The 57,671-nt window shown below is 71.9% G+C and carries 40 protein-coding genes and 1 pseudogene (2 of these 41 only partly in view); 21 read left to right on the top strand and 20 right to left on the bottom strand.

From position 1 onward, the window contains the following. Positions 1-1,152: the 5' portion of a TIGR03767 family metallophosphoesterase gene (locus ACQP1V_RS26400; RefSeq protein WP_433412675.1), read on the bottom strand. The gene continues 525 nt to the left of window position 1, outside the view; only the first 1,152 of its 1,677 coding nucleotides appear in the window; it begins with the start codon at positions 1,150-1,152; the stop codon falls past the left edge of the window. A 316-nt stretch (positions 1,153-1,468) separates the two neighbouring features. On the opposite strand from ACQP1V_RS26400, the gene ACQP1V_RS26395 reads away from it, so the two are divergent. From ACQP1V_RS26395 to ACQP1V_RS26380, 4 genes are all read left to right on the top strand, one after another. Beyond that, positions 1,469-3,445: a S9 family peptidase gene (locus ACQP1V_RS26395; protein ID WP_433412673.1), complete on the top strand. Its 1,977-nt coding sequence runs from the start codon at positions 1,469-1,471 to the stop codon at positions 3,443-3,445. A gap of 25 nt (positions 3,446-3,470) precedes the next feature. After that, the gene (locus ACQP1V_RS26390) at positions 3,471-4,673 is read left to right on the top strand and encodes a PucR family transcriptional regulator (RefSeq protein ID WP_433412671.1); all 1,203 of its coding nucleotides are present in this window, start codon (positions 3,471-3,473) and stop codon (positions 4,671-4,673) included. A gap of 153 nt (positions 4,674-4,826) precedes the next feature. Further along, entirely contained in the window at positions 4,827-6,098 is a 1,272-nt protein-coding gene (locus ACQP1V_RS26385; RefSeq protein ID WP_433412669.1) for an NAD(P)/FAD-dependent oxidoreductase, read from the top strand. Between the two features lie 556 nt (positions 6,099-6,654). Continuing rightward, positions 6,655-6,873, top strand: a complete 219-nt coding sequence (locus ACQP1V_RS26380) for a PfkB family carbohydrate kinase (protein ID WP_433425947.1) — start codon at positions 6,655-6,657, stop codon at positions 6,871-6,873. Between the two features lie 22 nt (positions 6,874-6,895). On the opposite strand, the gene ACQP1V_RS26375 is transcribed toward ACQP1V_RS26380, so the two are convergent. The 4 genes from ACQP1V_RS26375 to ACQP1V_RS26360 form a co-directional block, all read right to left on the bottom strand. After that, positions 6,896-7,501: a hypothetical protein gene (locus tag ACQP1V_RS26375; protein ID WP_433412667.1), complete on the bottom strand. Its 606-nt coding sequence runs from the start codon at positions 7,499-7,501 to the stop codon at positions 6,896-6,898. 281 nt (positions 7,502-7,782) lie between these two features. Beyond that, on the bottom strand, positions 7,783-8,949 hold the full coding sequence (locus ACQP1V_RS26370; RefSeq protein ID WP_387411835.1) for a cytochrome P450: 1,167 nt from the start codon (positions 8,947-8,949) through the stop codon (positions 7,783-7,785). 54 nt (positions 8,950-9,003) lie between these two features. Further along, positions 9,004-10,197 (bottom strand): cytochrome P450, encoded by a 1,194-nt coding sequence (locus tag ACQP1V_RS26365; protein WP_433412665.1) that lies wholly within the window; start codon positions 10,195-10,197, stop codon positions 9,004-9,006. Then, a complete protein-coding gene (locus ACQP1V_RS26360; RefSeq protein ID WP_433412663.1) occupies positions 10,194-11,462 on the bottom strand; it encodes a hypothetical protein in 1,269 nt (422 codons plus the stop codon). Before ACQP1V_RS26360 ends, ACQP1V_RS26365 begins: the two co-directional genes overlap by 4 nt. A gap of 248 nt (positions 11,463-11,710) precedes the next feature. Here ACQP1V_RS26360 and ACQP1V_RS26355 point away from each other — a divergent pair, with 248 nt between their 5' ends. Then, positions 11,711-12,748, top strand: coding sequence for a methyltransferase (locus tag ACQP1V_RS26355; protein ID WP_433412661.1), 1,038 nt, complete (start codon positions 11,711-11,713; stop codon positions 12,746-12,748). Between the two features lie 118 nt (positions 12,749-12,866). On the opposite strand, the gene ACQP1V_RS26350 is transcribed toward ACQP1V_RS26355, so the two are convergent. The 6 genes from ACQP1V_RS26350 to ACQP1V_RS26325 all read right to left on the bottom strand — a co-directional run bounded on the left by ACQP1V_RS26350 (position 12,867) and on the right by ACQP1V_RS26325 (position 22,500). Further along, positions 12,867-14,480, bottom strand: coding sequence for a (2,3-dihydroxybenzoyl)adenylate synthase (locus ACQP1V_RS26350; protein ID WP_433412659.1), 1,614 nt, complete (start codon positions 14,478-14,480; stop codon positions 12,867-12,869). 71 nt (positions 14,481-14,551) lie between these two features. After that, positions 14,552-15,772 (bottom strand): pyridoxal phosphate-dependent aminotransferase, encoded by a 1,221-nt coding sequence (locus tag ACQP1V_RS26345; protein WP_433412657.1) that lies wholly within the window; start codon positions 15,770-15,772, stop codon positions 14,552-14,554. Next, the gene (locus tag ACQP1V_RS26340) at positions 15,724-16,476 is read right to left on the bottom strand and encodes an SDR family NAD(P)-dependent oxidoreductase (RefSeq protein WP_387411829.1); all 753 of its coding nucleotides are present in this window, start codon (positions 16,474-16,476) and stop codon (positions 15,724-15,726) included. The genes ACQP1V_RS26345 and ACQP1V_RS26340 overlap by 49 nt, the downstream gene beginning before the upstream one ends. A gap of 2 nt (positions 16,477-16,478) precedes the next feature. After that, positions 16,479-19,946 (bottom strand): amino acid adenylation domain-containing protein, encoded by a 3,468-nt coding sequence (locus ACQP1V_RS26335; protein WP_433412655.1) that lies wholly within the window; start codon positions 19,944-19,946, stop codon positions 16,479-16,481. A 149-nt stretch (positions 19,947-20,095) separates the two neighbouring features. Continuing rightward, positions 20,096-21,346: a condensation domain-containing protein gene (locus ACQP1V_RS26330; RefSeq protein ID WP_387411826.1), complete on the bottom strand. Its 1,251-nt coding sequence runs from the start codon at positions 21,344-21,346 to the stop codon at positions 20,096-20,098. After that, complete coding sequence (locus tag ACQP1V_RS26325) at positions 21,334-22,500, bottom strand: cytochrome P450 (protein WP_433412653.1); 1,167 nt, start codon at positions 22,498-22,500, stop codon at positions 21,334-21,336. Before ACQP1V_RS26325 ends, ACQP1V_RS26330 begins: the two co-directional genes overlap by 13 nt. 1,109 nt (positions 22,501-23,609) lie before the next feature. Here ACQP1V_RS26325 and ACQP1V_RS26320 point away from each other — a divergent pair. From ACQP1V_RS26320 to ACQP1V_RS26305, 4 genes are all read left to right on the top strand, one after another. Continuing rightward, a complete protein-coding gene (locus tag ACQP1V_RS26320; RefSeq protein WP_387411822.1) occupies positions 23,610-24,485 on the top strand; it encodes a ParB/RepB/Spo0J family partition protein in 876 nt (291 codons plus the stop codon). Further along, positions 24,482-26,275, top strand: a complete 1,794-nt coding sequence (locus tag ACQP1V_RS26315; protein WP_433412650.1) for a non-ribosomal peptide synthetase — start codon at positions 24,482-24,484, stop codon at positions 26,273-26,275. Before ACQP1V_RS26320 ends, ACQP1V_RS26315 begins: the two co-directional genes overlap by 4 nt. Positions 26,276-26,425: 150 nt before the next feature. Continuing rightward, positions 26,426-27,163: an ABC transporter permease gene (locus ACQP1V_RS26310; RefSeq protein ID WP_387411819.1), complete on the top strand. Its 738-nt coding sequence runs from the start codon at positions 26,426-26,428 to the stop codon at positions 27,161-27,163. A 53-nt stretch (positions 27,164-27,216) separates the two neighbouring features. Then, entirely contained in the window at positions 27,217-28,047 is an 831-nt protein-coding gene (locus tag ACQP1V_RS26305; protein WP_433412648.1) for a thioesterase family protein, read from the top strand. A 46-nt stretch (positions 28,048-28,093) separates the two neighbouring features. Here the strand turns inward: ACQP1V_RS26305 and ACQP1V_RS26300 are convergent, their stop codons facing one another. Beyond that, positions 28,094-29,290, bottom strand: a complete 1,197-nt coding sequence (locus tag ACQP1V_RS26300; RefSeq protein WP_433412646.1) for an RNA-guided endonuclease InsQ/TnpB family protein — start codon at positions 29,288-29,290, stop codon at positions 28,094-28,096. 78 nt (positions 29,291-29,368) lie between these two features. On the opposite strand from ACQP1V_RS26300, the pseudogene ACQP1V_RS26295 reads away from it, so the two are divergent. Next, positions 29,369-29,497 (top strand): annotated as a pseudogene (locus ACQP1V_RS26295) (transposase); the annotation flags it as partial. A gap of 313 nt (positions 29,498-29,810) precedes the next feature. Here ACQP1V_RS26295 and ACQP1V_RS26290 read toward each other — a convergent pair. Next, complete coding sequence (locus tag ACQP1V_RS26290; RefSeq protein ID WP_433412644.1) at positions 29,811-31,265, bottom strand: 4-hydroxyphenylacetate 3-hydroxylase family protein; 1,455 nt, start codon at positions 31,263-31,265, stop codon at positions 29,811-29,813. A gap of 34 nt (positions 31,266-31,299) precedes the next feature. Continuing rightward, entirely contained in the window at positions 31,300-32,232 is a 933-nt protein-coding gene (locus ACQP1V_RS26285) for a thioesterase family protein (RefSeq protein ID WP_433412642.1), read from the bottom strand. 285 nt (positions 32,233-32,517) lie between these two features. Between ACQP1V_RS26285 and ACQP1V_RS26280 the strand changes: the two genes are divergently transcribed. From ACQP1V_RS26280 to ACQP1V_RS26250, 7 genes are all read left to right on the top strand, one after another. Then, a complete protein-coding gene (locus ACQP1V_RS26280) occupies positions 32,518-33,408 on the top strand; it encodes an ABC transporter ATP-binding protein (RefSeq protein ID WP_433412640.1) in 891 nt (296 codons plus the stop codon). Positions 33,409-33,410: 2 nt separating this feature from the next. Beyond that, a complete protein-coding gene (locus ACQP1V_RS26275; RefSeq protein ID WP_433412638.1) occupies positions 33,411-34,139 on the top strand; it encodes a tryptophan 2,3-dioxygenase family protein in 729 nt (242 codons plus the stop codon). Positions 34,140-34,155: 16 nt separating this feature from the next. Next, positions 34,156-34,785: an O-methyltransferase gene (locus ACQP1V_RS26270; RefSeq protein WP_433412636.1), complete on the top strand. Its 630-nt coding sequence runs from the start codon at positions 34,156-34,158 to the stop codon at positions 34,783-34,785. Positions 34,786-34,838: 53 nt separating this feature from the next. Beyond that, positions 34,839-37,235 (top strand): lantibiotic dehydratase, encoded by a 2,397-nt coding sequence (locus ACQP1V_RS26265; protein ID WP_433412634.1) that lies wholly within the window; start codon positions 34,839-34,841, stop codon positions 37,233-37,235. A gap of 98 nt (positions 37,236-37,333) precedes the next feature. After that, a complete protein-coding gene (locus ACQP1V_RS26260; protein WP_433412632.1) occupies positions 37,334-41,875 on the top strand; it encodes an amino acid adenylation domain-containing protein in 4,542 nt (1,513 codons plus the stop codon). Then, positions 41,872-42,900, top strand: a complete 1,029-nt coding sequence (locus ACQP1V_RS26255) for a saccharopine dehydrogenase NADP-binding domain-containing protein (protein WP_433412630.1) — start codon at positions 41,872-41,874, stop codon at positions 42,898-42,900. Before ACQP1V_RS26260 ends, ACQP1V_RS26255 begins: the two co-directional genes overlap by 4 nt. Beyond that, positions 42,897-44,096, top strand: coding sequence for a cytochrome P450 (locus ACQP1V_RS26250; protein WP_387411802.1), 1,200 nt, complete (start codon positions 42,897-42,899; stop codon positions 44,094-44,096). Before ACQP1V_RS26255 ends, ACQP1V_RS26250 begins: the two co-directional genes overlap by 4 nt. Here the strand turns inward: ACQP1V_RS26250 and ACQP1V_RS26245 are convergent. Beyond that, a complete protein-coding gene (locus ACQP1V_RS26245; RefSeq protein WP_433412627.1) occupies positions 44,083-45,756 on the bottom strand; it encodes an AMP-binding protein in 1,674 nt (557 codons plus the stop codon). The genes ACQP1V_RS26250 and ACQP1V_RS26245 overlap by 14 nt on opposite strands. Positions 45,757-45,982: 226 nt before the next feature. On the opposite strand from ACQP1V_RS26245, the gene ACQP1V_RS26240 reads away from it, so the two are divergent. Then, positions 45,983-46,207 (top strand): acyl carrier protein, encoded by a 225-nt coding sequence (locus tag ACQP1V_RS26240; protein WP_218001838.1) that lies wholly within the window; start codon positions 45,983-45,985, stop codon positions 46,205-46,207. A gap of 29 nt (positions 46,208-46,236) precedes the next feature. On the opposite strand, the gene ACQP1V_RS26235 is transcribed toward ACQP1V_RS26240, so the two are convergent. Both ACQP1V_RS26235 and ACQP1V_RS26230 read right to left on the bottom strand, forming a co-directional pair. Further along, on the bottom strand, positions 46,237-47,328 hold the full coding sequence (locus tag ACQP1V_RS26235) for a phosphotransferase family protein (protein ID WP_433412625.1): 1,092 nt from the start codon (positions 47,326-47,328) through the stop codon (positions 46,237-46,239). 74 nt (positions 47,329-47,402) lie between these two features. Beyond that, a complete protein-coding gene (locus tag ACQP1V_RS26230) occupies positions 47,403-48,665 on the bottom strand; it encodes a cytochrome P450 (RefSeq protein WP_387411797.1) in 1,263 nt (420 codons plus the stop codon). Between the two features lie 166 nt (positions 48,666-48,831). On the opposite strand from ACQP1V_RS26230, the gene ACQP1V_RS26225 reads away from it, so the two are divergent. Both ACQP1V_RS26225 and ACQP1V_RS26220 read left to right on the top strand, forming a co-directional pair. After that, positions 48,832-49,662 carry an FAD binding domain-containing protein gene (locus tag ACQP1V_RS26225; protein ID WP_433412623.1) on the top strand — a complete coding sequence of 277 codons (831 nt, stop codon included), beginning with the start codon at positions 48,832-48,834 and terminating at the stop codon, positions 49,660-49,662. Then, the gene (locus ACQP1V_RS26220) at positions 49,655-52,453 is read left to right on the top strand and encodes a molybdopterin-dependent oxidoreductase (protein ID WP_433412621.1); all 2,799 of its coding nucleotides are present in this window, start codon (positions 49,655-49,657) and stop codon (positions 52,451-52,453) included. The genes ACQP1V_RS26225 and ACQP1V_RS26220 overlap by 8 nt, the downstream gene beginning before the upstream one ends. Here ACQP1V_RS26220 and ACQP1V_RS26215 read toward each other — a convergent pair. Beyond that, positions 52,386-53,924: a GMC family oxidoreductase gene (locus ACQP1V_RS26215; protein WP_433412619.1), complete on the bottom strand. Its 1,539-nt coding sequence runs from the start codon at positions 53,922-53,924 to the stop codon at positions 52,386-52,388. The two genes, ACQP1V_RS26220 and ACQP1V_RS26215, sit on opposite strands and share 68 nt — an antisense overlap. Positions 53,925-54,014: 90 nt before the next feature. On the opposite strand from ACQP1V_RS26215, the gene ACQP1V_RS26210 reads away from it, so the two are divergent. Then, positions 54,015-55,118: an XdhC family protein gene (locus ACQP1V_RS26210; RefSeq protein ID WP_387411792.1), complete on the top strand. Its 1,104-nt coding sequence runs from the start codon at positions 54,015-54,017 to the stop codon at positions 55,116-55,118. 262 nt (positions 55,119-55,380) lie between these two features. Here ACQP1V_RS26210 and ACQP1V_RS26205 read toward each other — a convergent pair whose 3' ends face one another. Both ACQP1V_RS26205 and ACQP1V_RS26200 read right to left on the bottom strand, forming a co-directional pair. Continuing rightward, the gene (locus ACQP1V_RS26205; protein WP_433411367.1) at positions 55,381-56,835 is read right to left on the bottom strand and encodes a transposase; all 1,455 of its coding nucleotides are present in this window, start codon (positions 56,833-56,835) and stop codon (positions 55,381-55,383) included. A 191-nt stretch (positions 56,836-57,026) separates the two neighbouring features. Further along, positions 57,027-57,671, bottom strand: the 3' portion of a protein-coding gene (locus tag ACQP1V_RS26200) for a DUF7065 domain-containing protein (RefSeq protein WP_433412616.1). The gene runs 225 nt beyond the window's last position; 645 of the gene's 870 nt are visible here — the last part of the coding sequence; its start codon lies off the right edge, out of view — the gene reads right to left on this strand; the stop codon is at positions 57,027-57,029.

Genomic DNA, 57,671 nt, shown 5'->3' with positions numbered 1-57,671 from the left:
GCCGCGGTCGGTGGTGTCCAGGCTGATGCCGACGACGCCGTCGGCGATCCGGAAGGAGTAGTCCAGCCGGCCGCTGTCGAGGTTGTCGCGGGTGTAGCCGTGCCCGACGGGCCCCGCGCCGGTGTGTGCCGGGTCGAGGTGGGCGGCGATGTAGTCGCGCGGGCTCACGGGAGCGCGGCGCTCGTCGGCGGTGACCGTGCGGGCCTTGGCCTGGTAGCGCTTCCAGGCCTCGCGGAAGCGGGAGCCCGTGGGGTCGGGGCCCTGGCGCAGCGCCCGGTAGACGGCGGCGGCCTCGGAGTCGGGCAGGGTGAACAACTTGCGCGAGCCGGTGGCCAGGTCGGCGAAGAAGCCGCCGGCCGTGGAGTAGGCGCCGCCGAAGAGCTGGTCGTGGTTGCCGATGGTGGAGTACCACGGCACGGCCAGTCCGGGGCTGCTCACCTCACGGATGGCCGCCTCCAGAAAGCCGTCCAAGCGGGGGAATCCCACCCGTTTGTCGATGTCGCGCACGCCGGACCCGGGCTGCCAGTACAGGCCCAGGCCGGAGTCCTGCACGCCCTCGTACGCGCTCGGGTCGCCGGTGTTGGGGGTGAAGCGGCCGCCGGTCATGGCGGTCAGGAACCATTCCAGCTCGATGCGGGAGTTGTTGTCGGTGTTGTCGCCCGTGGTCATGACGAAGCCGATGGGCGCCCGGGTGGCCGGGCCGTACCGCAGGGTGTTGACCTGTTCGATCAGTGAGATGGCGCCGGCGGCGGTCAGCGCCTCCTGTGGGCGCCAGGCGCTCACGGCTCCGGTGCGCAGGAACTCATAGCGCTGCGGGCTCTGCACGTCGGTGATGTGCAAGTCGGTGAACTGGACGAAGCAGGCAAGCACCGTGCGGCGCTCGGCCCTGCCCTTCTTGGCCTCGGCCAGCTCGGTGCGGGTCACCCGCCGCCAGCCCGGGCCGTTGGCCAGCCTGCGGTATCCGGTGGCGCCGCGAGGCCTGGCGACGGTCTGGACCGTGGTGGCTGTGGTCGTGGTCGAGGAGGAGGAGGAGGTGGTGGTCGTGGTCGAGGAGGTGGCCGGGGTGGAGGCGAGTGCGATCTCCAGCCCGACGCCCGCGGCGGTCATTCCGGAGGTGAGTAGGAAGGCGCGACGGCTGAGGACGGGATCCATGGTGCTCCCCAGTGATGGCGTCGAGGCGAAACGTCCACTGGGATGGTTGACACCGGGAATGACTGCCGGCCTAACAAGGCTGAAACGCTGTACAGCTATCAATGGCACAGCCGGGCTATATGTGGTAAAGCCATCTGACGGCAGTCGGCTGGAAGCCTGCCGCTCTCCCGCCGTTCACGAGGGCGAGGTCAGGGCCGCGCCACCACGGTCAGCCGCTACGAAGAGGTGATGACCTCGACACCTGTTGAACCCAAGCCCTCCGGTTTCCATCCCGCGTCGATGGAGAGGGGCCGCCCCACCGCGTAGGGTCCCGCCCATGAGCGGTAGCGACGTGCGTGGCAGCGCCACCTGGGACCTGGTCGAAGAGTACTTCCGGCGGTTGCACGAGCCGGTGATGGGACGGCCGCACAAGCTGCTGGAGCCGTCCTGCTCCGCCGACGGGTCGCGGATCGCCGTGACCGGCCTCGTGTACGACGAGCTGGCCGGCCTTCCGCGCCAGGCCTGCTTCCTGGTCGACGGTCTGGACCTGCGGCCGCTGACGGGACCGTCCGGCTCCTCGCGGCAACCGCGCTTCTCCCCGGACGGGGCGACGGTGGCATTCCTGTCGGACCGCACGGAGGCAGGCCGGTTCCAGCTCTACCTGCTACGCACCGGTCAGCTCGGTGAGGCGGAGGCGACCCCGGCCGTGCCCGCCGGGACGGTGGAGTACTGCTCCTGGTCGCCGGACGGCACGAAGGTGCTGCTCGGGGTGGCGGGGCTCGGTGCCGATCTGGCCGGTGGTCAGGGGAGCGGCACGACGCGGAGGCCGAAGGAGGAGCTGCCGGACTGGCACCCGCGCGTCGAGATCGGCGTGACGGAGGAGTCGTGGCGGTCGTTGTGGATTCACGACCTCGCGGCAGGTACGACCACCAGGCTGTCGCCGGAGGGGCTCAACATCTGGGAGGCGGTCTGGCTCGGCCCCGACGCGGTCGTCGCGGTCACCAGCCCCGCTCCGGACGAGGGCGCCTGGTACACGGCCGTGCTCTCCCGCCTGGGCCTCGACGGGGCGGTTACCGAACTGGCCCGCTCCGAGGTGCAGCTGGGCTGGCCCGCGGCCTCGCCTTCCGGGGGACGGTTGGCGGTGGTCGAGGCGGTGTGCAGCGACCGCTGGGTTGTCGCGGGTGACCTGCTGGTGAGCGCTCCCGGTGCTGCCTTCGAGCGGGTCGACACCGGCGGGGTGGATGTCACCTCGACCCAGTGGATCGATGCGGATCGCCTGGGAGTCCTGGGGATCCGCGGCATGGAGACCGTCGCCGCGGTGTACGACGCGGTGACCGGGAAGATGACCGAGCTGTGGTCGAGCACGGACACCAGCTGCGGCACGCGCTACCCGGAGGCGGCCTGGTCCGCCGACGGCCGCGTGGTGCTCGTCGAGGACGGCTACTCGGTACCGCAACGGGTCGTGGTGCTGGGTGAGGAGCGGGTCGAGCTCGCGGGGATCGGACACTCGGGCACCGAGTACGTGTTGTCGGTCGCGGGCAAGGCCGAGACGGTCACCTGGTCCGCACCGGACGGGCTGCGAATCGAGGGGATCCTGTGCCTCCCCGCCGGGGACGGGCCCTTCCCGCTCGTGGTGAACATCCACGGTGGTCCGGTGTGGGGCTACCGGAACCTGTGGTCGATGTCCTCGCCTTGGATCCCGCTGCTGGTGGCTCAGGGGTACGCCGTCCTCAACCCCAACCCGCGGGGCAGCTCCGGCCGCGGGCAGGACTTCGCCCGGCTGGTGTTCGGGGAGATGGGCGGCGAGGACACGGCCGACTTCACGTCCGCGATCGACGCTCTCGTCGAGCGCGGGATCGTGGACCCGACCAGGGTCGGCCTCATCGGCGGGTCGTACGGCGGGTACATGTCCTCGTGGCTGGTCACCCAGGACAGGCGCTGGGCCGCCGCCGTACCGGTCTCACCCGTGACGGACTGGTACAGCCAGCACTTCACCAGCAACATCCCCTACTTCGACGCGTTGTTCCTCGACGGGAACCCAGAAGTCCCCGGCGACAAGTTCCACTCCAGGAGCCCGGTGGCCCACGCCAGCAAGGCGCGCACCCCGTGCCTGAACATCGCCGGCGCTCTGGACCGCTGCACGCCCCCGACGCAGGCCCAGGAGTTCCACCAGGCGCTGCTCGAGCACGGGGTCGAGTCCCAGCTCGTGATCTACCCGCAGGAAGGCCACGGCGTTCGTGCCTTTCCGGCCCTGATCGACTTCAGTACCCGCGTCGTGGACTGGTTCCAGAAGCACATGCCGGCCCGCGGCTGACACCTGAACCTCGTAACCTTTGGGCGTGGCGTTGGAGTTGCAGAGGTTGGTCGACAGCCTGGGCGCGCGCTTGGGCAGGTCGGTCGCCATCGACGATCCGAACATCCGCCTGCTCGCCCACAACTCCCACACCGGCGATTTCGACAACGCGCGGCTTGAGTCGATCATGCGGAGGAGCGTCTCGCCCGAGCTGGTCGGCCACATCCACAGCGGCGGCGCTCTCACCGCTCGCGATCTGTTCACCGTTCCCTCCAGGCCCGACCTGGGCCTCGACGTGGCGCGGGTGGGCATGCCGATCCGCTACGGCGAGACCCTTCTCGGCTTCCTGTGGCTACTGCTGTCCGACGGCCCCGTCACGGACGAGCAGGCTGCCGCCGTACGGCAGGGCGCGGAGAGCGCGGCGCACACGCTGCACCGTGACTTCCTGCTGGGGGAGATCAACAGGGGGCGCGAGCGGGAGCTGGTACGCGACCTCGTCTCCGCTGACGCGGAGCTGCGTGACGAGGCGGCCCGGTGGCTCATCGAGGAGGAACTCGTGGTGGCCGGCCCGATCCGGGTACTGGTGGCGGCCCTCGCGCACGCGCCGGGCGAGCCGCTCGGCGAGCAGGACCGGCTGGCCCTGACCGTCGGCCTCGAACACGCGCGCCATCGGCTGCCGCCACGCAGAGCCCTCCATCTCGAACGCCCCGACCACGGCATCCTCGTGGTGGTCCAGGAGGTTCCCTCGCGGGCGGAGATCGACGACCTGGCCGCCGCCATACAGGTGCGCATCGCCAAAGAAAGCGGTAAGGAGTGCTGGATCGGCGTCGGCGAGCGCGGCCCCGGCCTACCGGCGGCGCATGAGTCGTACGGCGAGGCCAGGCGGGCCGCCGACGTGGCCAGGATCGTCAGGGTGCTCGGCCCGGTCGTGTGGAGTTCGGAGCTCGGCGTCTACGGCTTGCTCGCCGAGCTGCCCGCGGAGCGGCTCGGCCACAACCTGCACCCGGGGGTACGCAGGCTGCTCGACCACGATGGCGGCAAGGGCGCGCTGGCGGGGACCCTGGAAGCCTTCCTGGACAACGGGGGAGACGTCCGGCGTACCGCGGCCGAGCTGTGTGTCCACCGGGCCAGCCTCTATTACCGGCTGCGCAAGGCGGAGGAGGTCGCCCGGGTGGACCTGGCGAGCGGCGACGACCGCCTCGCCCTGCATCTGGGATTCAAGGTCGCCAGGCTCATCGGCCTGAGGTGAGCCCTGGGAAAAGCGGCGGCGTACGGCTTGACCTGCGCCTCGGGCTGGAGCTCGCCCGCCTTCACGGGCTTCTCGGCAGGTGACGAATCGGGGACAGGGAATCCTTGACAGTCGTCGGTGGGCTCCGCGCCGACGCGAAGGAAGACTGTGCACATGAGCGTGACAGCAGATGTGGTGGTGGTCGGCGCCGGCGTGATCGGCTCCTCGATCGCGTTCGAGCTGGCCGGGACGGGCCGCTCCGTGGTGGTGGTCGACAAGGCGAGCGGGCCCGGCCAGGGGTCGACCAGCGCGTCCAGCGCGGTGATCCGGTTCAACTACTCGACCTGGGACGGCATCGCGCTGTCCTGGGAGTCCAAGCACTGCTGGGAGAAGTGGGCCGACCACCTCGAGGGCGTGGACGACGCCGGGATGGCGAAGTTCCACCGTGTCGGCATGGTGTTCCTCGACGTCGACATCGCGCCGATGGACCGTGTCCTCGAGATGTTCGACCGGGCGGGCATCCCGTTCGAGGTTTGGGACGCCGACGAGCTGGCCCGGCGGATGCCCGGGATCGACCCCGGCCGGTTCTGGCCTCCGAAGCGCATCGAGGACCCGGCCTTCTGGGAGGACACGGACCGGCGCCTCGGCGCGCTGTGGACCCAGGACGCCGGCTTCGTCGACGACCCGGGTCTGGCCGCCGTCAACCTCGCCAACGGCGCGAAGCGGCGGGGTGCGCGGTTCCTGTTCCGGCGTCAGGTGGTCGCCGTGCTCGGCGACGGTGCGGTGAGCGGTGTCCGGCTCGACGACGGCACGACCGTGAGCGCGCCCGTCGTCGTCAACGCGGCCGGGCCGTGGTCCGGCAGGCTGAACGCGCTGGCGGGCGTCGGCGCAGGCTGGTCGGTCACCGTCCGGCCGATGCGCCAGGAGGTGCACCACGTGCCCGCGCCGGCCGGCTACAACGGCGAGGGCATCGGCCCGTGCGTCGCCGACCTCGACCTCGGCATCTACCTGCGGGGCACCCCGGGTGACGGGCTGTTGGTCGGCGGCACCGAGCCCGAGTGCGACGAGCTGCAGTGGGTCGACGATCCCGACGTCGGCAACCCCAATCCCACCGCGCAGGTCTTCGCGGCGCAGGTCACGCGCGCCGCCCGCCGCCTTCCCGAACTCGGTGTGCCCGGCAAGCCGATCGGCGTCGCCGGCGTCTACGACGTCACCGAGGACTGGACCCCGATCTACGACGGCACGGAACGCGCGGGCTTCTACGTCGCGATCGGGACCAGCGGCAACCAGTTCAAGAACGCTCCCATGGTCGGACGCCTGATGCGGGCCGTGATCGACGGTGAGAGCAGCGTCGTCGGTGAGCACACTCGGTTGGAGATAGGGCTCGCCGCCTTCGGCCGTGCCCGGCCGCGCAACGCGGACTCGACCGGCACGGTGATGGGATGACCGAGCCCGGCCGCTCGACGACGTCGTCGGCGGTGTCGTGGCCGCTGGTCCGCGCGCGACGAAATGCGCTCGCTCCGGCGCAGGTGATCTGCGCGTCGACACCGACGGCCGGTCGGTGAAAGAGGTGGCCGCCGACGTACGGGCTCGCAGCGGCGACTGGCCGAATCTCTTCGCCTGAAGCCGCCCTCTTGAGCAGGGAAGTGGCCCGGGCAGGAGGCCGAGACCAATGAGCGCGAGAAGCTGCCCGAGCTGCCGCCCGACATCACGCCGGACGAGCTGGACAGCGAGGCGCGCGCTGAGCTGAGGTCTCCGCGACCTCACTTCCGACATGGTGGGAGAACCGCCCACGGCGTGCGACCTTCGCGTGCTCGTACGCCCGCTCGGGCTCCTCCTCGCTCAGCGCGCGAGCGGCCGCCACCAGGTGGCTGGCCACCAGCTTGGCCAGGTCGTCCGGCAGCGTCCACGGTGAGGGCCCCGGACGACAACCACTCGTCCAGTTCGGCTCGCGCGTCCGCGTAGTGGCTCACACCGGGAACCAGGTGACAAAGGGGGAGAACTGCACGCATTGGCTACCCGGCGGGTGGAACGGGTCGTCGACACGACCGGAGCCGGGGATTCGTTCAACGGTGCCTACCTCGCCGCCCGGCTGGCGGGTGCTTCGGCGTCCGACGCGGTCGCGGCGGGATCGGCCTGCGCGGCGACGGTCATCGGGCATCGTGGGGCGATCGTGCCTATGGAGAGTTCATCTCGTTCTCCCAACGCTCGCCCGCGCTGATCGCTCGTCACCGGCGGGATCGTCAGCTCCAGGTCGCGTACTTGAGGACCGTCGAGAGGCCCTGCGTGTTCCACTGGTCCACGAGCAGGATCTTGGACTTGGGCAGATACCACTCGCGCTGGGTGAAGCGGCCCTTCACCTTGCCGCTGTTCCGGGTGACGCAGTCGGCCGACCAGGCGCGATAGTACGCCTTGTGGCCTGGGCCGATCTGGCGCAGCGCCTTGGCCGCGAGCTTCATCTCGCCGACCGAGAGGTTCGCGTCGTACACGCAGGGGCCGACGTCGGTGGCCGGATGGAACGGGGCGTCCGGTGTGTATGCCTGGAACACCTCGTGCCCTATCTCGATCGCACTCGGGCCCAGCACCCAGAAGCTGCGGCAACCGGAGTCACGGAACCCGAAAACCTCGTCGTTGACGGTCGGGCACGAACCGGTCACCACGCGGGTCCAGTCCTTGCTGATCTTGTAGACCTTCCAGGACCTGGGAATGATCAGGCTCAGTCCGGCACGCAGCCGGAGGTTCTTGGTGTCGGAAGCGGAAGCGGAAGCGGAAGCGGAGGCGGAGGCGGCGGCCGGAGTCACCAGGACCGCGAGGCCGGCCACCACAGCGGTGATCGTCTTCTTGATCATGGCGGGATCGTAGAATCGCGTGCTTGTAAATGACTTGCCGGACTATGTGCGGCGTGCAGGACATCACGAGATCTGCGCGATCCATTGCAGCCATTCGGGCAGCGCGGTGAACGGGTCGAAGATGCCGGAAACGCCGATCAGCGCCAGGAACGGCAACTGGACCAGCTCCTGACCCGGGCACCGGTGAACACCGAGCCCAGGAGCGCGCCGATCGGCAGGGTCGCCATCAGGCCCGGCGCCTGGGCCAAGAGCAGGCCAGGACCCGGAGTAGGCCGGGGCCGTCAGCTCTCCGGCTGGAAGGACACCGGGAGCGAGGCGAAGCTGCGCACCGTGGTGGTGGGCAGCCGGAACGGCGTGCCGGCCAGCCGCAGCGGGCCCGGCGCGTCGTGCACGGCGCGGGTCAGCTCCCGCAGCGCGAGCTGCCCGAACAGCGACCCGAGGCACGAGTGGGGGCCCCACCCGAACCCGAGGTGCCGGTTGGGCGCGCGGTCGAGCACCAGCTCATGCGGCCGCGGGAACTGGCGCGGGTCGCGGTTGGCGGCGGCCAGCACGACGAACACCGGATCGCCCTGCTTGATCGTGACGCCGCTGACCCGGGTCTCCTGCTTGGCCATCCGGCTGGTGGCCTGCGTCGGCCCGTCGAAGCGCAGGAACTCCTCGACCCCGGTGCCCAGCAGGGCGGGGTCGCGAAGCTTCTCGAAGACGTCAGGCCGCTGGATGAACAGGTGGGCGAGGCTGCCGGAGGAGGCGAAGATCGTGCCGAAGCTGCCGATGAACAGCAGGCCGATGAGATTCTTGATGACTCCCACCGGCACGCCCATCTCCGCGGCCCTGTTCTTCAGCGTCAGCATCGTGCCGTGGGTCTCAGGCGAGCTGAGCCACCCGTCGATGAGGCCGCCGAACGCGTCCCGTACCCGCTGCTCGGCCTCAGGGTCCGGCTCGCTGAGGTCGGCGTCGAACTTGCGGGCCATGCCTTCGACGATCGTCTTGAAGACCTGGGGGTCCGGCTCGGTCACGCCGAGGAAGTCGGCCGTGATCATGCCGGACAGCCGCGCGCTCACCTCGATCATCCAGTCGAACGACGGCCGCGCCAGCACGCCCTCGAAGATTCGGTCGATGCTGGCCCGCACCCGGCGGCCGATCTCCTCCAGGTCCTGGTCGTGGATCGAGCCGGTGACCAGGCGCCGCAGCTCGCTTTGCGCGTTGACGTCCAGGCCCTGGATGCTTTCCCCCGACTCGGCGGAGACCTCGCTGACCCGGCGCGGGTCGCGGACGAACAGCTCGGAGTTCCTGAGGACCTCCCGGCAGTCGTCGTAGCGGGTGACGACCCAGGCGCCCACCTTCTCGTGCCAGAAGACGGGGTGCTTCTCCTGGAGGTCCGCGTACACGGGGTAGGGGTCCTCCAGCATGGCCGGGCTGAGCGGGTCGAAGTCCGGAGCGGAGCTCATGGGGGTTGGCCTGCCTTTCGGTGACGTGACGGGGGTGGCTGCCGCCCGGTCGGGTCAGCGGACGGAGATCCTCAACTGGGTGGGGCCGCGGCGGTTCAGCAGCGTGCTCCAGGTCGGCTCCTCCAGCAGCTCCAGGCGCGGGAAGCGGCGCAGCATCCGGCCGAAGGTGAGCTGGCCGTGCATGCGGGCGAGCGCGGAGCCGAAGCAGGTGTGGATGCCGCGGGCGAACGACAGGTGCTCGTTGGCGCGCTCGCGGCGCACGTCGAGCTCGTCGGCGGTGGGCCCCCACTTGTCCGGGTCGTGGTTGGCCGAGGCGAGGGACATCACGATCGCCGTACCCGCCTCAATGGTGCGGCCGTGCAGCTTGATGTCCTCCAGCGGGTAGCGGCCGGTGATCTGCAGCGGCGCCTCGTAGCGCAGGATCTCCTCGACCGCGTTGCGATCCAGCTCGGGGTCCGCGCGCAGCTCGTCCGCCTGGGCGGGGTGGCGGGCCAGGGCCAGCACCCCGTAGGCCAGGTGGCTGGCGGTCGGCTCCGGCGCGGAGACGTGCAGCAGGATGATGTGGCTGATGAGCTCTTCCTCGTCGAAGCCGTCGGCGGCGCCCAGCAGGTTGGACAGCACGTCGTCGCCGGGGTGGGCGCGCTTGTGGGCGCACACCTCCCGCAGGTAGTCGCGCATCTCGTCGCGGGAGCGGATGATCGCGCGGGTGACTTCCGGGCTGGCTATCGGCTCGGTGAGGTTGACGATGTCGCACGTCCAGGCGTGGACCTGCTCCCGGTCCTGCGGCGGCATCCCGAGGAGTTCGGAGATGGCCAGGAACGGGATCGGGTTCGCCACGTCTGCCAGGAAGTCCGCCTCGCCCTTGTCGGCCAGCAGGTCCAGGTGCTCGTCGATGAGCTGGGCCAGGCGGGGCTGGTAGGCGGTGACGCGCGCCGGGGTGATCCCCTGCGACAGCAGCCGGCGCCACCTGGTGTGCTGCGGCGGGTCGCGGAAGAGGATGACGGCGATGTCGTCGTAGGCCAGGTCCTGCTCCGGGCCCCGCTTGAGGTTGCGGTGGTCGACGCTGAACCGCTCGCGGTCGTGGAGGATGACGTCGATGTCGTCGTGGCGGGTCAGCAGCCATACGCCGTCGGCGGCGGTGATCTGGTGGCAGGGGTCCTTCTCGCGCAGCTCCTTGAAGAAGGGGTAGGGGTTGGCGATGAAGGCCGGGTCGAAGGGGTTGTAGATGACGGGCTGCGGCTGGGTCATCGAGGCTCACCTGTCTTGTCGGCGTCGCGCGGCAGGCCCGCCGCCGCGAGGTCGTCGGCGTAGCGGACGACCTCGCTCCCGGGATGGATCCGGTCCAGCGAGGGGATGAGGTTCTTGGCGATCTCGGCCGTGATCGCCGGGTTGATCTGGAGGATCTGCTGGGTCAGCTCGCGGGCGTAGGCCTTGTCCCCTTCGCGCTGGTGGTAGGCGGCCAGGCCGATGCGGACGAGGATGTTGTCGTGGTTCTCCCGCCTGACCTTCTCCAGGAGCCGCATCGCCTCGTCCCGGCGGCCGGCGCCCAGGTTGATGTAGGCCAGCGCCATCAGCAGCCCGTGTGGCGGGAAGGGGTCCAGGCGCAGCGCCCGGCGGATGGAGCGGCTGGCCTCCAGCCGCTGGTGGCCCATGGTGAGCGCGACGCCGCGCATCGCGTGCGGCCAGGTGATGCACGGGTCGGCCTTGATCGAGCGGTCCTGGTGCTTGACCGCCTCCCGCCAGTTGCCTCGCACGAGCTCCACGACGCCGAGGATGCCGTGGCCGACCCCGGTGTCGGGATCGAGCTCGACGCAGGTGGAGGCCAGCTCCCAGGCGTGGTCGAGGTGGCTGTCGTCCAGGCTCCAGCCCTGGGTGTGCTCCTGGGTGAAGGTCCCGGCGAGCAGGCCGTAGGCGCTGGCGAGGTTCGGGTCGTTGTCGATGGCGCCCTGGAACAGGGCCCGGGCGGCCAGCAGGTCTTCGTGGTGGAGCTGGCGCATGTGGTAGTAGCCGCGCCAGACCGCCTCCACCGAACGGATGCTGGTGGGCGGCTTGGTCATCCGGTCCAGCTCCGCCGACTCCAGCTCGAAGCCGACGGCGCCGAGGATCCGCTCGACGATCTCGAGCTGCACCGCGTGCATGTCGGTGAGCGCGCAGTCGAACGAGGCCGACCACAGGGTGGCGCCCGGGCGAGCCTCGATCAGCTCGGCGCTGATCCCGAGCTGGTCGCCCGTGCGCTCCACGGTGCCCCGCAGAATGTAGCGGACGCCGAGCTCGGTGCCGAGCTTGGTCGGGTCGGGCTTGGTGCCCTTGAGGGAGAAGGCGGTGTCGGCGGAGATGACGAACACCGCGTTGCTGCTGCGCGCGAGGTTGTTCGTCAGGTCCTGGGTCACGCCGTCGGTGAGGTACTCGTCGTCGGCGCTTTCGGTCTCGAACGGCAGCACGACGATGGAGGGGCCGTTGTCCGGCGGGGCCGGGTTCTTCGGCGGCTTGCTGATCCCCAGGGCATCGATCACAAGGCCGCGAAGATATGGGCGGAAGTCCCACCACATTCTGGTCATGAGCTCACCCTCAGTCGTCGGGGAAAGAAGCTCCTCCGCATGGAATTCGCCACTTTAGGGTTATCGCGGCGCCTTGTTTGACCACAACAGCGGTGGAATGCGCGCATGCGCGGTGGGCTCGCGCGTGCGGCTTGCGCGTACGGCTTGCGGCTCTTTGGCGCTTCATATCAGGATCTCCACCAACGGCAGCGGAGGAGATCGAAATGCCCGACGACGTCAGCACGGCTGTTCGACCCCACCTCGACATCGCATCGATACGACGGTTGGCCGACCTGGCCGACTACATCGTGCCGTTCGCGATTCGGGCCGTCTGCACGCTTGGGGTGGCCGATCACCTCGGAGACGGGCCACTGCCCGTCGCCGACCTGGCCCAGCGGTGCGGCGCCGAGCCCAGGGCGCTGCTGCGCGTGCTGCGAGCGCTGGCCGGCAAGGGCATCTTCACCGAGGCGGAGCCGGGCGTGTTCGCCCTGACCCCCCTGGCCCAGCCGCTGCGCAGCGACCACCCGGTCTCGCTGCGCGAGGCCTACCCGCTGCTGCCCGGCGACCTGCAGGCCTGGGCGCACTTCGACTACACCCTGCGCACCGGCCGCTCGTCCTTCGAGCACGTCCTCGGCAAGGGCTACTGGGAATACCTGGCCGAGCACCCCGAGGAGAGCAAGCGCTTCGACGGCTCGCAGGCGGCGGGGACCCGGATGGAGGTGCGCACGGTGATCTCCGCCTACGACTCCTGGTCGAAGCTGAAGACGGTGGTCGACCTCGGCGGCGGCAACGGCATGTTCCTCAACGGCCTGCTGAGCCGGCTGCGCCACCTGCACGGCACCCTGTTCGACCAGCCGCACGTCGTGGACAGCGCGCCCGCCATGCTGCGGGAGGCCGGGTTGGCCGACCGCTGCGACGTCGTGGGCGGCAGCTTCTTCGACGGGGTGCCGGAGGGCGCCGACGCCTACCTGCTCAAGCGGGTGCTGTGGTCCTGGCAGGACGAGCACGCCCACCGGCTGCTGTGCCGGGTGCGCGAGGCCATGCGGCCCGACAGCAGGCTGCTGGTGCACGAGCCGGTCTCCTTCCCCGGCGACACCGACGAGGTCGGCAAGGTCTACGACCTGATCCTGCTGACGATGGGCGGCGGATGCGCCCGCACCGAGGAGGAGCTGCAGGCGCTGTTCGACGGGGCCGGGCTGCGCATCTCCCGGGTGCTCCCGACGCCGATGTTCCCGCTGGTCGAGGTGTTCCCCGCCGACTGACCTGGGCCGGCTGACCTGGGCCGGCTGACCCGACGCCGGCGCGGCCGACCGCAGAACCGAGCCAGACCCGGAGCGGGCCGTAGGGCCCCGCTCCGGGTCTTCGCTTTCCGGGAGAAAGTCAGCCGTTGCCGGCGACGAAGTCGGCCCGCAGCCGCTGCTTGTCGATCTTCCCGACGGTGGTGCGCGGCAGCTCGGCGACGGCCTCGATCCGGTCGGGCAGTTTGTAGGTGGCCACGCCGTGCGCGGTCAGGAACTCCCGCACCTGTGCCGCCGTCGGCATCTCACCGTCGGGGACGGCGAAGACGCACGGCACCTCACCCATCAGCTCGTGCGGCACGCCGACCACGGCCACCTGGCGGATCGCCGGATGCAGCCCCAGCACGTCCTCCAGCTCCGCCGCGACGATCTTCTCGCCGCCCTTGTTGATGACGTCCTTGAGCCGTCCCTCGACGACCATGTTGCCCTCGGCGGTGATCCGTACCAGGTCGCCGGTGCGCAGGAAGCCGTCGGCGGTGAACGCCCTGGCGTTGACGTCGTCGGCCCGGTAGTAGCCGCGGATGGTGTACGGGCCGCGGGTGAGCAGCTCACCGACCTCGCCCGGCGCCACCTCGGCGTCGTTCTCGTCGACCACCTTGAGCTCGTCGGCCGCCGCCAGCGGCCGGCCCTGCGTCCCGATCACGACCTCCTCGGGGTCGTCGAGCCGGGTACAGGTGAGCAGCCCCTCGGCCATCCCGAACCAGTGCGTCAGCCGCGCGCCCATCTCGCTCGCGATGCTGGCGGCCAGGTCCGGCGACAGGTGCGCGCTGCCGACCTGGATGACCAGATCGGACAGGTCGACCTCGAAGAACTCCCTGGCCTCCCGCCACACCTGAACCATCGGCGGCATCAGCGTCGTCAGCGTCACCCGCTCGCTTTCCACCAGGTCGAGGACCACGTCCGGGCTGGGGTTGCGGGGCAGCACGACCTTGCCGCCGACCGCCAGCGTACCCAGCAGCCCCGGGCAGCCCAGCGCCGCGTTGTGCGCGACCGGCAGCGAGGCCAGGTAGCAGCCGTCCGCGCCGGTCGCCGTCGCCTCGGCGGCGGCGTAGAGCTGGTAGGCGTAGTCGTCGTGCGTGCGCGGGATCAGCTTGGGCAGCCCGGTGGTGCCGCCGGACAACAGGAAGAACGCCACATCGGACGGCCGCGGGCCGGGCAGCGGCACCGGCTCGGCCAGGACCTGCTCGAATCCGAGGAACTCGGCGGGCTCGCCGACCACGATGACGTGCCGTACGGAGGAGACCTCCTTCTGCGTCTCGCGCGCCAGCTCCACGTAGGAGAAGCCCTGATACTCATCGGCCACGACCAGAGCGACCGCCTCCGCGTGCCCGGCCAGGTAGCTGATCTCCCGGCGGCGGTGGCCGGGCAGGCCGTAGACCGGGATGGCGCCCAGCCGGTAGCAGCCGATGCTGACGCTCGCGAACGCGGCGATGTTGGGCAACTGGACCACGATCCGGTCGCCGCGCCCGATACCGAGCGCCGCCAGCCCGGCCGCGAACCGGTCGGCCTGCCGGTCGAGCTCGGCGTAGGACCATCGCCTGCCCTGCGGGTCGACGACGGCGGTGCGTTCGCTGCCGCTCCAGGGCCGGAGCAGGTCGCCCAGCACCTGGCCGCGCCAGTAGCCCTCGGCCCGGTAACGCTCGGCGAACTCCGGGGGGCAGCCGGCCACCCCCGGCATCGGCGGCTCAGGTCTCACGTTCGACGCTCCCTTCGGTAACACGTCGGCCCCGTCGCGGGCCGGGCAGGCCGGGTGGCGGGCATCGCGCCTCACCCACCCAGGTAGTCGGTGAGGCGGCGGACGCCTTCGAGCGTGGCCTCGCGCTCGGCGCACAGCGAGATCCGCGCCAGCCGGTCGGCCCCCGGATGACCCTCCGGCAGGAAGCCGCGGCCGGGGGCGATGCCCACGTCGATGTCGGCCAGCGCCCGCTTGCAGAACTGGTAGGTGTCCTTCACGTAGGAGCCCAGGTCGAGCACGGCGTACCAGCCGCCGTCCGGGGTGAGGTGGAGGAGCTTGTCACCCAGCAGGTCCACGACCGCGTCCCTGGTCCGCCGCACGTACGCGTGGTGTTCGGCGAGGTGGGCCGAGGCGCCGAGCGCCGCCAGCCCGGCGTACTGCACCGGGGTGCTGGGCGCCACCAGCGTCGTCTCCTGCACCCGGGTCAGCAGCATGGCGCGCTCGGCGTTCGGCGCGGTGGCGTAGCCGAGGCGGCAGCCGGTCATCGAGTAGCCCTTGGAGAAGGTGTGCACCGAGAAGACCACCCGCTCTTCCGGCGGCAGCTCCAGGTCGAGGTTGGCGATGCGGCACGGCTGCCCGTCGTAGACGAAGTCCTCATACGCCTCGTCGCTGATCACCGGCACCCGGCGGCGTACCGCCCACGCGTGCAGCTCGCGCAGCTCCGCCTCCGACCAGACCCGGCCGGAGGGGTTGCCGGGGGAGTTCACCAGCACCGCGACGGTGCGCTCGCCGGCAGCGGCCTCCAGCGCCTCGGGGACCGAACGGCCCGGCTCGCCGAAGGACGCGAAACACGCCCGCATCCCGGTCATCACCACCTGCTGGTAGTGCATCGGCCAGTGCAGCTCCGGCAGCACCACCTGGCCGCCGTCCACGGCGAGCGACTGCAGGATCGCACTGATGGCCTGGCAGGAGCCCGGCGTGACGAACAGCCGCTCCGGGGGCGGCTGCCCGTTGCCGGCCAGCCGTTCGGCCAGCGCCTGGTGCAGCGTTGCCAGGCCGCGGGCGTCGGTGTAGGCGGTGTGGCCGTCGCGCAGCGCCTTGCAGTAGCCCTCGACGGCCTCCTGCGGCATGCGGATGTACGGCTCGCCCACGTGCAGGGCGATGACCGGCCGGGGGTGCGCGCCGACGAGCTGGTGGATCTCGTGCAGGCACGACAGCGGGATGTCCCTGCTGCGCTCCCTGCCGGCCGGGGAACCGGCGCCGGTCAGCACGAGCGTCCCCCGTCCACCACGAGCAGCGTGCCGGTCATCCACGACGCGTCCGGGCCGAGCAGCATCCGGATCCAGGGAACCACGTCCTGCGGTGTTCCCATCCTTCCCAGCGGGGTGGTGCGGATCATTTCCTCTCTCAACCTCCTGGTCGCGTCCTCGTCCAGGCCGAGGTCCTGGTACATCTCGGTGTCGATGGCTCCCGGCAGCACGGCGTTGACCCGGATGTCGGGCGCCAGCTCCCGCGCGAGCGAGCGGGTCAGGTGGTGCAGCGCCGCCTTCGTGGCGCCGTAGAACGACCGGCCGGGCACGGCCAGCAGCCCGCCGATGGAGCCCACGTTGACGACCGTGCCGCGGCTGCGGCGCAGCAGCGGCGCCGCGTGCCTGATCAGCGCGGCGGGCCCGGCCACGTTGGTCTGGAACAGCCGGGTGAAGACGTCGGGGTCGGTCGGCTCCAGCGCGCCGAAGGTGGCCACGGCCGCGTTGTTGACGAGCATGTCGAGCCCGCCGAACTGCTCGCTCGCCGCGGCGACGACGCGGGCGGCCGAGCCGGGCTCGGCCAGGTCGGCCGGCACCGTCAGGACCTGCTCCGGGCCGGCTCCGGCCGCCACGCACTCCTCACGGGCGGCCAGCAGCAGGTGCGCGCGCCGCCCCACGAGCACCAGGGAGGTCTTGTCCGCGGCCAGGCTGACGGCCAGGCAGCGGCCCAGGCCGCTGCCCGCGCCAGTAACGACGGCGACCGGTGCCACGTTCAGATCCCGCCCTCTTCGTAGTCCGCCGCCGTCTCCCGCTCCGCGTCGATCGCCGCCGCCAGCTCGGCGACGCTGGGGGCGGAGAACAGCTGCCTGAGCGTGACCGCCACGCCCAGCCCGGTGCGGACCGCCTCCTGCATCCTGGTCGCCTGCAGGCTGTCGCCGCCCAGCCCGAAGAAGGAGTCGCGGCGCCCGACCTCGGCCACCTGGAGGATCTCGGCCCAGATCGCCGCCAGCGCCTGCTCGGTCGGCCCGGCGGGCGGCTCCGGGCGCGGCATGGCGGCGGGCGTGCGCTCCAGCAGCGCGGCCAGGCGCCGCCGGTCGACCTTGCCGGTGCCGGTGAGCGGCAGCTCAGCCAGCGTGAGGATCTCGTCCGGGACCATGTAGGGGGGCAGCTCGTCGGCCAGCGCCCGCTTGGCCGCCGCGACCACCTCGCCGTCGGTCCCCCCGTCCGCGCGCACGAGCGCCGCGGCGATCCTGCGCTGCGCCGAGCCGACCACCAGCGCGACCGCCTTGTCCACGTACGGCAGGCGCCCCAGGGCCGCTTCGATCTCGCCCAGCTCGATCCGGTGCCCGCCGATCTTCACCTGGGTGTCCGAACGGCCAAGGAACTCCACCATCCCGCCGGGCAGGTAGCGGGCCCGGTCCCCGGTGCGGTACCAGCGCTCGCCGCCGTCGTGGACGAACGCCGCCGCGCTCGCCTCCGGCGCGTTGCGGTAGGCCCTGGCCAGCCCGGAACCGCCGATCCACAACTCGCCCGGCGCCCAGTCCGGCCGGTCACGGCCGTGCCCGTCCACGACACGGAAGCGCTGGGCGCGCAGCGGGTAACCGTAGGGCACCGCCGTCCACTCCGGCCTGGCCTGCTCCACCTCCAGCAGGTTCGACCAGATCGCCGCCTCGGTGGCACCGCCCAGCGCCGCGAAGCGGGCATCGGGGCGCAGCCGCCGTACCCGGCCCGGAAGGTCGACGCCGACCCAGTCGCCGGAGACCATGACGACGCGTGGCAGCTCCGCCGGGCCGGACAGGCCGCCGCCGACCAGGAGCATGTCCAGCAGCGCCGGCACGGAGTTCCACACCGTCACCCCGTGCCGCCGCACCAGCCGTCCCCAGCTCCGCGCCTCCTTGCGGTCCAGCTCATCGACCAGGACCACGGCGCCGCCCGCCGACAGCGGCCCGAAGATGTCGTAGACCGACAGGTCGAAGTCCAGCGCCGACAGGGCCAGGACACGGTCCCGCTCGCCGATGCCGAAGTGCTCGTTGACCGCCGCGACGGTGTTCATCGCCGCCTCGTGGGTGATCTCCACGCCCTTCGGCTCGCCCGTGGAACCCGAGGTGAAGATCACATAGGCGAGGCCGTCCTCGGTGGGCCGGACACCGTTGCGCAGGACCGGCCGGTAGCGGGCGAGCTGCTGGATGTCGAACACCGGCAGCTCGCCCGGCCAGCCGAGCCGTACGATCTCGTCGCCGACGCAGACCACGCCCTCGACCCCCGCGGTCCGGTACATCCGCTCCCGCCGCGCGGGAGGCTGGTCGATCCCGACCGGCACGTAGGCCGCTCCGGCGGCCAGCACACCCAGGACCGCGGCGATCTGCCAGGGGCCCTTGGCCGTGGTCACGGCGACCGTGTCGCCGGGGGAGACCCCCACCGCGTGCAGGCCGGCGGCGATGCGCTTGGCCCGGTCGGCCAGCTCGCCGTAGCTGAGCTCACCCGACTCGCCCCACAGCAGGGCCGTGCGGTCCGGATCGCGGGAGGCCCGGTCGAAGAAGCGCTGGTGGAGCCGGCCCAGTCGGCGGGGGGCGCCGGTGTCGTTGACGCGGGCACGCACCGCCGCCTGGCCGCTCGGCAGCGGGATCGCCAGCGGCCGGTGCCAGGAGCCGGCGTCGGTGAGCGAGGTCAGCGCCTCCTCGTACGCGCCGGTCAGCGCATCGATCAGGCCGTCGGGGAACACGCCGTCGGCGACGTCCCAGTTGATCAGCAGGTCGCCGTCGCCGCTCTCGATCACCTGCTGGTCCAGCCACACCTGCGGCGTCTCGGAGGAGGTCCACACCGGCGTGCCGAAGCACTCGCGCACCTGCGGGCCGAACAGTTCGCCCATGCCGATGACGCTGGTGAACACCACCGGGGCGCGCAGCCAGTCGCCCGGCGCCTCGCGCGCCAGGTCGCGCAGCACCTCCACGCCCGAGTAGTCGGCGTGGGTGAGATCGGAGCGGAGCTGTGCCTGCAGGCCGCGGGCACGCTCGGCGAAGCTCGCCGGCTGGGAGGCGTCGACGCTGAGCAACGTGATGTTGGTGAAGTCGCCGACGATCAGCGAGACGTCCTCGTGCAGGTCACGGCGGCCGAAGGTGGGCAGGTTCAGCAGGAAGCGGGGCTCGGCGCTCCAGCGGGCCAGCACCTCGGCGTAGACGGCGCAGAACACCACCGGCAGCGTCAGCGCCTCCGCCTGGGCGCAGGCGGTGATCCGCGCCACCTGCGCGGCGGAGAGCCGCTGGTAGTAGCGGGTGACGCCGCGGTGCTCGCGCAGCCCGGCGCCCTCGGCGAGCGGGAGCTGCGGCGGCCCCGGCAGCTCGGCGAGCCTGCCGCGCCAGTAGTCCCTGGCCGCCGCCGCTGCCTCGGCGTCCTCCAGGTCTCGCTGGTCGGCGAGATACTGCGCGAAGGAGTAGCCCAGCGGCGCCCGCCCGGCACCGGGGTCGCGGTAGAGCGCGGCCAGGTCGGCCAGCAGGACCTGGTAGCTCTGCGCGTCGGCCACCAGCATCGAGATGCTGACGTGCAGCCGGGTGCGGCCCCCGTCCAGCAGCGACAGCGCCACGTCGAAGACGTCGCCGCGCTCGGTGTCGAAGCGGCGGTGCGACAGCCGCGTCCGCAGCTCGGCCAGTTCCTCCTGCGCGACGCCGCCCCGCAGGTCGTGCACCGTCAGCCCCGGCCACGGGCTGACCGGCAGCACCTGCTGGGCGCCGTTGGGCGTGAAGCGGGCGCGGAGCATGCCGTGGCGGGCCAGCAGCGCGTGCACCGCGGCCTCCAGCCGCTCCGGTTCGATGTCCGCGCCGTCGAACTCGGCGTAGAAGTGGGCGCTCACACCGCCCAGCGGTTGCCCGTCCTGGCTGCCGATCCAGTACGCCTGCTGCATCGGGGCCAGCGCGTGCTCGCCGCTGTCATCGACCGGCGCGCGCCGGGGCGGCGGCGCCGCGGGGGCGGGCCGGGGCCGGGCGTCGGCCAGCAGCGCGAGCCAGCGGGCCAGCGTCGGTTCCTCCACCAGGTCCTCGAAGGTGGCCCGCACGCCCGCGCGGCGCAAGAGGTTGGCCACCCGCATCAGGGCGATGGATTCCAGGCCGAGCGCGAGCAGGTCCTGCTGGTCGTCGAGGTCGGCCGCGCCGATCCCCAGCATCCCGGCCACGGCCTCCCGCAGGTCGGCCGGTCCGAGCACGCGGTTGGGAGCGGCGCGGCCGGAGGCCGGCTTGGTCGTGCTCATCGAGTTGTCCCTCCGTGGGCGGGGAGGCGGGAAGGCAGGAAGGCGGGAAGGCAGGAACACCACGTCCTGGCGATGAGACACCGATGCAGGTCACGGCAACAACCGGGCTCTACTCGCCCGGTCAACTGTGTACCATCCCCATTTGGGCATCATCTGGACGTGACCGCCTTGGCCGTTGCTATGTAGTCGCCGACCAGCCGTTTCGCCAGGTCGTCTTCGAGACGGGCGCGGTTGTAGCACAACACGATCCGCTGCCCGCCGTACTGCGGATAGATCTGGAACTCGCATTCGAACCGGCTGGCGAGCTGGTCGACCACGACGATCTCGGCCTGCGTCCCGGCCACGCGCAGCCCTCCCGGCAGCTCGGGCACGACCTGGAACATCACGTCGTCCGGGCGGCGGCCCGGCTCGGTGAGCGTGTCGCCGCGCAGGAGCTGGTAGGGCAGCCGCTGGTGGACGAAGGCGCCCATGGCCGTGGCATGGGTACGGCGCAGCACCTCGCCGAAGTCGTCGCCGTCGCCGATCCGGGTGCGCAGCACCGCCATGTTCGCCAGCAGCCCGACGGTGTCGCGCAGCTCGACGCGGGTCCTGTTGGCCAGGAACGAGGCGACGGCCAGGTCCTCGTCGCCGGTGTGGTCGCGCAGGACCAGGTAGTAGATGGCCAGCAGGGCCGAGGCGAGGGTGGTACGCCGGGCGCGGGCGGTCTGCTCCAGGGCGGTGACGGTGGCCGCGTCCAGGGCGCCGGTGACGGTGGCACTGATCCATGTGCCGGGCGCCGCCTCCCGCAGCGGCAGCCGCGGCACCCGGGCGCCGGCCAGGTGGTCGCTCCAGTAGGCGCGGTCGGCGCGCATGTCGGGGCCGGCCAGCCAGTCCTCCTGCCAGCGGCAGAACCGCGGGTACTGCCAGCCCACGCGGGGCAGCGGCGGGCCGCCGCCGGTGAGCGACTGCAGGTCGCGCACGATCAGCCCGCACGAGCCGCCGTCGGTCACCGCGTGGTTCAGGTTGACGCACAGGGCGTGGTCGTCGTCGGCGAGCCGGAACAGGGTGGTGCGGGCCGGCCACCGCCCGGCGTCCACCGGCCGGCGCACCTCCTCGGCGATCGCCTCGCGCAGGGCCTGGCCGGGGTCGTCAGAGGTGAGGTCGCGGCGCTCCGCCTTCACCGGCCCGGGCTCGTGCACGAGCTGGGTCAGCCGGGCGCCGCGGCCGGTGAAGGTCGTGCGCAGGCTCTCGTGCCGGGCGGTCAGCGCCGACAGTCCCTCCTCCAGCCGCTCCTCGTCCAACCGGCCGCGCAGACGCAGCACGATCGGGCAGTTCGCGGCGCCCTGCTCGCCGCGGAACCGCTCCAGCACCCACAACAGGCGCTGGGCCACCGAGGCGGGGAGTTGCCTCACCTCGGCCATACCGTCACCGGCTGGGCGGTGAAGCCGCGCAGGACCAGGCTGTTCCTGCGCTCGGGCCGTCCGTTGGGCTCGATGCCGCCGGTCGCCCTGATCAGCGACTGCAGCGCGATGACCAGTTCCGTCTTGGCCAGCCCCGCGCCCAGGCAGCGGTGGTGGCCGTAGCCGAAGGCGAGGTGCGGGTTCGGGGCGCGGGCGGGGTCGAAGGCGTCCGCGCCGGGGAAGGCGTCCTCATCGCGGTTGGCGGAGCCGAACAGCACCAGCAGCCGCGCGCCCGTGGGCAGCGCCACCCCGCCCAGTTCGTCTTCGGCCACGGTGGCGCGCCACAGCCCCTGCACGGAGGTGTCGTAGCGCAGCGCCTCCTCCACCACCGCCTCCGCCAGGTCCGGCTCCTCCCACAGGCGTTTCTTCAGCTCGGGGTGGCGGAACAGGATGTCGATGAGGTTGGTGAACAGGTTGGCCGTCGTCTCGATCCCCGCGACCAGCAGGAAGGCGCAGAAGGCCAGCACCTCGTGGGGGGACAGCCCGGCGGCGTCGGTGGCGGCCACCACGCTGAGCAGGTCCTCGCCCGGCTCCAGCTTGCGGCGGCGGATCTCGGAGTAGAAGTAACGGAACATGTCGTAGCCGCGGCCGAGCTGGAAATCGGCGGCGCCGATCATGTCGAGGTCGTCGGTGATGACCGCGGCCCACTCCATGAACTCCTCGCGCACCTGCGTGGACACGCCCAGCAGTTCCGCGAGCACCAGCACCGGGAGCGGGCCCGCCAGGTCGCGGTAGAGGTCGGCGGTGCCGCGCTCGGCGTTGGCCAGCAGCCCGGCCACCAGCCCGTCGGCGATCTCCTCGATCTTGGGGGCCAGCTTGGCGACCGCCGAGCGGGAGAAGGGCGCGAGCACCGCGCGGCGCAGCCTGGAGTGCTCCGGCGGGTCGGTCGCGATCAGCACCCTGACGCCGGGGGCGCCGATCCGGTAGTCCACCGAGCGGGGGGAGGGCAGGCGGGGCACCGCGCCCATGCCCAGCCGCGAGGAGAAGCGCTCGGGGGAGCTCAGCACCTCCACGACGTCGGCGTGCCTGGTCACGAGCCACAGGTCGTGCTCCGGCAGATGGCAGACGGGGGCCTGTTCCCGCAACAGCCGGTACCCCGGGTACGGGTCCGCCACCGTCGATGGATCATCGGGGTTGAAAGGACACAAAGGCGGGGATTGCGCTGCCAGCTGGGGCACCTCCATGCCGCCCCAGCATGTCGGGTCGTGCCCGGCTAGTCGAGGGCCGGAACTTCTCCCTCCCGTGCCGCGTCCCGACCGTGCCGGGCAGGGCGGCGGGTGGCCGCGAGGGCACCTCGCGTGGGACTCTCCTGCGGTGTGCGGTGCCGGCGCGGCGGGTTCCAGCCGGGTGGTACGGCGCCGCCGGCCGGGCGGGCTGTTGTCAGGTTCTGCCAGTCCTCTGTCAGGTTCTGCCAGCCCTTGCCCCGCCCGCTCCATTTGGGGTTTGCGTGATCCTGAGTGGCATTGCACGGCATTGTGTGAGATTGCGTGGCATTGCGGCGAATCGTGATGTCTCGTCACTCGACTCGGCCTCATCGGCACGAAACCCGATTGGCCATCTTGAAATCCGAGCGGGCCTTGCGTGCGGGCGTCCCGGATTTACGCGCGATCGTCGGTATCGAAACAAGTCTTCCGGTCGCCCTCCGTCTCAATATGCGAGAAAATCTCCCGATGGCCTCGGGGGGAATTCCTTCATGGTGAGCGAGTCTGGTTCCTAAGCCGCGATGAAATCGCCTTTGATAACCATCACAGATCGCCCTTGACAAACTGTCGGCGACGACGTATTTGACTGCCTATCCAGTCGGGACATGGTCGTTTCCCCTGGTCAGCGCGTTCTGAGGGAGATCGGTGGGAGGATTCGCGGCAACTATCAGGTGAACGGAAATCGTTTACTCGGCGGCATTCGGTAAGACGGGCTGTCGTGGCCTATATGCCATTCGTCGCTAATATCTTGACGAACCTGGCGGGTGTGAGATGCTCGCCGTGCTCGGGGTGATTGTGGCCACTGAGGCGCATCTCCCTCGCGCTGACCCGTAGTGAACGCCAGGTGTACAACACATTCTGCTTTGAATCAGGGGGAGAGGGTGGCAGGACCTGACAAGCTCGACCGTACCGACCCTATGCTCGTTACAGTCCACCTGCCGACGCCGTCATCTGGTCACCATGTAAGCCTGCCGATCGAGAGCGTGCTGCCGGCCGACTCTCCGCGGCTTCACGGTGAAGATGTGGAGCATATTTACTCACTCGCGGAGGTGGACGACCTACCGCCGATCATCGTCCACCGCACCACGATGCGCGTCATCGACGGCATGCACCGGCTCAAGGCCGCGATGCTGCGCGGCGATGACACGATCCAGGCCATCCTCCACGACTGCGACGACGCCGGCGCCTTCGTGATGGCGGTCAAGTCCAACATCCAGCACGGCCTGCCGTTGTCCCTGGCCGACCGCAAAGCCGCAGCGGCGCGGATCGTCCGGCTCTACCCCCGCTGGTCCGACCGCGCCATCGCCGAGGCGGCCGGACTGTCGGCCAAGACCGTGGGGGCCATCCGCCGTGACACCCCCGGCACCGCCGCCGAGGTACGCGAACGGGTCGGCCGGGACGGGCGGGTCCGCCCGCTCAACACCGTCGACGGCCGCCGCTACGCCAGCGAGCTGATCGCCCTCTACCCCGACTCCTCCTCGCGGGAGATCGCGCGCAAGGCCGGCATCTCCCCGAGCACCGTCCGCGACGTGCGCGACCGGCTGAACAGGGGGGATGACCCCGTGCCCGCGCGCCGCCGCCCCGGCAACCCCGACGACCGGCTCACCCCCGAGCACAAGCTCCAAGAGCGGATCAAGAGCCTGCAGTCCTTCGACTGCCGCACCGACATCCTGCAGAAGCTCAGCAAGGACCCCGCGGTCCGCCTGACCGACAAGGGGCGCGCCATGCTGCGCTGGCTCAGCTCCCAGTGCCAGCAAACGGAGAGGGGGGAGGAGTTCCTGACCGACAACGCCCCCGAACACTGCTCGGAGCTCATCGCCGACCTCGCCTGCTCCTTCGCCGCCGCCTGGCTCAGCATCGCCGGCGAGATGCGCAGCCGAAGCCAGACGCAGTCATGAGGGCCGACCCACCGCGACAGTACGCGCAGACCACCGCCGCGGCCCTGTTCGAGCAGTGCGTGCACCGCTACCCGGCCCACCCGGCCGTGGAGGACGGCGGCGTCTCGCTGACCTACCGCGAGCTCGACGCCCGCGCCAACCGGCTGGCCCGGCGGCTGGTCGCCGAGGGCGTCGGCGCCGAAGACCTCGTCGCCATCGCGCTTGGGCGCTCGCTGGACTGCGTCATCGCGCTGCTGGCCGTACTCAAGTCCGGCGCCGCCTACCTGCCGCTGGACCTGACCTACCCCCGCGAACGCCTCGCGTTCATGATCCGCGACGCGCGGCCGGCGCTGGCCGTCACCACCGCCGAGGGCAGCCGGCTCCTGCGCGAGGCCGCCGGCGAGATCACCAGCCTCGAACTCGACCGCCCGCAGACCGCGGCGAGCCTGGCCGAGCTGAGCGGCGACAGCCTCACCGATGCCGAGCGGGCCACGCCCGCGCGGCCCGCCCACGCGATGTACGTGATCTACACCTCCGGCTCCACCGGCACCCCCAAGGGCGTCGTCGTCACCGGCCGCGGCGTGGCCGCGCTGGCCGGCACCCAGCGCCGCACGCTGCGGGTCGGGCCGGGCAGCAGGGTCCTGCAGTGGGCCTCGATCAGCTTCGACGCGGCCTTCTGGGACTACTCCGCCGCCCTGTTCTCCGGCGGCACGCTGGTGCTCGCCCCCACCCAGGGCGACCGATCCGTCCCCGACTCGCGGTTGCACGACCTGCTGCGCGAGGGCGGGATCACCCACGCCACCCTCCCGCCCGCGGTGCTGGCCGCCCTCGACGACTCCGTGCTTCCCGGCGCGACCATCGTCTCCACCGGCGACTCCTGCACCGAGGCGATCGCCAAACGCTGGTCGCGCGGGCGCCGCCTGCTCAACGGCTACGGCCCCACCGAGACGACCGTCGGCGCCACCATCAGCGAGCCGTACGACGGAGCCGGAGTCCCGATCGGCAGGCCGTTCACCGACACCGTCGTCCACCTGCTCGACGACGACCTGCGCCCGGTCGGCGACGGTGAGATCGGCGAGATCCACGTCGGCGGCCCCGGTGTCGCCCGCGGCTACCTGCGCCGGCCCGCCCTCACCGCGCAGCGGTTCATCCCCAGCCCCTTCGAGCCCGGCGAACGGCTCTACCGCACCGGCGATCTGGCCTCCGTCGCCGAGGACGGGCAGCTCATGTTCCACGGGCGCGCCGACGACCAGGTCAAGATCCGCGGCTTCCGGGTCGAGCCGGGCGAGGTCGAGTCGGTCCTGGCCCGCCACGCCGACGTACGGCAGGCCGTCGTGGTCGCCAGGGACGACGAGCACCTGGGCAAGCACCTGGTCGCCTACGTCGTCGCCGACAGCTTCGACCCCCAGCGGTTACGCGCGTATCTGGCCGGCAAGGTGCCCGACTACCTGGCGCCCGCCGCGATCGTGGAGATACCGGCCATCCCGCTGACCCCCAACGGGAAGATCGACCGCAACGCCCTGCCCGAGCCCCCACGCCACTCCGCCGCGCCGGAGCCCGCCCCGCCTGAGCTGTCGGAGCACGAGCGCTACCTGGCCGCCGTCGTCGCGGAACTGCTCGGCGTCGACCAGGTCGGGCCCGCCGATGACTTCTTCGCCCTCGGCGGCCACTCGCTGCTCGCCGGCCGGCTGATCGGCCGGATCAGGAAGGACCTCGGCCTGCGGCTGCCGCTGCGCGAACTTTACCGAGCCAGCCGGATCGCCGACATCGCCGCCAGCCTCGGCGAAGCCGAACCCGACCGGCGCGTCTGACTGAGGGCATTCCTCACTCGCGCGCCCCGCCGCCGCTGTTGTGCGCGGTTGTGCTCCACCGGGGCCAGCGGCCATGGTGGAGCAGCCCGGCTGTACGACAGGCGCATTCACGACCCCGCGAGAACTCAAGAGCCGGCCGTTGAGGAGATCATGAAATCGCGAGCGCTCACGATCGCGCGCCACGAGGCGCGCCTCATGCGAACCCAGCCCTGGATCGTGGTGATCCTCATCGTCATCCCCGGCCTGCTGCTGGCGTTCTTCGCCAACGGCATCGTCGGCGGCGCGGCGCGGGCGGTCCCCGGCGTCGCCGCGCTGTTCGGCTTCTTCGGGCTGTCGGCCATCGGCCTCGCCTTCTTCCGCGACCACGGCTGGATGACCTGGGACCGGCTGCGCGTCAGCCGGGCCCGGCCGATCGCCGTCATCTTCGGCAAGCTCACGCCGCTCGCGATGGTGTTCCTGGCCCAGTACCTCCTGCTGTTCCCGCTGAGCTGGGCGGCGTTCGGGCTGCAGATCCGCGGCAGCGTCCTCGGCGTCGCCCTGGTCTCCGTCGCCCTGGTCTCCGTCGAGCTCGGCATCGGCCTGCTGCTGGCCGTGGTCTGCACCAGCATCGCCCAGCTCAACACCCTGGTGAGCGTCGGCGCGCTGCTGCTGGTCGGCGGCGCGGGCGCGCTGGCGCCCATCGAGACCTTCCCCGGCTGGCTCCAGGCCATCGCCCCCGTCTCCCCGGTCTACTGGTCCTTCAAGGGCTTCTACGCCGCGATCGGCGAAGGCGGCAGCCTGAACGACGTCCTCGGCCCCATCGCCGTCCTGTTCGGGATGGCCGCCGTCTGCTTCGTGCTGTCGGGCGTCTTCTACAAGCATGAGCAGCGCAAGACCTTCTTCGCCTGAACCCCACGGGCCGGACCCGACACCCGGCCGACCTCCACCGGGAAGGACAGCAGATGGGAAACCTCGCCGACGACACCATCGTCAAAGGGGCCGACGGCCACTATGAGGCTGTCCTGTCCGGCGAGTGGGATTTCTGGGGCCCCAACGGCGGCTACGTCGCGGCCCTCGGGCTGCGCGCCGTCCAGGCCCACAGCACGCAGCCGCGGCTTGCCTCGATGTCCACCCACTTCCTGTCCACCGCCAGGCACGGCCACGTCGACATCGAGGTCACCACGCTGCGCGCCACCCAGCGGGCCGAGTCCATCCGGGTCCGGATGACCCAGGAAGACCGGCCCATCTGCGAGACGCTGGTCTGGATGGTGGCCACCGACCTGGCCGGCGTCACCCACGACCACGTGCGCCGCCCCGACCTGCCGGGCCACGAGCAGCTCCTGTCGATCATCGACCTGATGGGCCCCGGCATCGAGCCGCCCATGCCGATCTTCCACAACATCGAGTGGAAGCCCTTCGAGTGGCAGCACCCCGGCGGGACCGACCAGGCCGCCGCCGAAGCCCGCTGGTCGGCCTGGTGGCGCTTCCTGCCCCAGGCGACCTTCGAGGACCCCTTCGTCGACGCCGCCCGCGCCGTCATCCTCCTCGACCTCAACACCTGGGCCGCGGGCAGCAAGGGGCGCCCGTACGAGATGAGCTACTTCGCGCCGACCATCGACCTGTCCATCCAGTTCCACCAGGCGCAGCCCGACTCCGAATGGCTGCTGGTCGACGGCATGGCCGACTTCGCCAAGGACGGCCTGGTCTCGGGGCAGAGCCGGCTGTGGAGCTCGACGGGCACGCTGATCGCCTCCGGCTTCAGCAGCCTGCTGTGCAAGGAGATCCGGGCTTGACGCGCTCCCCGGCCTGAAGGCCGAGGATTCAGCCCGTGCCGCGCGCTCACGCGGCACCTCTGCGGCTACCTGTTTCATCGGGCTGTGCCACCTGGTGGGGTGGTCTTACCTGCCCTCCACACGCGTTTAGCCTGTCCGCCCGTCCGGCGGCCAGGATGTTCTTCGCGGCGTTCACGTCCCGGTCATGGGCCGCCCCACACGGGCAGGTCCATGACCGGATGTTCAACGGCATCGTGGCGGCGACGGTCCCGCACTGTGAGCACAGCTTCGAGGAGGGGAACCACCGGTTGATCCGGTGGAAGGTCCGCCCGTACAGGCGGGCCTTGTACTCCAGCATGGTCACGAACTGCGACCAGCCCGCGTCGTGCACGCTCTTGGCCAACCGGGTACGCGCCAGCCCCGCCACGGCCAGGTCCTCCACGTAGATCGCTTGGTTGTCGCGGATCAGTCGTGTGGAGAGCTGGTGGTGGAACTCACGGCGCGCATCAGTGACCTTCGCGTGCTGGCGGGCAACCGCCTGCCGGGCCTTGGCCCGGTTGTTCGACCCTTTCTCCTTGCGGGACAGCTCCCGCTGAAGCTTCTTGAGTTTCTTCTCCGCCCGGCGCAGGAACCGCGGGGCGTCGATCTTCCGCCCGTCCGACAGGGTGGCGAAGGCGGACAGGCCCAGGTCGATCCCGGCTTCCGGTTCGACCGGCGGCAGGGGTTGCTCGGCGACCTCGACCACGAACGAGGCGAAGTACCGTCCCGCGCTGTCTTTGGTCACCGTGACCGACGACGGCTGGGTGGGCAGGGATCGGGACCAGCGCACATCGACGTCGCCGATCTTCGGCAGGCGCAGTTTCCCGCCCGCGGTGATGGAGAAGCGGGCGTTCTTCGTGAAGCGGATCGCCTGCCGGTTGTCCCTCTTGGACCGGAAGCGGGGCGGGGCCACTTTCGGTCCCTTCCGCTTGCCGGTGACCGAGGCGAAGAAGTTCCGGTAGGCGGTGTTCAGGTCTGCGAGCGCCTGCTGTAACACCACGGCTGAGACATCGCCCAGCCAGGCGCGCTGCGGGGTCGTCTTCGCCTCGGTGATGACCCACTTGGACAGGTCACTGTCGCAGATGTATGACAACCCGGCGTCGTGGGCTTCCTGTCGTGCGCGCAGCCCGTCGTTGAACACCACCCGCGCGCACCCAAACGCCCGTGCCAGCACGGCACGCTGGCCCGGCGTCGGGTAGAGGCGAACGTTGTACCTGAGCTGCACGCCGCGATCGTACCGTTGGGTTTATGGCCGAGTATGGAGATATCAGAACTGGCAGGCACTGCGTTTTCGTCCTGCATGCCCGAGCTGGCCCGGCACTACTACCGGGCGAACAAGCTATGGTCGGGCTCCTACTTCGCCGGAAGCATGGGCGGAGCACCGATCAGTGCCCTGCGCCAGTACATCGAGCAGCAAGACCGCCCCGTCTGATCCGCCAAAGCGCCGATCCGCCTTGACGGCGAATCGGCTTTTCCTGCCCCGCTACGCGGGAGAGTCCGCTTCTACTCCGGCCTGAAGGCCGGAGCACTGGAGACGGATCCGGTAGCCGCAGCCGGAGTGCGGAGGGCGTGGTCAGGAGAACGGTGGCGTGGCCGAGAGGTGACGCGCGGGCCGTCGCCGCGCCCGTCGCGCAGGGGCTCGTCAGCACGGCAAGACCTCCGGACCTGATGAAACAGGCACCGGAGGTCTCCGATCGGCCGGCCTCAGCCCGCGGCACCTTCAAGGTGAGGGTGCCGGGGCCGCGTCACCAGACGTCGTCGAGGCCGTAGGAGGCGAGGAACGCGTCCACCTCGGCCAGCGTCTCCTCGTACCCGAAGTTGCGGTACGCATACCCCTTGGCCACATGCGGCGCGCCCGCGTAGAACATCTCGTACTGATGGTGCCGCCCGGCGAACTCGCTGCCGATCGCATCCCAGGCGAGCTTGAACAGCTTCACCCGCTCCTCGGCCGGCACGCCGGGCGACTGGACGTAGCGGTCCATGTCGGGCCGGGTGACGGGGTTGCGCAGTTCGGCGACCGAGGAGGGGAGCTGCAGCACGCCGCCGCCCGTCAACTCGCGCAGGATGGCGAGCACCCGCGGGTACAGCTCGGCCTGCAGGGCGATCGCGCCGTAGAGCGAGCGGGGAGTCGGCCGCCACATGCCCGCCTCGTCCGGTGCGGCGGTGTACTCGGCGGCGAGCACGGCCGACTCCACGAGGGACACGAGCGCGGCGAGCTCGCCCAGCTTCTCCTGCACGCTGGGGATCCGGTCGATGTGGGTCGTCTGCGCGACCTTGCGGGCGACCCCCGCCAGGAAGCGCAGCTTCGCCACGAACCTGATCTGCGCCTGCGAGTTGCCCAGGATGTGCGCGCCGGTGTCGAAGAACTGGCGACGCAGCCCCTCCACGTCGCGATAGACGAAGATCCGCTCCCACGGGACGAACACGTCGGCGAACACGACCAGCGCGTCGGTCTCGTCGTAGCGGCTGCTGAGCGGGTAGTCGTAGTGGCTGGTCGCCGCGGGCGCGTAGGGGCGCCGGCAGTACAGCTTGAGGCCGGGTGTCGCGACCGGGACGACGAAGCCGAGCGCGAAATCGCGGTCCTCCGGCGTCAGCGGCTTGATGCACGACACGAAGATCTCGTCCGAGACCGCGGCGCCGGTCGCGAGCATCTGGGCACCGCGCACCACGATCCCGTCGCCGCGCTCCTCCGCCACGCCGACCTGGATCAGGTCACCCTCCCAGGCGTGCGCGGTCGTGATGCGTGAGACCTGCGGCGGGATGATGGCGTAGGAGACGTAGAGGCTGTCGCTCAGCAGCCGGTCGTAGTACGCGGTGACGTTGTGCGAGAAGTCGTGGGTCTCTGACCGGAACGCCTCCGGGTGGGCGGCGAAGCCGGCCAGGAACGACCCGACGTGATCAGGGCCGCGGCCCACCCAGCCGTGGGTGTGCCGCGCCCAGGTCTCGATAGCCTTGCGCCGCACGACAAGCTGCTCGTGGGTCTGCGGGATCGAGTACACGAGGTTGGCTGGTCCGTCGATCTCCCTGGCGTACGCGGTCATGCCGTTCGCCGGATCGGCGGCGATGTCGTAAAGCTCCGACATCGTCCGCGCGATCGGCGCGAACGCCGGGTGCCCGGCGACGTCGCGGACGCGGTCGCCGTCCACGTAGACCTCGCGCCCGTCCGCGATCGCCGCCAGATACTCAGATCCCTTACGCATCGGCTATCCCTCTGCCGGTTCCGTCAGTTCTCCGTCAGCTCTCCGTCAGCTGGAACCACGACTTCCCGAGGCGCTCCATGGTCCTGGGGTCGGAGAAGTCGTGGTAGGTCATCTTGGAGTTGGCGGTGGCCACGAAGTCGCCGCTCTGCGTCCACAGCCTGGTCTCCGCACCGAGGATGCCGTCGCCGACGTGGCTGCCGACGGCGTCGGCGAGCAGCCACTGCTCCTCGGGGTGGAAGGTGTGGAAGTCGACGGTGAGGTTCATCGTCGGCGCGATGAACTGCAGCGGCGGGGTGAAGGGGTCGGCGACCGTCGCGAACTGCATCGCGGCGGTGATGATGACGGAACGGCAGGCGTCGACCCACGGGTCCTTGTGGCCTTCGCCGCAGGGCATCCGCTGCCAGCCGCGGATGTGCGCGTCACGCCGCGGGGTGTACTTCATCTCCTCCGTGGTGAGGTTCTCGACGCCCGGGTAGTTGTGGGAGCCCATCAGTCCCTTGACCATGCGGAACTCGAGCATCTTCCAGAACGGCTCGTCGCCCATCAGCGCGAGCACGTCGTCGTCGAGGATCGTGGTTTCGAGCTCGTCCGGCCGGGAGGACTCGGGGGCTTCCTGCCAGTTGAGGGTGGGGCTGAGCTCGCCGGTGGGTGCTGCCGATACCAGCGCGGCGAGAATGTCCTGGCCATCCTGGTTCATCCGCACCAGGTACGAGCCCGCCCGATCGGTGCTGCGTAGCGTGGTCACCTCGAGGTCGGCCGGGCCGACCTTCGCCTCGTTCAGATAGTGGCACGACACGCTGACCGGCCGGGCCATCGTGCTCGGCGCGTGCGCCTGAGCAGCGCGAAGTGCGATCGAGGTCAGGTATCCACCGATCGGAACCCACATCTTCCAGTCTTCGACGACGTCGGCTCGGTACGTTCCGTCGCCCGTCCGTTCGACCGCGGTTTGCCGCTCTAGATTCGACATAGGCGACACCTACCACGCGCGGAATGCCCGCCGACAGCGATGCCGTTCGCGCGGTCGCCAGGCCGTTGGACACCCCTTGGGCGGGCATCGCGGCGGAACGTGGCCGCGGAGGAAGCAGGGACGGGACGGCGGAGATCGCCGCGTGACTGCGGAGTCGGTCGTGGTGTCGACTGCTGGGTGCCGACTGTGGGTCTGCCGCAGTTGGCCAGTTCTTCGCGTGTCCGAGAAATGACAGGATGTGCGGGCGCGTGAGGTCTGCCCCTAACTACTGGCCGGGAGGATCGTATGAGCGTTGACGATGAATCCGGAGCGGCTGCCCTGGGCTCGTCCCGGCCGGCCGCGCGGATTCGCGGGCTCCGGAAGGTCTACGGCGGTGTGGTCGCGCTCCACGGCCTCGATCTCGACGTGGTGCCGGGCTCGGTGGTCGGCCTGATCGGGCCCAACGGCGCGGGCAAGACGACCGCGGTGCGGTGCATCGCCGGGCTGCTGAAACCGGATTCCGGAGAGGTGAGTATCGCGCCGAGCTCCACGCCGGGGAAGTCGCCGGTGGCGATCGCCGCCCAGGAGATCGAGCTGTACCCGGGACTGCCCGTCAAAATGAACCTGACCTTCTTCAGCGAGCTGTCCGGCGTCGCCGACGCGGAGCGGGTGCTGGCGGAGCTGACCGAGGAGCTTGAGCTCGGCCCGCTCCTCGGCAAGCTGCCCAAGGACCTGTCGATCGGGCAGCAGCGGCTGGTCCATGTCGCCGCCGCCCTGGTGGCGACGCCTGAGCTGCTACTGCTCGACGAGCCGACGGCCGCGCTCGACGTGGGCGCCCGCGAAACGCTGCTGGCCGCGGTGGCGCGGCGGCGCGCGGCGGGGGTGGCGGTGCTGCTGTCCAGCCACCAGCTGCAGGAGGTCGAGACCACGTGCGACTCGATCGTGATGATCAACCACGGGGAGGTCATCGCGGCCGGGAACGTCGATGACCTGATCGGCGAGCACGGCGGCGGCAGGATCGAGCTGACCGTGGACGGGAAGGTCGAGGTGGTCGACGGCGATGACGTGGCCGCGGCGATCGATCAGGTGATGGCGACCGGTGGCCGGTTGGAGGCCGTGAACGTGATCAAGCCGTCGCTCGAGACGGTGTTCATGAGCCTCACCGGGATGCGCAGCACGGATGTCGAGGCGTCCTGACGGTGGCCGGATACCACGAGTACCTGGAACTCGACCAGTTGCTCAGTTTGCAGCGGCCCAGGACCGGGCACCTCGCGACCGAACTGCCGTTCATCGTGGTGCATCAGGTCAGCGAGCTGTGGTTCAAGCTGATCATCGAGGATCTCGGGGGCGCGCTGGACGCGCTGGACGCCGACGACGCGGGCGCGGCCGTGCGCAGGCTGAGCCGCGTGCACGAGGTGGAGCGGCTGCTGATCGACCAGTTCGTACTGATCGACCGGCTTCCTCCGGGCGGTTTCGGCGCGCTGCGGCCCGCCCTGGGCACCGCCTCGGCCGCCGAGTCGCGGCAGTTCGCCGTCATCGAGCGGCTTTCGTGCCCGCCGCCCGGCGGTACGGCACCAGCCGGCCACCCGGCCGAGGACCTGTGGACGGCGCTGTGCCTGCATGCCCAGCGCGACGGCTACGAGATGCCCACCGAAGACACCGACAAGGCCGCCGCCCAGCGGGCCCGCAGCCTCCTGGACATCTACTGGCAGGCGGGCCCGCTGGCCGCGGTCTGCGAGGCGCTGGTCGACCACGACCAGGCGTTCTGCACCTGGCGGCAGCGGCACGCAATGGCCGTCGCGCGGCAGATCGGGAACGCCCCCGGCACCGGGGGCACGTCCGGGCTGACGTATCTGGAGCACCGCTGGACCGGCAGGTTCTACCCCGACCTGTGGGCGATCCGCGCCGACCTCCAGATATCAGGCTGAGCAAGAGGCGAGACCCATGATCGTCCGACCCAAGGTCGAGTTGTACGCCGAGGAGCACACGAGCACGCCGTCGCCGCTGCTGGCGCAGGTGGCCGCCACCACCAGGGCGACGATGGAACGGCCCGAGATGATGACGGGCGCGGTCGAGGGCGCCCTGCTGGCGATGCTGGTCGCGATGGTCCGCCCGCGGCGCGTCCTGGAGATCGGCACGTTCACCGGATACTCCGCGCTCAGCATGGCCGAGGCCATGCCCGCCGACTGCCGCATCGTGACCCTGGAGGCCGACACGGGCATCGCGGAGATCGCCCGCGGCCACATCGCGGCCTCGCCGTACGCGGACCGCATCGAGGTGCGCGAAGGGCCGGCGCTGGACACCCTGCCCACCCTCCGGGGGCCTTTCGACCTGGTCTTCATCGACGCGGACCGGCCCTCCTACATCCACTTCCTCGACGACGTGCTGCCGCTGCTGGGCGAGCACGGCTTCGTCGTGGTCGACAACGTGCTGCACTTCGCCATCACTCCGGATCCGGCGGAGGCGGCGGCCGTGCACGCCTTCAACGCGTACGTGGCGGGCCGGGACGACCTGGTCCAGGTGATGCTGACCATCCGCGCCGGCGTGACGCTGATCCGCCGTGCCGCACCCTGAACCGGCCGCCCGCGCCGCCCTGTCACGCGGCGCGCCGACGGCACCACCCGCCGATGAGGACTGGAGTCCAGGTGATCGATGAGTACGAGACTGTCGTGACCTCCGGCGCGGCGGCGGACGTCGCCGGCGCCGCCGGACGGTACGCCCGCCTGCACGCCCCCCGCCCGCCGTCCTCATCCCTGCAGTCAGGCACGTTCATCCCGCTGCCCGAGAGGTTCGCGGTGTGGTCGCAGGGGATCCTCCGCAGCGCCGGGTTCCCCATCGGCGGCCTGCTGGAGCTGGGCGACGCCGAGTACGCGGCCGCCGTGGACCGCGCCCTGCAGGCGGGCGAAAACCCGCAGGCGGAGGTGGTGGCCCGCGCCGACGAGCGGCAGGCCGAGCTGCTGCGCCGGATCGCCCGCCGCGGCGACTTCCAGGAAGCCATGACCTGGCAGAACCCCGACATCGTCGAACCGATGATCGTCAAGCTCGCGAGGCTGGGCCGCGACGCCCCGCACAACCACCGGCTGCGCAAGCGGCAGCGGCTGGTGGCCAACTACTGGGCGCGCTACTGCGCGAAGAACGAGACGATCGGTTTCTTCGGCCCGGTGAACTGGTTCAGCCTGCGCACCGGCGGCGAGACGCTGCGCATGCGGCCGGGCAAGGCCACGGTCGGCCACGGCGAGCTGTTCCTCGAACCCTGGGCGATCGACGTGCTGGCGGCGACCCTCGCCGCCGACCCCGAGGTGCGTCCGTGGGTGGCGCCCCGCCGCCACCCCACCGTCCACGTCTCGGGCGCCAACGCCAGGACCATGGCGGGGCCGCTCACGCTGTCCCCGGCGCAGGCCCGGCTGATGGCCCTGGTCGACGGCGAGCGCCCGGCGCGGGCGATAGCCGCCGAGTACGGCGCCGCCCCCGGGGAGGTCTACGCCGAGCTGGAGCAGCTCGCCACCATGGGGCTGCTGCTGTGGGACCTGGAGCCGCCGCTGATCCACAACGCCGAGCGCGAGCTACGCGCCCGCCTGGAGGCCATCGGCGACGTGGACGCCCGTAAGCAGGCGACAGACAAGCTCGACCGGCTCGAACGGGCGCGGGACATGCTGGCCGGCTACCGCGACGTCGACGACCTGATCAGCCTGCACCACAGCCTGGAACGGGAGTTCACGGCGCTGACCGGCGTCGACCCGATGCGGCGCCCCGGCCAGACCTACGGCGGGCGGCGGCTGACCTACCTCGAGTGCGCCAGGGACGTCGAGCTGTCCTTCGGCCCCCAGGTGCTCGAGTCCTGCGCCGAGCCGCTGGCGCTGCTGCTGCTGAGCGCCCGCTGGTTCATGGGCGAGGCGTCGCGGAGGGTGCGCGCGGTTTTCTCCGACGCGTTCGACACGCTGGGGGTGGACAGCGCCGGCCTGTCCGACCTGGTGTTCGCCAGCGCGGACAAGCTGTTCACGCCGGGTGACCGGCCGGTGGACCATCTGGCGCGCGAGTTCGTGGCGCGCTGGCGCGCCATCCTCGGCCTGGACACCACGGCGCGCCAGATGAGCTTCACCAGCGACGAGCTGCGCGAAAAGGTCGAGGAGGCCTTCCCCGGCCGGGTCCCCGACTGGGGGTTCGCCTGGACCCACAGCGTGGACCTGCTCATCGCCGCCCGCGGCCCGGAGGCGTTCTCGCGGGGCGAGTTCCAGCCCGTGGTGGGCGAGCTCCACGTCGGCTACTGCCCATTCGAGACGCCGGTCTTCGCCTGGAGCCACCCCGACCAGGACGAACTGCGGGCCATGCTGGCCACGGTCATCCCGGACGACCGGGTGATGCTCAGCCCGGTCAAGGACTTCCCGCGGGTGGCCGCGCGGATCTACCCGTGGGTCAACAACGACCGCGACTGGTGGCTGTGCGTCTCGCCGTTCCCGACCCGCGGCACCGAGCGGCTCCTGCCGCTGTGCGGGCTGGAGGTCCACCGCGACGGCGACCGGCTGGTCACCGGGTTGAGCGGCGGCGACACCTGGTTCGACATCGCCGACGTGCACGGCACCTGGCTGATGTATGAGTTCATGGACGTGTTCAAGCAGATCGTGCGCGGCTACGACCACACGCCGCGGGTCGTCGTCGACACCACAGTGGTGTTCCGCGAGACCTGGTCGTTCCGCGTCGCCGACCTGGACTGGATCTCCGTGCGCAGCGACCCGGAGCATTTCCGGGCCGCCAGGCGCTGGCGGCGGGACCGTGAGCTGCCGGAGATCGTGTTCGCCTCGGTCAGCTCGGAGAGCAAACCGGTGTATGTCGACTTCCGCAGCGAGGTGCAGGTGGCCAGCCTGGCCAGGGTGCTGCGCGCCGCCGCCGAGAGCGGCGGCGACGCCTCGGTGACCTTCACCGAGATGCTGCCGGGGCCGGAGCAGTCGTGGCTGGCCGACGCGGCGGGCGAGCACTACACCGCCGAGCTGCGCCTGCTGTTCGTGGACCGCGAGACGGACGGCTGAGCCATGCCGACACCACGACCGACTGCGCGAATTCTTCACTCGAACACCGGCGAGGGCGCGTTCTACAGTGCGCTGCGGACACGCGAGGAGGCAGGGGTGTGAGCGAGATCAGGTCAGAAGCGCACCCCGCCGGACTGGTCGACCGGCTGGAAGCGGTGGGCGTCCAGCTCTGGGCGGAAGACGGTCAGCTCCGCTTTCGCGCGCCGCGCGGCGTGCTGACCGAACAGGACCGGGACGAGCTGCGCCGGCACCGCGCCGCGCTGCTGGAGTATCTGAGCGAGGACGTCGGCCCCGGCCTGCTGGAGCCCGACCCCGAGCACGCGGGCGAGCCTTTCCCGCTCACCGACATGCAGACCGCCTACCTGCTGGGACGCAGCGACGGCCTTGACTACGGCGGGGTGGGCTGCCAGGTCTACCTCGAAGCCGACCTCACCGAGGCCGACCCACGGCGGCTGCGGGAAGCCTGGCGGCAGCTCATCGAGCGGCACCCGATGCTGCGCGCGGTGGTGGACGAGCGCGGGTTCCAGCAGGTCCTGCCGGAGGTGCCCGCCTTCGAGCTGCCGGTCGCCGACCTGCGCGGCGAACCTCAGGACCGGGCGGCGGAGAAGGTGACGGCGGTCCGCGAGGAGCTGTGCGGCCGCTCCTACGAGCCGGGCCGATGGCCGATGTTCGACGTCAGGCTGTCGCTGACGGCGGAACGCTCGGTGCTGCACCTGTCCTTCGACCTGCTGATCGCCGACTTCATGAGCGTCCAGCTCCTGTTGGACGAACTGCACCGGCTTTACCACGCGCCGGACGAGGCGCTGCCGGCGCCCGAGCTGACCTTCCGCGACTACCTGGCCGCGCAGCTCCGCCTGACGGACCGGCGCGGCTACCGGCGCGCACGCGACTACTGGTGGGCCAGGATCGACGACCTGCCGCCGGCGCCCAAGCTGCCGGTCCGCGCCGACGTGCGCAAGCACGGTCACGCCCGCTTCGACCGATGGCAGACCCGGCTGGACCCCGAGCGCTGGCGGCGCCTGCGCGAGCTGGCGGCCGGGCGCGGGCTGACGCCCTCCGGCGTCGTGCTGGCCGCCTACGCGGAGACGATCAGCCGCTGGACCTCGCAGGACGGCTTCACCCTCGCCGTCACCCTGCTCAACCGGCTACCGGTGCACGAGCGGGTGAGCCAGCTCGTCGGCGACTTCTCCTCGGTGGACCTGCTGGAGGTACGGCCGGGTGCCGCCGACACCTTCACCGAGATGGCACGCGCGCTGCAGGCCCGGCTGTGGTTGGACCTGGACCACCTGGCCTGCTCGGGCGTGGAGGTGCTGCGCGAGCTCGGCGCGCGGCGCGGCCGGTCCGAGGCGCTGATGCCGATCGTCTACACCAGCGCCATCGCCCTGGACGGGGAGTCGGAGTTCTGGCGGGACGCCACGCTGGTGCGCGGCCTGACCCAGACCCCGCAGGTGTGGCTCGACTGCCAGACGCTGGTGGCGGGCGACGCCCTGCTCGTCAACTGGGATGTCCGCGAGGGGATCTTCCCCGACGGGCTGGTGGAGGAGATGTTCGGGGCGTTCGAGCACCTGCTGCACGGCCTGGCCGACCGCGAGGAGCTGTGGGACCGGCCGGTCCTGCTGCCGCTCCCACCGGCGCAGCAGGAGCGCCGCCGCGCGGCCAACGCGACGGCCGTACCCGGCCTGCCCGCCCACCGGCTGCTGCACGAGCCCGTCGTACGGCAGGCGCTGCGCACCCCCGACCGGCCCGCCGTCGCCGGTTCGTGGGGGAGCCTGAGCTACGGCGGGGTCCTTGACCGAGCGGTGCGCCTGGCCGTCGAGCTGGGTGAGCGGGGCGCGGGCCGGGGCACGCCGGTGGCCGTGGTCTCCGACCGCGGCCCCGAGCAGCTCATCGCCGTGCTCGGCGTGCTGCTCGCGGGCGCGTCGTACCTGCCGATCGACACCAACCAGCCCGCGGCGCGACGCGACCGGATGCTGGCCGACGCCGGCGTCACCACCGTGGTGACCCAGGAGCACCTGCGCGAGGCCACGTCATGGCCGGACGGGCTCACCGTGCTCGCCGTCGCCGATCCGCGCGCCGGCCAGGAGCACGAGGGCGCGGCGGTGCCCGACCTGGCGGCGTTCTGCGACCGGGCGCTGGCCGGGCCCGTCCCCGACCTGGCCTACATCGTCTACACCTCCGGCTCCACCGGGTCGCCGAAGGGCGTGCGGATCAGCCACCGCAGCGCGCTGAACACGGTGGAGGACATCAACCGTCGTTTCGCCGTCGGCCCGGACGACCGCGTGCTCGCCCTGGCCAACCTCGGCTTCGACCTGTCGGTCTACGACCTGTTCGGCCCGCTGGCCGTCGGCGGCTGCCTGGTCGTGCCCGACCACAGCCGGCGGGGCCTGCCCTCGCACTGGGCGGACCTGATCGCCCGGCACCGGGTGACGCTGTGGAACTCGGTGCCGGCGCACCTGCAGATGATGGCCGACCTCCTGTCCGCCTCCGACGCCGGCCTGTCCTCGCTGCGGCTGGCGCTGCTGTCCGGCGACTGGATCCCGGTGAGCCTGCCGGAGCGGATCCGCCGCTTCGTGCCCGGCCTCGAACTGATCAGCCTCGGCGGCGCCACCGAAGGGTCGATCTGGTCGATCTGCTACCCGATCGGCGAGGTGGAGGAGGGCTGGCGCAGCATCCCGTACGGCAAGCCGCTGTCCAACCAGCAGATGCACGTGCTGGACCGGCGCGGGCAGTCCTGCCCGGACGGCGTGCCCGGCGAGATCTACATCGGCGGCGCGGGCGTCGCCGAGGGCTACCTCGACCCGGAGCGCACGGCCGAGCGCTTCGTCGAGCACCCCCGCACGGGCGATCGCCTCTACCGCACCGGAGACCTGGGCCGCTACCTGCCGGACGGCAACATCGAGTTCCTGGGCCGCCAAGACAGCCAGGTCAAGATCCGCGGCCACCGGATCGAGCTGGCCGAGGTCGAGGCCGCGCTGGTCGCCGACCCGCAGGTCGGCAACGCCGCCGTGATCGTGGACGAGGCCGCTGACCGGCGGCTGGTCGCGTTCGTCCAGCCCGCCTCCCAGCCGCCCGCGCGCGAGCTCGCGCCCACGGTGACCGAGACGGCCGCCGCCACCGCCGAGGCCAACGACGGCGGCGTGGACCGGCGGGAGTACGTCGGCTACCTGCGGCGGCTGGACGAGCTGGCGCTGCTGTGCATGCTGCACGCCTTCCAGCGCGACGGCCTGTTCCGCGAACCGGGGCGGACGCACACGATGGAGGAGATCGTCGCCGGGACGCAGGCGCCGTCCCGCCACCACCGCGTGGTGCGGCGCTGGGTCCGGGTGCTCACCGGCCACGGGCTGCTGATCGCGGAGGGGGAGGACCGCTACCGCGCGGCGCTGCAGGTCGAACCGGCCGCCATCGCGGCCGGCTGGCGCGAGGTGGACGAGCTGGTCATGCGGCTCGACCCCGGCTCGGCCAAGGTGCACGACTACTTCAAGGCCTCCACCGAGAACCTGCCCGAGGTCCTGCGGGCCGGCACCACCGAGGCCGTGCAGCTGCTGTTCCCCGAGGGCCGGATCGACATCGGCGAGTCGCTGTACAACGTGACGCTGTTCAACCGGTGGGCCAACACGGTCCTCACCTCGGCGGTCACCGCCGTCGCCGCGGCGACGGCCAAGCCGCTGCGGGTGCTGGAGATCGGCGCCGGGGTCGGCGGCACCAGCATGGACGTCATCCCGGCGCTGGCCGAGTACGACGTCGAGTACACCTTCACCGACCTGTCGCAGTTCTTCCTCAACCGGGCCAAGGAGACCTTCGGCGATTATCCCTGGGTGCGCTACGCGATCCTGGACATCAACGCCGACTTCCGCGCCCAGGGGTTCTCGCCCAACTCCTTCGACGTGATCGTCCTCGGCGACGTCTTCCACGCCACCAGGCACGTGGGGGAGAGCGTCGCGGCGGTGCGCGAGCTGCTGGCGCCCGGGGGCTGGTTGCTGTTCGCGGAGATGACGCGCGACCACTACCAGATCATGACCTCGATGGAGCTCCTGCTCGGCCAGGGCGAGGACTTCGCCGACATGCGCCGGGGCCGCGACCAGTCGTTCGTGGCGCACCGGGACTGGCTGCGGGTGCTCGGCGAGGACCTGGTGTTCGCCTTCCCCGCCGAGCAGGACCCCTTCACCGAGATCGGGCTGTACGTCTACGGCTGCCAGGTCAAGACCGATCGGGTGCCGCTGCGGCCCCAGCACGTCACCGAGGCCACAGCCGACCGCCTGCCGCCCGCGATGGTGCCCAGCCTGGTGCAGATCCTGGACCGGCTGCCGGTGGCCGCCACCGGGAAGGTCGACCGGGACCGGCTGCGCGCCCTGGTGCCCAAGACGGCCGCGGCCGCCGGGTCCTCGGCCGACGAACCGGCGGACGACCTCGAACGGCGGATCGCGGCCCTGCTGTGCCAGGTGCTCAACCTGCCCGCGGTGGGCCGCTCGCCCGGTTTCTACGAGCTCGGCGGCGACTCGCTGCTGGCTTCGCAGGCGGCGGGGCTGCTGATCGAGCAGATTCCGGAGGCCAAACCCCTGTCGTTCAACACGCTGCTGCGTGTTCTGCTGGAAGGGCCGTCGGTGATGGCGTTGGCCGCGCAGTTGCGAGACGGACCGTGAGCGCGATCGGGGTCCTGGGCGGGTACGGGTCGGTCGGCCGCGCCGCGGTGGCGCAGTTGCGGGCCTGGGGGCTGGGGCCGGTGCTGGTCGCGGGCCGGGATCGGGCGCGGGCGCAGGTCGTGCTCGACGCCGACGACGCCGACGCGCTCGAGCGGTGGTGCTCGACGCTGAAGCTGGTCGTCAACTGCACCGGCTCGCCGCCGGAGAAGCGGGCGCCGGTGGCCGCCGCGGCGGCGCGGGCCGGGATCCCCTACCTCGACCCGGACGGCGACGAGCCGCTGCACGAGCTGCTGGCGGGCGGCGCCTATGCGCGGCCGGTGGTGCTGTCGGCCGGGATGCTGCCGGGTCTGAGCGCTCTGCTGCCGCGGCTGCTGGTCACCGAGCCGGGCGCACGCCTGGTCTGTTACACCGGCGGGCAGGACCTCTTCACGATCGCCGCCGCGGCCGACTACCTGGCCGCGGTGAGCAGGTCGGCCGGCCGCACGTTCGCCGTGTGGCGGGGCGGCGCCCGGGTGGAGCGCGCCGGTGTCCCCGTCCTGGAGGGCGAGGTGCCGTTCTTCTCCGGGCCTGCCAGCGGCGTGCCGTACCTGAGCGCCGAGATGGAACGGCTCGCGCGCCGGCTCGGGCTGGCAGAGCTGGTGTGCTACTCGGTCTTCCCGGGCAGCAGGCTGCGGGAGACGCTGGTCGGCGGCGCGGTGGACGCCGCGGCCGTGGTCAGGGCCAGCGAGCTCGACGCCTTCGGCCGCGCCCGCTACCAGCGGCTGGCCTTCCAGGTGCGCGGCGAGTCCTCGATGCCGACCGTGGTCGTGTCGGGGACGGGGTCGAGCGAGCTGACCGGGGCGATGGCGGCGCTGACGGCCCAGGCCGTCCTGGACGGCGCGATCGGCCCCGGTCTGCACTTCGCGGCCGACGTGCTCGACCCGGCCTGGGCGGAACGGCGGCTGCGCGACAGCGACGCGGTCACCGGGCTGCGGGTGTTCGACGCCGCCGCCGACACGCTGGAGCCGGAGGAGGGCACGATATGAGCCTCACCCTGCCGCCGAAGTACGACGCGGTGGAGCTGGCGGCCCTGGAGGACCCCTACCCCGTCTACCGGCGGCTGCGCGCGGCCGGGCCGCTGTGCCGCGGCGGGCCCGCGCAGTGGGTGGTGACCCGCTACGCCGACGTGGCCGGGCTGGTCGGCGACGACCGGCTCGGCGCGGAGTTCGATCGGGACTACCACCGGATCGCGCTCGGCGAGGGGCCGCTGGCCGACTTCTTCGGCCGGGTCATGCTCAACCGCGATCCCCCGGCGCACACGGTGCTGCGCCGGCTGCTGGGCCGCGAGTTCACCACCCCCGCCGTACGGCGGCGGCGCGAGCGCATCGACGCGATGGTGGCGGAGCTGCTGGCGCCCGCGGTGCGGGAGGGGCGCTTCGACGCGGTGACGGACCTGGCGGACAAGCTGCCGATCCGGGTGCTGGCCGAGTTCGTGGGCCTGGACCTGGCCGACATCGACGAGGTGCGTCCGCGGGCCAGGACGCTGTCGCAGGCGTTCGCCACCTACCTGGCCGAGCCGGAGCGGGCCGAGACCGTCGAGGCGCTGGTGTGGATGCGGGAGCTGGTGGCCGGGCTGTTCGAGGCGGAGCGCAAGGGGCCGGGCGAGGACCTGATCTCCCGGTTGCGCGAGGTCGATCCGGCCACCGCCGACCGGCGGACGCTCATCGACAACGTGGTGTTCCTGCTGTTCGCCGGGTTCGCGACGACGACCGACCTGCTGTCGAACGGCTGCGCGGCGCTCGCGGCCCGCCCCGACCAGCTCGCGATCCTGCGCGCCGACACCGGTGTGGTGCCCAGGGCGGTCGAGGAGCTGCTGCGGTTCGACGCGCCCGTACAGGTGAAGAGCAGGCTGGTGCACCGGCCGGTCGAGATCGGCGGGCGGGTGGTCAAGCCGGGCCGGGTGCTGGTGCTGCAGCTCGGCTCGGCCAACCACGATGAGACCCGTTTCGCGCGACCGGCTGAGCTGGATGTGACCCGCCACCCCAACCCGCACCTGAGCTTCGGTGGCGGCGGCATCCACCAGTGCCTCGGCGCGGCGCTGGCCCGGGCGGAGGCGGTGTCCGCCTTCACCTTCGTCGCGCGGCGCTTCACCGCCATGGAGCCGGGCGGCCAGGCCGTACGGCGGCACACCCCGAACTTCCGCTCCTACCTCAGCGTGCCGCTCCGGGTCACCCCGTCGTGACCTCTCCCTGGCCGGGACCGGCCGGGGGAAGGATCTCGCGCGCGTCCAGCTTGCCCGTGACGTAGGCCGCCCACATCTCGCGGCGCTTGGGCTTACCGCTGGTCGTGCGCGCGATCGAGCGGCGCGGCACGTCCAGCACCACGGTGGTGGCGTGCTCGGTCATCCGCCGCAGCGTCGCCTCCGCCGCGGCGGCCCATTCGGGCGTGGGCCGCTCCAGCAGGACCACGCCGGTCGCGCCGCCGGCGGAGGAGCCGAGCAGGACGGTCAGGCGCAGCCGCGGCACGCCCACGTCGACCAGGGCGCTCTCGACGTCCTCGGCGAACAGCGTGCGACCGCGGACCTTCATGGCGTCGCCGAGACGGCCGATGACGAAGAGCTGCCCGCCGTCCAGGAACCCCGCGTCGCCGGTGTGCAGCGCGCCCTCGTGCCATTCGGTGAGGCCCGCCGGGCTGTCGTCGGCGCGTCCGGTGGCCGCGCCGTCGCGGACGTAGCCCTCGGTGAGCGAGGCGCCGCGCACCACGATCTGCCCCACGTGCCGCTCCGGCAGCTCCACGCCGTCCTCGTCGACGACGGCGACCCGCACGCCGTCCAGGGCGCGCCCGCAGCCGACCACCGGCCGCACGGTGTCGCCTCCGTCCGCCACCGGGCTGCCCAGCCGTACCTCCTGCGGCACGATGGGGAGCGAGGTCGGCTCCTCGCGCAGGGCCAGTCCGGTGACGGCCAGCGTCGCCTCGGCCAGCCCGTAGGCGGGCAGCAGGGCGCGCCGATCGAACCCGGCGGGGGCCAGCAGCGCGGTGAACCGGTCGAGCACGTCGACGTCGATGCGCTCGGCGCCGACGATCAGGGCGCGCCAGCGGGAGAAGTCCATCCCGGTCAGGGGCAGCGCCGACAGGCGGCGCACGATGTACTCCAGCCCGAACGGCGGCATCGCGGTCATCGTGGCGCCGTGCTCGCCGAAGCAGGCCAGGTAGCTCGCCGGGTCGCGGATGAACTCGGCCGGTTCCAGCAGCCACAGGTCGCGCTGCCGGCTGACGGGGGTGAACAGGCAGCCGATCAGCCCCATGTCGTGGTGCACCGGCAGCCACGAGGCGGTCGCGTCACCTTCGTCCATCTCCAGCCAGGTGCTGATGGCCGCGACGTTGGCTGCCAGGGCCGCGACCGGCACCCGCACGCCTTTGACCCGCCCGCTCGACCCGGAGGTGAACTGCAGCAGCGCCGCGCCGGCCGGCGGGCCGTCGGCGCGGCCCCCCGCGGCGGCGAGTTCGGCCGCGGTGTGCACGGGGCCGTCGAACTCCAGCCGCTCCACCAGGTTGGCCGCGGTGACCACCAGGGCCGGGCGGGCCACGTCGATGATCGCCCGCAGATGCCGCACGTACAGGTCGGCGTTCTGGAAGAGGTACGGCGGCGCGACCGGGCAGGGGATCGCCCCGGCGAGCATGACGCCGTACAGCGTGGCGACGAAGTCGGGCCCGGTGCGCTCGATGATGACGACCCGCTCGTCGTGCCGGACGCCCGCCGCCGCCAGCCCCCCGGCGATCTTGCCGGCGAACCCGGCGAGGTCGGCGTACGTCCACCGCTCCCACGCGCCGTCCTGCCGGAACCTGATGCCCTGCCGCGTCGATGGCTCGTCGATCCAGGTAAGGAGCGGGTTGGCGTTCACGTCGGCACTTCCTTCGTGGCGTTGGCCGCAGGGCGATGCGAGTGCGTTAAGGGGCAGGATGTCGGATCGGCGGTCGTTTCGGCATCATGTGCGCTAAACGGTCCGCTGTCGTGAGGGCCCGCTGGGGCTGGCCAATGTCGATGAGAACGGTGGCGAAGTCTGAATGAGCAGTGAAGCCAAGACCGACCAAGATGTTCGGGCGCGGGTCCGATCGATCATCATTCAAGTGGCACCGAACCCCGAGGGGGTCCAGGCGGGGGAGACCAGGTTGGTCGAGGACCTCGGATACCATTCGCTCGCGCTGCTCGAACTGGGCTTCACCATGGAAGACGAGTTCGACCTGCCGGCCATCGATCAGGCGCAGGTGCAGCACATCGCCACGGTCAAGGAAGTCGAGGACCTGGTCCTGGAGCTGCTGAGGGCCAGCGCGGGCGACGCGGCCTACGGCTGAGCCCCCCGTACTCCTGCTGAGCCCGCGGCTCAGCGCAGGAACGAGGCGGCGTCGAGATCGATCGCGTGCATGCCGTGCCTGTTCGCCATCGTGGCGAACAGGCCGTCGCCGCGGTCGGTCCGCACCACCAGCGCCGAGGCGACGAGGCTGGTGAGCAGGCCGCCGAAGGCGTAGCGGCGGTAGTCGCGCCAGCAGTCCTCGAAGGACAGCTCGACGCCGTAGCCGCGCAGGGCGCGGACGTAGCGGCGCAGCACGGCCCCTTCGATCGCCCGCCGCCGGTCCGGCTCGACGCTGCCGCCGAGGAAGTAGGCCAGATCGGTGGCTGCGGGCTCGTGGGCGGCGGTCTGCCAGTCCAGCACGGTGATCCGGCCCGTGCCCACCACGAGGTTGTCCGCGCGGAAGTCGCCGTGCACCACCGTGCGCGGGCCGGGACGCGCACGCAAATAGCGCTCGACGCGCGGAACGAAGAACTCGAGCAGGTCGACGACCTCGGCGTCGAGCCGGTCCCCGAAGCGGCGCAGGAAGCGCGGGTAGATCCGCTGCGCCAGGGAGGCCATCCAGGCGGCGTCCAGGCCGTCATGACGCGGCAGCCAGGCCAGCGAGTCCAGCGCCGGATCGCCCCACATCGGACCGTGCAGCGCCGCGAGCTGGTCCACGGCGCGCTCCGCCTCCTCCGGGCCGCATCCGGTGACCTGGTCGGCGACGTACCCGTCGACGGCGTCCTCGAGGAGCAGGGTGAACGCCCCGCTCGGCTCGTCGTAGCGGGACAGGTAGCAGCGTGGGCTCCGCACCGGCAGCGTGGGCGCGAGATGCTGGTAGAAGCGCGCCTCCACCTCGTAGGCGCGGGTGACCTTGGCCGCCGTACGGCTGGCGGGGGAGGCGGCGGCGAGCTTGGCGATGACGGTGGCGGGTCCGGCGCCCGCGGGGCTGTAGTCCAGGTGCAGGCGGTAGGTGTCCGCCATCTGGCCGGTGCCCACCGCGGCGGTGGTCACGCCGGTGACCCGGGCCCCGCCGAACCGGCGGGACAGGGCGGCCGAGCACCAGCCCGGCGTCATCTCCGCCACCGAGCGCAGCGGCTCCACCGGCGGCGACGGCGCCTGCGAGCGCGTCGGCTCCTCCATGCGTGCCTCCTCCGCGCGCGACGTCTCCGGGCCCGGTGAATCCACGCCCGGAGGTTCCTGCGGGCACGGCGCGTTCACAGGGTCAGCGGCAGTTCGTACAGCCCGCGCAGCCCGGCGGCGGGCTTCCACCTGAGCCGGTCGGCGTCGCCGCGCAGGCGCGGGAAACGCTCCAGCAGCCGCGACAGCGCCGCCGCACCCTCGACGCGCGCCAGCCAGGTGCCGGGGCAGAAATGCGAGCCCAGGGCGAAACCGATGTGCCGGTTGTCGCCGCGGGTCAGGTCGAGCCGCCTCGGGTGCGCGAACTGCGCGGGGTCGTTGTTGGCCGCGCCGATCAGCACGGTGACCGCCCGCTTGGCCGGCACCCGCACGCCGCCGATCTCCAGATCCTCGCCGGGGATCCGCCACGCCGCCTGGATCGGCGACTCGTAGCGGACGAACTCCTCGATCGCCGCCGGCATCAGGTCGGGGTCGGCGGCCAGCAGCTCGCGCTGGTCGGGGAAGCGCAGCAGGCCGGCCACGGCGTTGCCGATGAGGTTCGTGATCACCTCATGTCCGGCGATCATGAGCATCATGATGAGGACGCGGAGCTGCACCTCGTCGAACTCCCCGGCGAGGTGGTGCTCCAGCAGCCGGGTGATCAGGTCGTCGCCCGGCTCGGCGCGCTTGCGGCGCAACGTCTCGGCGACATACGGGTCGAACTGATGGAAAGCCGCGTTCATCCGGGGGATGCCGGCGCCGTTGATCAGCGGGTCGACCAGCACGAGATAGCTGTCCGACCACTCCTGGAGCCTGGCCGCGTCCTGTGGCGGGAACCCCAGCAGCTCGGCGGCGACCAGGATCGGCAGCTTGGCCGCGAAATCCCCGATCAGGTCGAACTCGGCGCGGGCCGCCGCCTCGTCCAGCAGCTTGTCGACCCAGAACTCCATCCGGGGCCGCAGCGCGGTGACCCGCCGCCTGCTGAAGTCGTACGCGATGGCCTTGCGCATGTGCTGGTGAACCTCGTCCGGGACCGCGCCCAGCGTGTTGTCCAGCGCGTTCTCCTCCTCGGGGGTGAACTTGGCGAGGCGGAAGAACATCTTGCTGCGCAAGGAGGAGTCCTCCTTGCGGTTGGTGCCGTAGCGGCGGTCGGTCAGCGCTTCCGAGGCCAGCTCGTAGCTGCTGATCACGTAGGAGCCGGTCACCCTGCTGCGGTAGATCGGGGCGGCGGCACGCAACCGGTCGAGCTGCCGGTAGGGGTCGCTGATGTAGGCGGGGCTGTAGGGGTTGTACCGGCCGACCAGCGGGCCCATCGGCAGCCGCCATTTCCGGTCCACCGCACGTTGCGCAAGTCCCAGCACAGGAGGGTCCCTTCCCGGCGATCACGGTAGCCCGGTACAGGATGGCCGCGCGCCGCGGCAGGCGGCAAACGTCCCGATCGGTCACCCGACCAGGGCCGGGAGGGTTGCTTGACCGTGATTTTCACCGGCGGCTAGGGTCCGAGGCGATCTGGGAGGCGGTCACCACGTGAAACCTGCCCCATTCGCTTACCGAGCCCCCACCAGCAGCGCGCAGGCCATCGCCCTGCTCGCCGAGCACCGAGGCCGGGCCAGGCTCCTGGCCGGCGGCCAGGCGCTGATGCCGCTCCTGGCGAGCAGGCAGGTGCGCAGCCCGCTGCTGATCGACCTCAACCGGGTGCCCGACCTCGCGTTCGTGAGCCGCGCCGAGCGGCTGCGGATCGGCGCGCTGACCCGGCTGCGCCGACTTGAGGCCGACCCGGTGGTGCGGGCGAGCGCGCCGCTGCTGGCGGCGGCGGCCGCGCTGGCCGGACCGGTCCAGGTGCGCAACCGGGCCACGCTCGGCGGCGCGCTGGCCCACGCCGACCCCGCGGCCGAGCTGCCCGCGGTCGCGGTCGCCCTGGACGCCCGCGTCGAGCTGCGCGGATCCGGGGTACGGCACCTGCCGGCCGCCGACTTCTTCCGCGGCGCGCACCAGACCGCCCTGGCCGGCGACGAACTGCTGGCCGCCATCGAGTTCCCCCTCCGCGAGGCGGCCTTCGCCATCGAGAAGATCCCCGCGCGGCCCGGCCACGCGTTGGCCGGAGCCGTGGTGGTGCTCGGCGGCGAAGACCGCAGGCTGGTGCTGTTCGGCGCCGGGCCCGTCCCGCTGCGCCCGGCGTGGGCGGAGGCGGCACTGGCCGGGGGCGCCGCGCCCGCCGAGGTGGCCGAGGCGGCGATGGCCGACCTGGACGCCGCGGGCGTTTCCGAGGACGTCACGCGCGCCCTGGCCCGGGGCGCGCTGACCAGAGCGCTGGACCGGGCGCGGGCGACGGCACGAAACCAGGTGGACCATGGCTGAGCGCATGACCGTCGCGATGAAGGTGAACGGCCGGCCGGTCCGCGCCGAGGTCTCGCCCCGCACCTCGCTGGCCGATTTCCTGCGCGAGGAGCGCCGCCTGACCGCCACCCAGCTCGCCTGCGAGGAAGGCGTGTGCGGCGCGTGCACGGTGACGATGGACGGCGCCACCGTGCTGTCCTGCCTGGTGCTCGCGGTGCAGGCCGAAGGCGCCGAGGTAGGGACGGCCGAGGGCCTGGACGGCGCCGCGGCGCCGCTGGCCGAAGCCCTGCACGCCGAGCACGGCATCCAGTGCGGCTACTGCACGCCCGGCATCCTGATGCGGGGCGGCGAGCTGCTCAAGGAGCAGCCGGCGCCGAGCGAGCGGGACATCCGGCTGGGGCTGTGCGGGAACCTGTGCCGCTGCACCGGCTACGCCGGGATCGTCGAAGCGGTGGCCGCCGCCGCCGACCCGGCCGCCGCGCCGGGCGAGCGGGAGACGGCGCCCGCGCGGCGGGAGGACGAGCGCCTGCTGGCCGGGCGCGGTGAGTTCGTGAACGACGTGTCACCGCCCGGAACGCTGCACGTCGCGTTCCTGCGCAGCACCGTCGCCGCGGGCCGGATCACCCGCCTGGAGACGGGCGCGGCGCGGGCGCTGGAGGGCGTCGTCGCGGTCTTCACCGCCGCCGACCTGAACCCGCGCGCCGGCGACATGCGGCCCACGCCGCTGCTGAATGCCGCAGAGCCGCCGCTGCTGCCGCTGGCCGCCGACCGGGTGCGTTTCGCCGGGGAGCCCCTGGCGCTGGTCGTGGCCGGGGACCGCTACCTCGCGGCGGACGCGGTCGACCTCATCGAGGTCGAGATCGAGCCGGAACCCCCCGTCCTGGACCCCGGCAGTGCGATGGAGGACACCGACCGGCTGGTGTACGCCGAGACCGGGTCGAACCTCTACCAGGAGCTGACCTCTCCGATCAGGCCCAAGCTCCGCCGCGCCCTGGAGGAAGCGCCGCAGGTCGTGCGCGCCACATCCCGCCAGCAGCGCCAGACCAACGCGCCGCTGGAGACCCGCGGCGTGGTCGCCTCCTACGACCCGGACACCGGGGAACTGGTGGCCTCCCTGTCGACGCAGAACCCGCACGAGGCCAAGCTGGCCATCTCCCGGGTCAGCGGCGTGCCCGCCGAGCAGGTCAGGGTCACCGCCCGCGACGTGGGCGGCAGCTTCGGGCTGAAGGTGTGGACCGGCCGCGACGAGCTGACCGTGGCGCTGGCCGCCCGCGTGCTCGGCCGTACGCTCAAATGGATCGAGACCCGGCAGGAGAACCTGACCGCCTCCGGCCACGCCCGGATGGACGTCGGCGAGGCGACCTTCGCGCTGGACGAGCAGGGTCGCATCCTCGGCTGCCACCTCGACCACCTCGAAGACACCGGCGCGTACCCGCTCGGCGTGGTCGGCAAGGCGGGCCCGTTCGTCGGCATGGTGTTCACCGGCCCCTACCGCATCCCCCTGCACGCCTTCCGGTTCCGCTCGGTGCGCACTAACACCTGCCCGCGCGGCGCCTATCGAGGGCCGTGGGCGTTCGCCACGGTCGCCCGCGAGCAGATGCTGGACGAGGTGGCCCGCGCGGTGGGGCTGGACCCGCTGGAGCTGCGCCGCCGCAACGTGCTCGGCGCCGACGAGCTGCCTTACACGATGCCGACCCGGCTGGTCCTGGACCACGTGACCCCGGCGCAAACCTTGGAGGAGGTCGCCACGCGGCTCGACTACCCGGAGGTACGGCTCCGCCAGCGCCGGCTGCTGGCCGAGGAGGGCCGCCTGATCGGCGTTGGGATCGCGATCGGCCTGGAACCCTCCAGCATCGGCACGATGCAGCCGATCGACCGCGACACCGCCCGGCTGCGGGTGGGGCTCGACGGCACGATCACCGCCTACCTCGCGACCGGCGCGGGCGGCCAGGGCGTGGAGACGACGATGGCCCAGGTCGTGGCCGCCGAGCTGGACGTGGACCTGGACGCCGTCCGCGTCGTGCAGGGCGACACGGACGCCACGCCGTACGGCAGGGGCACCGGCGCGAGCGGCACCGCGGTGATCACCGGCAGCGCCTGCCGGGCCGCCGCCGCCGAGTTGCTGACGGTGGCCAGGGAGCTGGCGGCCGAGCAACTCGGGGTGCCGGCCGAGCGGGTCGAGCCGCGCAGGGGCGTGCTCGCCGACCGGCAGGACCCCGGCGCCGCGGTGTCGTGGGCCGAGCTGGCCAAGACGGTCTCCGCCCACGGGGCGGGCGAACGGCTCGAGGCCCTGGGCCGCTACAAGGCGCCCCCGATGACCTGGTCCAACGCCTGCCACGGCTGCGTGGTGGAAGTCGACCGGGAGCTCGGGACGGTGCGGATCGAGAGGTACGTCGTCGCCGAGGACTGCGGCAGGATGATCAACGCCAAGGTGGTCGAGGGCCAGATCGCGGGTGGGGTGCTGCAGGGCATCGGCGGCGCGCTGCTGGAGGAGGTCCGCTACGACGCGCAGGGCAGGCCGCTGACCAGGGGGCTGGCCGAGTACGCCGTCCCGACCACGCTTGAGGCACCCGCGATCGAATTCGTCCACATCGAGACGCCCTCCCCGACGCCGGGCGGCCACAAGGGCATGGGCCAGGGCGGCGCGGCCGGCGCGCTGGCGTGCGTGTTCAACGCGGTCGCCGACGCCCTGGCGCAGGTCGGCGCGCGCGTCGACCGGACTCCGCTGGACCCGGCGCGCATCCTCACCGCGTTCGCCGAAGCCGGCTCCCGATCGCCGCGGCCAGCCGCTCGGCCACCATCACCGTCGTGAGGTAGGGCGGCACGCCGCACGGCATCGGCATCACCGCGGCGTCCGCCACCCACAGCCCGTCCACCCCGAGGACGCGCCCCTCCTCGTCCACCACGCTGCCCGGCTCGCCCTCGGGCCCCATCCGGCAGGTGCCGGAGGGGTGGTACAGCACCCGGCAGTGCTCGCGCAGCCACCCGTCCAGGTCGGCGGGCGGCCGCGCGGGGCCGCCGTCCGCGACCTCGCGGAAGGCGGGATGGGCCAGCAGCTCGGCGGCGTGCCGTACGGCCCGGCCCAGCCGCTCCAGGTCCCGGCGGTCTGCCAGCAGCCGCAGGTCGAGCAGCGGGTGGTCGGCCGGGTCCGGGCTGCGCAGCCGTACGCCGCCGGTGGACTCCGGCCGCATGAGCGAGACCAGCAGCCCGCCCGCGCCGGGCCCCGCCGTCCGGTCCATCGGGAGGATCTGCAGGTCGTCGGCGTCGCCCGGCCCTGAGGGCAGGCGCAGCAGGTAGCAGCCGGAGTCGGCCCGCGCGGCCAGCGCGGAGGCGGCGGCGGTGAGCCGCAGGTCCAGCAACGCCGCGGGGTGCTCGCCCAGTCCGGCCCCGACGCCGGGCAGCGCGGCGACGACCTCGATGCCCAGCGCGGCGAGGTGGTCGTCCGGGCCGACTCCCGAGCGCATCAGGATGGCGGGGGAGTGCACCGCGCCGGCGCACAGCACCACCGCAGGGGCGGCGACCACCTCGCGGTGCCCGTCGCCCGCCAGCTCGACGCCGCTGACCCGGCCGGAGGAGAACAGCACCCGCGACACCGTGTGCCGCCCGGCGACTCGCAGGCGCGGGCGGTCCCTGGCCGGTTCGAGGAAGCTGTCGTTGCTGGAGGCGCGCACGCCGTCCCTGCGATGCCAGGCGGTCGGGCTGATCCCGGTCGCGCCTTCGGCGTTGAGGTCGGGGTGCTCGGCATGGCCGAGGCCGGTCGCGGCCTCGTGCAGCGCGGCGCTGACCGGACCGCGCCCGCCCATGGGCCGCCGGGAGACCGGCACCGGGCCGCGCGCGCCGTGGCCCGGCTCGTCGCCGAAGTCCAGGTCCTGTTCGAGCGCGGCGAACAGGGGCCGCACCTCGGGCCAGGACCAGCCGGAGCAGCCCGCGCGCACCCAGGCGTCGAAGTCGGCCCTGGTGCCGCGGACCGCGAGCTGGCCGTTGATCGCCGAGCTGCCGCCCGCGCCCCGCCCGCACACGTAGGGCCGCGGCGGCTGCTCCGGCGTGAGCCGAGCCGGCAGCTCCGGCCAGCGCAGCGCGCGCGCCGCCAGCGCGCGGCCGATGTCGGCGCCCCGTACGGCGCGTGGGGTGTCGGCGCTGCGGTAATCCTCCCCGGCCTCCACCAGCAGGACCTCGTCCGCGCCCGAGGCCGACAGCCGGGCGGCGACCACCGCGCCCGCCGCGCCGGCGCCCACTACCACGACGTCGGCGGAACGCGGAACCGCGCAGTCTCCCGCAGGCACGCCGCCCATCATGGCGCTGGAAGCGCCGCGCGGACCAGACTGACCGTGATACGTGAGAGCAGCCCTTGCCGCGCGAAGGGAACCCCCACCATGCGTGACGTCCTCGATCAAATCCTCGAATGGTATGACGGCGGTACGACGTTCGGGCTGGCGACCGTCGTCAACACCTTCCGCAGCGCGCCACGGCAGCCGGGCGCGGCGATGGCGGTCTCGGCGCAGGACGAGGTCGTCGGCAGCGTCTCGGGCGGGTGCGTGGAAGGGGCGGTCTTCGAGATCGCGAAGCAGGTCGTCGAGACCGGTGAACCCTCGTACGAGGAGTTCGGCTACAGCGACGACGACGCGTTCGCCGTCGGCCTGACCTGCGGCGGGATCCTGCACGTGTACGTGGAGCAGGTGAACAGGCAGACCTTCCCCGAGCTGCGCGAGATCGCCGAGTCGGTGAAGGCGCGTGAGCCGGTCGCGGTGGCGACCGTCGTCGGCGGCGAGGGGAAGATCGGCTCAAGACGGGTGATCTGGGGCGATCGCGCCTCGGGCTCGCTGGGGTCGTCCGGGCTGGACTACGCCATCGACGACGACGCCAGGGGCATGCTGGCCCAGGGCATCACCGGGCAGCGCCGCTACGGGCTGGAGGGCCAGCGCCGGATGGAGGAGGTCGCGGTGTTCGTGCAGGCGTTCGCGCCGCCGCCGCGGATGCTGGTGTTCGGCGCCATCGACTTCGCGGCGGCCGTCGCGCGGGTCGGCAAGTTCCTGGGCTATCACGTGACCGTGTGCGACGCGCGCGGGGTCTTCGCCACGGCCAAGCGCTTTCCCGACGCCGACGAGGTCGTGGTCCGCTGGCCGCACGACTACCTCAAGGACCTCACCGTGGACGAGCGGACCGCGATCTGCGTGCTCACCCACGACCCGAAGTTCGACGTGCCGCTGCTGCAGGTCGCGCTGCGCACCCCCGCCGGTTACATCGGCGCGATGGGCAGCAGGCGTACGCACGACGACCGCACGGCCAGGCTGAAGGAGGCCGGGATGAGCGAGGAGCAGTTGGCCCGGCTGCGCTCGCCCATCGGGCTGGACCTGCACGCGCGGACGCCGGAGGAGACGGCGGTGGCGATCGCCGCCGAGCTGATCCAGACCCGCTGGGGCGGCTCCGGCCAGGCCCTGACCAGGACGCAGGGCCGCATCCACGGCCCGGCGAGCTGAGCGGCGAGGCGTCTGCCTGAAGGGGCGGCGCGGGGTGTCGCGGCGCGCGAGTGAGGAAATGCCTCACTCAGGCGCGCCGCCCCTAGGTCGTGTCTGACAAATCAAGCCCTGCTGCGCGCGGCCCAGACGGCGCCTCGCCGCGTTGTCGTCGTCGGCCGTAGGCTCCGCTACGGCCTCCTCCTCCGCCTTGCGATGCATCCATCTGGATCCGCGCTCGCTACGGGCAGCATTTGTCAGACACTCCTTAGCTTGCGATTTAACGTCACTCTCGGTGTTCGTTGTCGGTCGTTACGGTCTTTCGGTAAGGCGGACGCTTGTCCTTCGGCCGGTTCCTTGATCCTTTGGGACGTCCGGGGCCGGGTCGGGTGAGTTTCGGTGAGTCGGTGGGTGTCCCGAGTTTTGCGCGGAGACGGCGAAACCCGAGGCGGACCCGGTACGGGCTGAGCGGCTTTCCCCGTTCGGGGCGTGGATGCCAGGGACGGCGCAGATCATCGACGTGCGGACTGGCCAGCCGAAGTTGGGCGTAGGCGGCCATGATCAGATGCATCCAGCGATCGGTGGCCTGCGCCGAGGCCAGATGGGCGCGGGCCATGCCCAGGTAGACCTTGGCGAACCGGTGAAAATGCTCTTGGTCGAAGCGACGCAGGTAGGCCTTCCACAACAGATCCACCAGATCCGGGTCGACCTCGACGGGCCCGGCGTGCCACAGCCAGAGATCTTTGGTGGGTCTGCGGCCGTCGGGCAGCCGGTCCACGACTATCTGCAGGACGGTGCCGCGCACGATGGGCAGCCGCTCATCGGCGGAGTGGCCGGCCCAGCGGCCGGTGCGGGTGAGCTTTTGATGTAGGCCCTTCCAGGCGCGCACCGTCACGGTGCCGTACCGGACCGAGCCTGCGGTCAAGTCGATGTCCGGGGCGTGCCGCTTGGCCGCATCCGAGCAGGAGAACTCCCGGCCGTGACGCTTACCCGCGCCCATTTCGCCGGGTCGGCGGGGTTCGGGGTCGGCGTAGAAGACGCGGGTGGCGCGCAGCCGGACCAGGATCTGAACGTGCCGGCCGGCCAGGGCGTGGGTGATGTCGGTGGCGTAGTTCCCGGCGTCCAGCATGATCAGCGGTGGCGGATCGCCTGCGGTGAGCCGGCCGGTCGCCTCCAGGTCGGCCAGCAGGCCGGTGATCTGCTCGATGGTGACATCGGTGTGTTCTTCGCCCGGCCGCAGCCGGCGCGCCTCGATCGGGTCCACCCAGGAGGAGTCTCCCCACTGCACGCCCACCAGCAGGCTGTAGGGCCAGCCGGGCAGGAACTTGTCCCCGCCCTTGCCGCGAACCTGCACCATCACCCGCTCATCGGCGTATTCGGCGTCGGGTCGCGCGTCCGGCGTGACGTCCAGCGCGAACATCAACGGCTCGCCCGGCCGGGCCGCGGCAGACACCCCGAGCAGCAGGCGCCGCAGCCCGCCCGTGTCGATCCGGCCCTGATCCAAAGCGGCATAGACCGAGCCGTGCCCGCGGCGGAACTCCGGCTCCATCGACAACTCCACCGGCGAGCGCACCGGCCCCTGAGCGCACAGCATCGCGTCGGTGAGCTCGAACAACGCGTCCGCCCGGCGCCATAAGAGCCGGTGGAGGCCGGCCCGGAAATCGATCAGGGAACGAAGATGTGACCGACTGGATGCGCCGATGTGCTCCGTCACCTCGCGCACCGATGCGATAGTGAGCATCTGCGGCCACCTCTCGGGTCTCCGGCGTCTCGACAACACCGAAGATGGAGATGGTGGCCGCTCTCCTGGGTGCGACACGCCGTACCACAACGGTCACATTCCGGTGCATCCCGCTATGTCGCGATAGTCCTGCTATCGGGCGCTATCCACCCCAGACCGCACCAACACCCGGACCTGCTTAAATCGCAAGCTTAGCGCTGCGGCACGTTGCGCTCCCGCCACCCGATGCCGTGCCGTACGGCGCCGTCCCGTTCCCTGCCGGCCGGTTCGGTGACGGCCCGCACTTTGGTCATCGCCCGCCGCAGCCGGCTCAGCCTCCCATCGGGAGCGCGCAGCTCGATCGTGACGTGCGCGATGTCGGAGAACTCCAGCACGGTGCCGTTCATCCGCAGCGAGTCCGCGCCGGCGGCCACGTCGTCGACGGGCTGCGGCGAGTCGCCCGGAGCCAGGAGGTAGCCGTCGGGCGGGATCCGGCCGCGGGCGTCCAGGTGGGTGGCCTGGAAGCGGGTGCCGTCGGAGAGCCGGCCCGCGCACCAGGTCCAGCCGATCCGCCACCAGTCGCGAACCCCCCAGGAGTGATCCCGCTGGCCCGGGCCCTCCACCGGGAACGCGGCGCCGCCGAGGGCGACCTCGCCGACCGCCCAGCCGGACTGCTCCATCCGGCTGCCGCGCGCGTAGCCGTACGGGGGAGCCTGCTCCCGCCAGGTGAGATCCAGCCTGAACCCGTCGCCGCCCGCGGTCAGGCGCCAGCCGCCGTCTCCCGGCTCGACCCGGAACCGCAGCGCCGGATCGTCCGCCGTCCACGGCAGGTCGCGGCCGTCGGTCAGCGGCACCTC

The sequence above is a fragment of the Microtetraspora malaysiensis genome, from assembly GCF_050947145.1.
GTDB classification, from domain to species: Bacteria; Actinomycetota; Actinomycetes; order Streptosporangiales; family Streptosporangiaceae; genus Microtetraspora_A; species Microtetraspora_A malaysiensis.
The sequence above is the reverse complement of the archived record's forward strand: the minus strand, read 5'-3'. Positions and strand labels throughout refer to the sequence as shown.

What these genes read in the sequence shown, in the direction of transcription:
- ACQP1V_RS26315 (WP_433412650.1), top strand. Translation starts at nt 24,482, where the DNA reads ATGAGGGCCGACCCACCGCGACAGTACGCGCAGACCACCGCCGCGGCC.
- ACQP1V_RS26205 (WP_433411367.1), bottom strand. Translation starts at nt 56,835, where the DNA reads ATGCTCACTATCGCATCGGTGCGCGAGGTGACGGAGCACATCGGCGCA.
- ACQP1V_RS26335 (WP_433412655.1), bottom strand. Translation starts at nt 19,946, where the DNA reads ATGAGCACGACCAAGCCGGCCTCCGGCCGCGCCGCTCCCAACCGCGTG.
- ACQP1V_RS26330 (WP_387411826.1), bottom strand. Translation starts at nt 21,346, where the DNA reads ATGGCCGAGGTGAGGCAACTCCCCGCCTCGGTGGCCCAGCGCCTGTTG.
- ACQP1V_RS26370 (WP_387411835.1), bottom strand. Translation starts at nt 8,949, where the DNA reads ATGAGCTCCGCTCCGGACTTCGACCCGCTCAGCCCGGCCATGCTGGAG.
- ACQP1V_RS26365 (WP_433412665.1), bottom strand. Translation starts at nt 10,197, where the DNA reads ATGACCCAGCCGCAGCCCGTCATCTACAACCCCTTCGACCCGGCCTTC.
- ACQP1V_RS26290 (WP_433412644.1), bottom strand. Translation starts at nt 31,265, where the DNA reads ATGCGTAAGGGATCTGAGTATCTGGCGGCGATCGCGGACGGGCGCGAG.
- ACQP1V_RS26310 (WP_387411819.1), top strand. Translation starts at nt 26,426, where the DNA reads ATGAAATCGCGAGCGCTCACGATCGCGCGCCACGAGGCGCGCCTCATG.
- ACQP1V_RS26250 (WP_387411802.1), top strand. Translation starts at nt 42,897, where the DNA reads ATGAGCCTCACCCTGCCGCCGAAGTACGACGCGGTGGAGCTGGCGGCC.
- ACQP1V_RS26235 (WP_433412625.1), bottom strand. Translation starts at nt 47,328, where the DNA reads ATGGAGGAGCCGACGCGCTCGCAGGCGCCGTCGCCGCCGGTGGAGCCG.
- ACQP1V_RS26355 (WP_433412661.1), top strand. Translation starts at nt 11,711, where the DNA reads ATGCCCGACGACGTCAGCACGGCTGTTCGACCCCACCTCGACATCGCA.
- ACQP1V_RS26375 (WP_433412667.1), bottom strand. Translation starts at nt 7,501, where the DNA reads ATGATCAAGAAGACGATCACCGCTGTGGTGGCCGGCCTCGCGGTCCTG.
- ACQP1V_RS26395 (WP_433412673.1), top strand. Translation starts at nt 1,469, where the DNA reads ATGAGCGGTAGCGACGTGCGTGGCAGCGCCACCTGGGACCTGGTCGAA.
- ACQP1V_RS26270 (WP_433412636.1), top strand. Translation starts at nt 34,156, where the DNA reads ATGATCGTCCGACCCAAGGTCGAGTTGTACGCCGAGGAGCACACGAGC.
- ACQP1V_RS26305 (WP_433412648.1), top strand. Translation starts at nt 27,217, where the DNA reads ATGGGAAACCTCGCCGACGACACCATCGTCAAAGGGGCCGACGGCCAC.
- ACQP1V_RS26280 (WP_433412640.1), top strand. Translation starts at nt 32,518, where the DNA reads ATGAGCGTTGACGATGAATCCGGAGCGGCTGCCCTGGGCTCGTCCCGG.
- ACQP1V_RS26385 (WP_433412669.1), top strand. Translation starts at nt 4,827, where the DNA reads ATGAGCGTGACAGCAGATGTGGTGGTGGTCGGCGCCGGCGTGATCGGC.
- ACQP1V_RS26220 (WP_433412621.1), top strand. Translation starts at nt 49,655, where the DNA reads ATGGCTGAGCGCATGACCGTCGCGATGAAGGTGAACGGCCGGCCGGTC.
- ACQP1V_RS26265 (WP_433412634.1), top strand. Translation starts at nt 34,839, where the DNA reads ATGAGGACTGGAGTCCAGGTGATCGATGAGTACGAGACTGTCGTGACC.
- ACQP1V_RS26210 (WP_387411792.1), top strand. Translation starts at nt 54,015, where the DNA reads ATGCGTGACGTCCTCGATCAAATCCTCGAATGGTATGACGGCGGTACG.
- ACQP1V_RS26285 (WP_433412642.1), bottom strand. Translation starts at nt 32,232, where the DNA reads ATGTCGAATCTAGAGCGGCAAACCGCGGTCGAACGGACGGGCGACGGA.